The sequence below is a fragment of the Corynebacterium spheniscorum genome (genome assembly GCF_900113445.1).
GTDB lineage: Bacteria > Actinomycetota > Actinomycetes > Mycobacteriales > Mycobacteriaceae > Corynebacterium > Corynebacterium spheniscorum.
In genome coordinates this window covers 1-55,947 of the sequence record NZ_FOPJ01000016.1, presented here as the reverse complement: position 1 = coordinate 55,947, position 55,947 = coordinate 1, and the positions used below count along the sequence as shown (strand labels likewise).

Sequence of the window (55,947 nt, the reverse complement as noted above, 5' to 3'; positions counted from 1 at the left end):
CGGATATAAGCCCCGGAACCTAATAAAACCCGGATTTACATACCCTGACCAGCTACAACGCCGAAATTTGAGCACACATTTTGCTACTTAACCCGGGTGTGGGTTAGTGGCCTTCTTCTCCCATCTTCCAATACGCCATCGAACCGGCATGCTTGATCGGATGAGGATGATTCTCAAACATCCACTGATCAAATGCCTCTTCCTCTGATTTCTCAGCGATTAAGCCCACAAACGTCGCTTCATCATCATTGAGCTCAAACCCATGCATCGTCTCGATCAGGTCTGGGTCGCCCTCGTCTTGAACCAACCACGTCAGATTCAAGCCCTCACACTCAGGCACCGGCACCTTCGACGACGCGCTCGGGATCTTCACAAACACATCCTTCGGCGCCACCGACGGAGTTCTTTCCAGCCACCTACTCACCCCAGTAAAACCAATCTCATCGACCAAAATCTTGTAGCGGTCATATTCCTCAGAGATCTCAACCCCACCATGCGGACCAATCATCCGCATCTGCGTACCAACCGGAATATTTTTCACCCACTCCGTCTTAAAACCCTCATCATGCAAAATGAAATCCAAATCAATTTCGCCCAACTCTGGCCGGAAACGACGGATCGTAATATGCCGATGCAAACGCGAGCCTTCACGGGGATACGTCCAGCCACCTTCACCATCAGGTTCAGGTAGCACTTCCCCACCAGCATCCGGAGCATCAAAGAACAACACCACATGCTCCTCAAACCCCTGGCTCTTATGCGCCTTGCAATCATCGCCTTGCAAAGTCACACGCATAACAGTCTCAGAAACACGCTCCTTATTCGTGATCGTCAGAATCCACAGCTCACCATCAACATCAAGATCCTCAACAGGAGCAATATCGCTATAAGCGGTCATACAAATTTTTCCTTTCTTAGGTGATAATCGGGCATCGGGTCGGGAAATATCGGAATGTGGAATGCGGAATGGTCTATTCGCCGGGAGCGACTTCTGGTGTGGAATCGTCTTGTTGCAGGGGCGGCACGAAACCTTCCGGCAATCCGCGATGAAGCTCTTCGAATATGCGAGTCTCTTCGAAAGCGGGGTCAGAGCAAGCCAATAACCCGTCGATGCATGGCGACATCATGATCGCAAGCATCTGGTCGATAGTGATGCGATAACCGCCAACCCGATAGACGAAATCTGTTCTCCCCACAGCGCTGTACATTCGACGGATGTAGACGTATAGCCCATGGGCGATGTTCTCTACTGAGGCGGCCAAATCATCTGCAACCCCAATTGAGTAGCCATAACGCATCAAAGTGTCCAGCACCTTTTGATATGACAGGCGGCGTTCTCGTGAGTCTGCATGAAACATGCTTGCTTCAACGAACCCCGGGTGTTCCAGACAGAACTCCAGGTAGCAGCGGCACAGTCGGAAGAGGTATTCCCGAACATTGCCGGGATCCTCCGGCAAAGTCAGATCAGCAAATTCCTGGGCCACAACCAGAGCTTCTAGCTTTTCCTTGCTCCTGACTCGCTTGTAGATAGCTGCCGGGGTCACCCGCAGCCGTCTACTTACCTCTTTGATTGTTAGCCCCTCTAGCCCGATCTCTCGAGCAACCTCGAGGACCTTTTCAAGGGTCACGATTCTGGTGCCATAGGGTTTTAATACGCTGCCATTGACGCACTGCGACACATCAACGGAAGTGGATTGGTTCTCTGAAGCGGTTAGGTCCAGAGCGCAATGCTCGTTACTCTGATCGCGGTGTTGAGGCCCCATTGCTACCGCCACGCAGCACGGAGAACAGCAGTGATGGGCAACTTATCTTCAATCTTTGATCGGGTTAAGGTCCCTCCAGCTGTCAGGTACCCCCCACATACTTCGGGCATCATCAGCGCTGACTGGGCCGAGCAGCAGGGATACATTAATTGATTCCTTCATCCTGGCTAGCTAATCAAGACATGACTGACGCTAGGGGAAGGCCACCCTAACCTCAAGTGGTAATGGGGAATAACAGGGGTTATGGAAAACCAGAAAGAAGCCCGAAAATAGTCTAAGTGCTGCGGTTTTATACCCAGAAAAATAAAAGGAAAGGTGCGCACCACTCAACGGTTGCGCACCTTTGTTCTCGCTTTTGCTTAGAGCTTTTCCAGGGGAAGCCCGCCAATGAGCATCATGCGAACCCGTCCTGAAGAGCCAAAGTCGATCATGACGGTGGCGTGCTTGCCAACGCCATCAGCTTCCACCACCGTGCCGAGCCCATACTTGGCATGGTTGACGCGATCACCGACCACCAAGTGAAGATCAGAGGCGCTATTGCTCATAGAGCTGCTCGCCGGCTTGCGTTTCGGTGTGGCGGGTTGGGAGGAGCGACTAGCGCTATAACCACCGCTATAACCGCCGGTGTAGCCACTGCCATAGCTGGTATTCCGCTTGGCAGCCCCCCAACTGCTACCCCAACCATTCGAGTAATCCTCATCGGCATAGCCGAAGCTTTCAGGTTCTTCGCGTAACCAGTCGACACAATCCTCGGGAATTTCGGTGAGGAAGCGACTCGGTGGGTTGGGCTGCGGGTTACCCCAGGCGCTGCGGATCACGGCCCTACTGAGATAGAGCTTTTCGCGAGCACGGGTGATCCCCACATAAGCAAGGCGACGTTCCTCAGCAAGCTCGGTGGGGTCACCAAGTGAGCGCACATGCGGGAATTGGCCGTCTTCCCAGCCGGTGAGGAAAACGATCGGGAACTCCAGCCCCTTGGCTGTATGCAGGGTCATTAAGGTGACCACACCTTGGTCTTCATCCGGGATCTGGTCAGCATCAGCCACCAGGGAGACCTTTTCTAAGAAGGCCGCCAAGCTTCCCGGCGCGGGTTCGCCTTCTTCGGGTTCGAAGGTACCGCCATCCATTTCGGCGTAGGCGATTTGGCGGGCAGCTTCGGAGGAGAACTCGCGGGCTACGGCAACAAGTTCGTTGACGTTATCAAGGCGCGCGGCGTCTTGTGGGTCATTGGATTTTTCCAGTTCGGCGCGGTATCCGGTGACATCCAACACCCGGGTGATGAGTTGGCCAAGGTCTGGCATGGAGGTGACCTCATTGACCATGCTGGGCATCTCTGCGCGCAGGCTGTCCATCATCTCTACGAAACGCGCAACGGCATTGCGCCCACGTGCACCCAGCATGGGGACCTTATCGGCGGCGGCATCGCGCAGTGCAGCGCCGAAGCTGACCGCATTGTTTTCGGCATGCACGGCGATGAAGGCTTGGCCGCGATCACCGATACCGCGGCGTGGGGTGTTGATGATGCGCCTTAAGTTGACGGTGTCATCGGGGTTTTCCAATACCCGCAGGTAAGCGATAATGTCGCGGATTTCTTTGCGCTCATAGAAGCGGGTTCCGCCCACCACCTTGTAGGGGATGCCGGTGCGCATGAAGATATCTTCCAGTGCGCGGGAGGCATTGTTGGTGCGGTACATGACCGCGATATCCGCGTAGGGGCGGCCTTGGTCGACAAGCTCATCAATTTTATTGGCGATAAAGCGAGCCTCATCGTGCTCATTGTCGGCAACATAGGCTTCGATCAGGTCGCCATCGCCCAGTGCGGTCCAGAGCTTCTTGTCCCGGCGGTTAGGGTTGCAGGAAATGACTGCGTTCGCAGCATTCAAGATGGTTTGGGTGGAGCGGTAGTTTTGCTCCAACAAAATGGTGCGGGCATCCGGATAGTCGCGCTCGAATTCTTCGATATTGCGGATGGTGGCACCACGGAAGGCATAAATCGACTGGTCAGAATCACCCACTACGCAGAGTTCACTGGCGTCGGGTCCATGCCCGACTAGTGCTGCTACCAGTTCATATTGTGCGTGGTTGGTGTCCTGGTATTCATCGACCAGTACATGGCGGAAACGGCGTCGATAATGCTCTACCACGTCCGGGTGGTTGCGGAAGATGACTACGACTTCGCCAATGAGGTCATCGAAGTCCACCGCGTTGGCGGCGCGTAGGCGGCGTTGGTAGTCAACAAAAACTTGGGCGATGGTGGCTTCGAAGGGGTTCTTCGTGTTTTCGGCATCAGCGATGGCCTGGTGCGGGCTGATTAATTCATTTTTAAGGTTCGAGATCGCGTTGGCTAGGACGCGGGCGGAAAAGCGTTTGGCGTCTAAGTTGTGGTCCTTGGCGATCATGCCCAGTAGACGCCGGGAGTCATCGGCGTCATAGATGGAGAAGTTGGTATTAAGCCCCTGCACGAGGTGTGCTTGTTGGCGCAGGATGCGTACGCACACGGAGTGGAAAGTGGCGACCCACATGCGTTGGGCAACGGGGCCAACTAATTCCGTGACGCGTTCGCGCATCTCCGCGGCTGCTTTGTTGGTGAAGGTAATAGCCAGGATCTGCCAGGGCGCTACCCCACGCACACCCATGAGGTATGCGATTCGGCGAGTAAGCACAGCTGTTTTACCGGAGCCAGCACCGGCGACGATTAATAGCGGTGAACCGTGATGCTCGACGGCTTCGCGCTGTTGAGGGTTAAGGCCTTCAATAAAGCGCTCTGGATTAGCGCTGGGGGCCGGAGGGGTGAGTCCACTAAAACCCCCGTTGCGCGGGGCCTGCGTGGGGATAGTTTCCTTGCTCGGCGCTTTGCTAAAAGGTGAGGAGTTATTCTCTGGGGTCTGGTTAAAAAGAGAGTTTTGCTTAGCTTCATCCATAGTGTCTCCACGCTACCCTGCCGCTTGGGTCAGGCAGCTGGCAGCAATTCGAACAAGCCGCTGGGGAGGGCTGAAGATTACCCCCTATTCCCCGGTCGGAAGTTGGTGGCATAATTCCAGCTATGAGTGATGATGCAGGCAATATCTTCGAGTTCCGGATGCCCAGCGGAACTGATGATCCTCTCTCTGACCAAGAAATCCAGCGTTATCGCCAAGAGATCGACCGACTGGATAAGGTCATTTTGGATGCTGTGAAGCAGCGTGCTGCCATCTCTAAGGCAATTGGGCGTACCCGCATGGGTTCTGGCGGCACCCGTTTGGTGCATACCCGGGAGGTAGCAATTATTAACCAGTTCCGCGAAGAAATTGGTGAGGAAGGCCCGAACCTAGCGGCCTTGTTATTGCGGATGGGCCGTGGCAAGTTGGGTTAAAAGCGCATATAAAAGCCGTCCCCCTGGCGTTAGGGGGACGGCTTAAGCCTTTAAGTGGGGGCGATTTTAGAGCGGCAGGGAGATGAACTTGGGCTCGAGGTATTCTTCGATACCTTCGAAGCCACCTTCACGACCATTACCGGATTCCTTCACACCACCGAAGGGTGCAGCGGGGTCAGAAAGCGCACCCTTGTTGACCGCAACCATGCCGGCTTCGATCTTCTCGGCCAGGTTCAGTGCGCGGGTGAGGTTCTCGCTAAAGACGTAGGCAGCCAAACCGAAGGGGGTGTTATTGGCCTTGGCGATGGCTTCTTCATCAGTATCGAAGGTGTCCACGGCAACCACGGGGCCGAAGATTTCGGTAGAGCGGATCTCAGCACCTTCGGGCAGATCAGACAGCACGGTGGCCGGATAGTAGTAGCCGCCCTCGGGTAGGCCTTCAGGAAGATCGGTGGGGGTGCTGCGCTTAGCGCCTTCCTTAACCGCGTCTTCGACCAGCTGGCCGACCTTTTCGATCTGGTCTTCACCAGAAAGCGGGCCGAAGTCCACACCATCATCAGTGCCGCGACCAATGGTGAAACGACTCATCACTTCGGTGACGCGCTCAACGAATTCTTCCTTGATACTGGAGTGCACCAGGAAGCGGTTAGCAGCGATACAAACCTGGCCGGCACCGCGCATCTTGGCGGTAACGACAGCTTCCACGGCGGTATCGAGATCGGCATCATCGCAGACCACATAGGGGGCGTTGCCGCCGAGTTCGAGGGAAACATTCATGGAGCGCTCTGCAGCCATCTTGGAGAGCATCTGGCCTACCTCGGTGGAACCGGTGAAGGTGAGCTTGCGCAGTCGCGAATCCTGCAAAAGGTTGGAGATATTAGAGCTGCGCTTGGAGGGCACCACTGCGATCACACCATCTGGAAGGCCAGCTTCCTTCAAGAGCTTCGCCAGATAGAGCATGGTCAGCGGGGTTTTGGAGGCGGGCTTGAGGATCATGGTGCAGCCAGCGGCAAGGGCGGGGCCAAGCTTGCGGGTGCCCATGGCGAGCGGGAAGTTCCAGGGGGTAATAGCTAAGCAGGGGCCAACCGGCTGGTGGGTGACAACGATGCGGGCATTACCTGCCGGGTTGTGACGATAATCGCCGCGTACACGCACACCTTCTTCAGCGAACCAGCGGAAGAACTCAGCACCATAGGCAACTTCACCACGAGAATCCGGCAGTGCGCGGCCTAGCTCAGCGGATTGGAGGAGCGCGAGCTCATCTTCATGCTCGAGGAGTAATTCGAAGGCGCGGCGCAGGATTTCAGAGCGTTCCCGAGAAGAGCGAGCAGCCCATGCTCCTTGGGCTTCGCAGATGCTATCGAGGGCCCGGCGCGCATCATTTTCAGAGGCGGAGGCAACCTTGGCGAGCACGCTGCCATCAGAGGGGTTGATGACATCGAAGGTTTCGCCATTTTCGCCATCAACGAACTCGCCGTTGATGAAAAGCCCCTTCGGGGCGTTATCTATAAGGTCTGATAAGTCTTTTGTGGTTGAAGTCATATGGCTATTTGTACTCGCTTCTGGCCCACCCTGTCATTATCACTTACCCCCACCAACCCTTAAGCAGATGAATGGCCCCAACCTGAAGGTCGGGGCCCACCCCACGCTGTTTCGGGGGTATGCGCATAAGCGCTTTGGGTGCTTAAGCGTGGTTTTTAGTCATCGGCGGCTTGGGAATCCAGGACAACATCGAATTCCAAAAGTTGGGAATTGGTGGCGACTGGCTCCCCTTTTCGGCCTTCTTTGTCGTCGGTGGGGTTGCCGTGGGCGTGCAGGTACTTGGATTCGCCGTCACGCCAGTGAACATAGGATTCTTCGTCTTTCCACTGAGTGAGGACGAAGTAGCGTTCTTCGCCTTTGACGGGGCGCAGCAGTTGGAAGCCCTCGAATCCGGGGGCATTGTCGACGGAGTGTTTACGGGCTTCGAAGCGCTTCTCGATTTCGGGACCGCCACCTTCGGGGACGGTCAGTGCATTGATCACTACATAGCTCATGGTTCCCTATTGTGCGCCTTCCCACAGTGCCTCCGCATCCTGGGCTGAACTCAACTACATTCGAGGGGAGATGTTGGTGCACAGTTGTGCGCCCCAACTTTGTCGCTAAGACGGAAAAAGGAGTTTTCTCCCACCATGCCCGATATCACTAATTCAGCCGAGTGGATGACCCTGGAAAAACGCTATGCGGATAACCGCGGCGTGACCTTGCGTCAGCTCTTTGAAGAGCACCCGGAGCGCGTCGAGAATCTGACCTTCGATGCTGCTGGGCTGCATGTTGACCTGTCGAAGAACCTGGTCGATGAAGAAACCCTCGGTGATCTGATCAACCTGGTCGAAGCTGCGGGACTGCGGGATCGCATTGCTGCCATGTTTGGTGGCGAGCACATCAATAACACCGAGGATCGTGCGGTGTTGCATACGGCGCTGCGCTTGCCGGTGGAAGAGGACTTGGAAGTTGATGGCCAGGATGTGGCCGCCGATGTTCATGAGGTGCTCTCGCGGATGCGTGATTTCGCAACGGAGCTGCGCAGTGGCCGTTGGCGTGGGCACACCGGGCGCACCATCAAGAAGGTGGTCAATATTGGTATTGGTGGATCTGACCTAGGCCCGGCGATGGCCACCCAGGCGCTGCGTAGTTATGCCACTGCTGGGATCACCGCGGAGTTTGTGTCCAATGTGGATCCGGCTGATATGTGCGCCACCTTGGATAACTTGGATCCGGAATCCACGCTCTTTATTGTGGCCTCCAAGACCTTCACCACGCAGGAGACTTTGGCTAATGCCAATGCTGCTAAGCAGTGGCTGTTGGAGAAGTTCGATGGTGATGAATCCGCCGTGGCGAAGCACTTCGTGGCGGTATCCACGAATGCGGAGAAGGTCGCTGAGTTCGGCATTGATACGGCCAATATGTTTGGTTTCTGGGATTGGGTTGGTGGCCGCTACTCGGTGGACTCCGCCATTGGGCTTTCCCTGATGGCTGTGATCGGGCCGATGGACTTTATGCGCTTCCTGGAAGGCTTCCGCGCTATGGATGAGCATTTCCGCGACACCGATTTCCGCGAGAATGTGCCGGTGTTGATGGCGCTGCTGAATATTTGGTACTCGAACTTCTACCATGCGGAAACCCATGCGGTGCTGCCCTATTCTCAGGATTTGGCGCGCTTCCCTGCCTACCTGCAGCAGCTGACCATGGAGTCGAATGGTAAGTCCGTTACCCGTGAGGGCAACCCGGTTACTTATGACACCGGTGAGATCTACTGGGGTGAGCCGGGTACTAATGGTCAGCATGCTTTCTTCCAGCTGATCCACCAGGGCACCCGCATGATTCCCGCGGACTTCATTGGGTTTGTGCGCCCCAAGGAGGATCTGCCGGCCCAGGATGGTTTCACCATGCATGAGCTGCTGCTGTCTAACTTCTTTGCCCAAACGAAGGTGCTGGCCTTTGGTAAGGATGCGGAGACCATTGCCGCAGAAGGCGTGGATGCATCACTGGTGCCGCATAAGGTGATGCCGGGTAATCGCCCGACCACCACGATCATGGCCGAAGAGCTGACACCTTTTGCTTTGGGTTCCTTGATTGCCCTGTATGAGCACATTGTGTTTGTGGAAGGCAGTATCTGGGAGATCAATAGCTTTGATCAGTGGGGTGTGGAACTGGGTAAGCAGCAGGCCAATGATTTGAAGCGCTTTATTGGTGACCGCGAAACCCCGGATTCTGGGGATGCCTCGACGGATGCGCTGTTGAATTATTGCCGTCAATTCTGGACCGCGCAGTAATTTTCCCACCATCTCGCGTTAACGCAGCTAAGAGCCTCGGCAAAGCTGAGGAAACCTTAGCTGCGTTTCCTTTTGTGCCACACCCGGGCACCACGATCTCGGGGGAAGCTTAAAACCTATTTCAGCGGCTGGCAGTGCGGGCACCACCAGATCACGCGCTCGAGCTCGTCTGCATCACCGCCGCGATCAATGCCACCGAGAAAACCCTTGGTGATCAGCGTGCCGCAGCGCCGACAAGGGCGGTTATTGCGACCGAAAACGTAAGCGTTTTCCCCGGCGCGGCGAACCCCAGTGCTGACGCGCAGCGGTTGGTTGCGGTTTTCCCACATGAGATGCCGGGTGATGGCGAGGACCTGCTCGACATCGGTGTGCGCCACCGGGGTGGCGGGGTGGATGCCGGCGAGGAAGCAGATTTCGGCGCGATATTCATTGCCCACCCCAGCTAAATTTTTTTGATCCAGCAGCGCGGTGCCGATGGGCCGGTTGGGGCGGGAAAGTATATTGGCGAGCGCGAGCGGGTGGCCTTCTTCCGGCCACTGCGGGTCAAGCACATCGGGGCCGAGTTCTTTGATTGCCAGTGGGTAATCGCGGGTGGGGAAAATGCGCAGGAAGCCGAGGGAGAAGCCTACGACCTCGATGGGGTGTGAGTGTGTGGGGGCGCCTTGGAGTTGGACAACGATGCGCGCGGTGTGGCCGGGTTTGCGCCAGCGATCGCCGGCGCGGTGGATGGACCAGGTGCCTTCCATTTTGAGGTGGGTGTGCACGCAGAGCCCGGAGAAGTCCATGAAGAGGTGCTTGCCGTAGGACCAGATGTGATCCAGGGTGCGGCCGTTGAGGCTGGTGGTAGCAAAACGCGGGACGCGGATGGAGCTGTGGAGCACTTCGCGGCCGACGAGTGGTTGGAGTCGGCGGGAGAGCTGGTAGATGGAATCACCTTCGGGCACGGGGTCTAGCTTAGTGAGTGCTGTGGGACTCGACGTGCGGCGATGGGAGATGTCGTTAGTATCGGTGGGGTACATCGTTGAGTGTGACACAGACACCTTGAAAGAAGATTCCCTCGTGGAGACATCGCGACTTTCCCGTTTTAGTACACCGCAGCTTGCCTCAGCTAGTGCGACGCTGATTGGCGTGGGCATCGTCTGGGCGGCTGTGGTTGCCTATCGTTTTTATGCCAAGGGGATTAGTGGCGAGTGGGGCAATATTGCCCTAGGTTCCATTGGTCTGGGGTTTGGTCTATCGCTTCTTTATTGCGCTTTGAGCAGCAAGAAGAGTGATGGGGTGTGGCTAGGCATGTCGGTGGTGTCCACCGTGCTCATCGCCATCGCGCTGGCCTTTGGTTCGCACGCGCTCTAGGCACGCGCTGTAGGCAGGCGTTGTCTCCTGCCGCGGGCTAACGCCTTCCGCGGGGCTTGCCATAAGGCTTCCTGCGGCGACCACCGGACATAAACCCTCCCTGCGGGAATCCGCCCTGCGGGAATCCGCCCTGCGGGAACTCGTGGTTCTCGCCTTCAGGGGGATCCGCAAAACTCGGATCATCAAAACTCGGAAGCCCACCATCAAGCCCAGCCCGGGAAACCCGCAGCGAGGAACTGGGCTTCGGATACCCCTGCAGCTTCAACCCCTTGGGGCTAAGTACTGCCCCGGCGGCACGCAGCTGCGGCACCAACGGATGGCCAAAGATGGCCTCACCATTAAGTTTTCTACCCTCAGCGGCTGCACCAGACCACGCTCAATCACATCATTAAGCGCTGGGAGCACCAGTTCCGCTATCTCTACTTCATCATGTTGTGCAGTAGGAAGCAGCTGAAGGTTCTTCCCGCCGCGCGAAATATAGGCCACCAACAGCCCATCAGCGATCACCACCATGGCACCCGCAGAGCGGCTTAAACCCCGGGAATCCTCCGGCCAAGGCAACACCGAACCATAAGGGTTAGCGGGGTCAGTGGCAGCCAGCACATACACCTTTGGGTCTTGGGTTCCAGAAGGCCAACCGTGGTGATCAAGGCTATCGGCAAAAGCACGGGCGCGATCAATAATCGCAGGGGTAGAAAACTGTGCGGCACCAAGGCCTTCCACAATATGGCCGCGTAGGGCTTTGCCATTTTCTTCAAAGCGCGAGAGCACACGATAAGCCAGAGCGAAGCCACCGGTGACCTGTTCATTGACAATCCCACCGCGGGTCACCACCCCATAGCGGTCCAACCAAAGTTCACCGTGGAGCACACCACGGGCAGTGGCTTCAGTATTGGCACGCGGGCTAGCCGCCCACCGCCCAGCACTGGCAAGATCCGGCGGCAGACTCACCGCACTACCTACCCCACTAGCACCTAGGCTGCGGCGGCTGAGCCGACCGCGCCCCACCCGGCTTCGACCCGGGCGGCGTGTCACGCGATGTGCCGCTGAGCTGGCACGATTCGCACTCCCACTCCTGGTCATGCTGAGGTGCGCGCGAACCGCAGCGAAACTATCTGGTGCTGCTAACCCGCGGGCTAAGAGATCCCAGAGTGCTTCGGAAAGCTCCTGCACAGTGATGGTGCCGGCAACGAGGCCGAGATCCTCGCCGTGGAGGTGACGGAACAGTTCGGTGGGGTGGAAAGCGCCGCCGGTGGACAGCTTGTCCATGATTTCTTCTTGGACCTTCGACAATGTCGGCGAAGCCCCTGACCCAGAACCAGCACCAGCACCTGCACCTGCACCTGCACCTGCACCTGCAGCACCCTCCCCCACCGCATCCGGAATCTCAATAATTTCCGGGGCATAATCCGCCGGCAATAACATCACCCACGGATCCTGGGAGGCCGCCTGCCCGGCACCCACAATGAGCACTTCCCCACTGATGGTCAGCTCATCCAACATGCCCGGCTGATAATCACGCACGCGGCTAGGCAACACCAAGGTCTCCCACGCACTCGCCGGTAAACGCACCCCCGCTAGCTGCTCAATCACCGCGAATACCCCATCGCTACCGCGTAGCTCCGGCTGCTCCCCCATCGCTGCGACCTGCTGCCATTCCATTAAGAAACGCGCATAGGCACTGGGGCTAATCGGTTCTGCTTCCGCGCGGGCAGCTGCCAAACTACGGGAGCGAATAATTTTCAAAACGGAGGAGGCAATATATTCTTCCTCCGCCACACCCTGGCGATAATGCCCTTGGATAAGCCCACGGGAGGCATCCTTAGTCAACGCACTCAAAATCTGGTGTGTCACCCCAGCAGAAAACCCAAAGGCCTCCGCACATTCCCGCAGCGTAAAGGGACCACGTGCGCGCGCCCAGCGACTTATCAGCTGCTGCGGGGCATCCACAATGCTGTCTTGTTGAGCGGGCACCCCAGGAGGCACCGGGATCCCTAAACCATCGCGTAAAAGTGCCGCATCCTCTACTTGGGCTAGGTGCTCAACCCCATCAATGCGCACCCGCATCACACGGCCCCGCAGCTGGGTATCAATCACATGCTCGATGCCCTCAAAGTCGCAGTGCTTCCCCAGATCCGCCAGCGCAATGGGCCCTAGTACCCGTAGTTGGTCCACTAATTCTTCGGCTGAGCGTGCCCGGTAGCCATCAGCAATATGCTGCAATTGCGCATGGGTTTCCGCAATAATCTCCGGCACCAGCAGCTCGCGTAGCTCCACGGTGCCCAAAAGCTTCGCCAATAGTGCCGGGTCCAGCGCCAACGCCGCCGCACGCTTTTCCGCCAGCGGGGTGTCGCCTTCATACATAAAGGCGCCGGTGTAATTAAAAAGCAGCGATGAAGCAAAAGGACTCGGCGCGCTGGTGGTCACCTCAGAGATCATCACCCGGCGGTGCTCAATATCCTCCAGGATCGACACCAACGCCGGCAGGTCATAGACATCCCTTAAGCATTCCCGCACGGTTTCCAAGATGATGGGGAAGCTCGGGTATTTCCGTGCTACATCTAAGAGCTGTTCTGCGCGTTGGCGTTGTTGCCATAGCGGGGCACGCTTGCCGGGGTTTCGCCGTGGCAAAAGCAAAGCGCGTGCCGCGCATTCGCGGAAGCGGGAAGCAAAAAGCGCGGAGTTACCCACCTGCTCGGTAACAATCGCCTCAATATCTTCACTGGGGAGGGCGAATAATTCCGCCCCCGGGTCCACCTCCCCTTCCGGTAGGCGAAGCACAATCCCATCATCACCAGCTACCGCTTGGGCATCCATGCCGGTACGTTCTGCGATCTGCGCGCCCACTGCCAACGCCCACGCAGCATTCACTCCGCGGCCGAAGGGGGTGTGTAGCACCACCCGCCAATCCCCCAACTCATCGCGGAAGCGCTCTAACACCAGGGTTCTTTCATCGGGTACTACCCCGGTGGCTTCTTCTTGTTCGCTTAAAAAGGCACTGATATTGCTTTGGGAACGCCGATCCAGCCCCCACCCGGCCAGCACCGTGGCATCGCCGTGGGCTTCGCGGCGAAAAGCACCCAGTGCTTTGCCTAGTTCCACGGGGCGGCCGAGTTGATCACCATTCCAAAAAGGCAACCGCCCGGTATGCCCCGGCGCGGGGGTGACGAGCACCTGGTCTCGGGTGATTTCCTCAATCCGCCAACTGGAGGCACCCAGGGTGAAGATATCGCCCACCCGGGATTCATAGACCATTTCCTCATCGAGCTCCCCCACCCGCCGCGGAGCACGATCGCTAAGCCCACGCTCGCCACCCTCCCCAGCGCCATGCATCAAGAAGACTCCAAACATCCCGCGATCCGGGATGGTGCCACCAGAGGTCACCGCTAGCCGCTGCGCACCCGGGCGTGGTGTGAGCACCCCGCTGGTGCGATCATGCACCACCCGGGGTTTAAGATCCGCGAAATCCGTGGCCGGATAAATCCCGCTGACCAGATCAATCACGCTATCGAAGACTTCCCGCGATAGCTCCCGATACGGGTGCGCGCGGCACACAAGCTCATACCACGCATCGGTATTTAAACCCTCCGAACCAGCAGCAGCCACCGCCGCCACAGTTTGTTGAGCTAGCACATCCAGCGGGTTGCTAATGGTCTGGAGTTCCTCGATCTGCCCAGCCAGCATCCGCTTTAAGGTAATCGCTGATTGCAGCAGGTCACTGCGGTGCTTGGGGTGGAAAATGCCGCGGGAAATCTCCCCCACACCATGCCCGGCGCGCCCCACACGCTGCAGCCCGGCGGCCACACTCGGCGGTGATTCCACCTGCAGCACTAAATCCACCGCGCCCATATCAATACCCAATTCCAAGGAGCTGGTGGCCACCACCGCTTTAAGGCTGCCTTCTTTGAGCATCTTCTCGGTTAAGGCACGCTCATCCTTCGACACTGAACCGTGGTGCGCCCGCGCGATCACTGTGCTCGCCACCCCAGCAATATCACTCGGCTTACCCAGTTGGGCTGGTGGCCGACGCCGGGCAGCAGCTAATTCCTCGGGGGCATGCTCCCTAGCCCAGAGCTCATTAATGCGACTGGTTAGCCGCTCAGCACTGCGCCGCGAATTCACAAAGATGAGTGTGGAACGCGCCCCAAGAATCTCTTCATAGACTTGTTCTTCAATAAAGGGCCAGATGGATCCCTGCTGCGGCAATGCTGACTCAGACTCGCGCCCACCCCCATCATGGTGCGGCATACCGTCTCCCGCACCTTCCGCCAGGAAGCCCTCTGCCGCACCCGCCGAACTCGGGGAGGCTGCATAGTCCGGTTCCCCAAGCAGGCCCAGGGGATCATCAATGGTGGCCTCCCCAATGGTGGACCCGGGTTCCGGGGTCGGCAAATCCGACATATCATCCACCGGGGTGCGCACCAGCAGGTCCCAGGTTTTTTCCGAGACCGGATTAATAATCTCCACGGGGCGATCCCCACCCAAAAACCGCGCAACGCGATCAATCGGGCGCACCGTCGCTGAAAGCCCAATGCGCTGGATGCTGCGCCCCGGATTCAAGGCCTCCAGGCGCTCCAAAGTCAGCGCCAAATGCGCGCCGCGCTTAGAGCCAGCCAGCGCGTGGATCTCATCAATAATCACGGTATCCACATCGCTCAGGATCCCGGCCGCCTTAGAAGTCAACATCAGGTAGGCGGACTCCGGGGTGGTAATGAGGATATCCGGGGGTTTGCGTTGGATCCGACTGCGTTCTGCCGCCGGGGTATCGCCGCTTCGCACGCCCACGGAAATGTTCGGTTGCTCACAACCTAAACGCGCCGCCACCCGCGCAATGCCACCAAGCGGGGCCCGTAAATTATTCTCCACATCCACGCCTAAAGCTTTCAGCGGCGAGATATACAACACCTTCACCCGGCGATGCCCCGTGGGCGTTCCAGCACCACCTGTAGCGCCGGCAGAATCCAAAGCTAAAGTGCCTTGGCCTGCGGGTTCTACCAGATTATTAATGGCCCATAGGAAGGCGGCCAGGGTTTTACCAGAGCCTGTGGGGGCTACTACGAGGGCATGTTCGCCGGCTGCAATGGCCTGCCAGGCGGCCTTTTGTACGGCGGTGGGGTGCGCGAAAACATCACGGAACCAGGTGGCAACTTCGGGGCGGAAAAGCCCCAAAATGTCACCATTGTTCAGGGCGGGTTTATCGGCGGGCATGAATTGACTCTAACCGGCGACCTAGAATCGTTCATATGACTGTCCAACTCGATGATTCCCGTTTGACCAATCTTCTTGCCCAGGGAACCGGTGAAATCCTCAAAGGCGTGCGCAATGTGGGCCTGCTGCGCGGCCGTGACCTGGGGGATGCTGGTGATGATCTGGCCCAGAATTGGATCGCCCGGGTGCTGGATCAACACCGCCCCAATGATGGTTTCCTCTCCGAGGAGGCCGCCGATAACCCCGAACGCCTCGGCAAAGACCGCGTGTGGATCATCGACCCCCTTGATGGCACCAAGGAATTCGCCACCGGCCGCCAAGACTGGGCGGTGCACATCGCCCTGGTGGAAAATGGTCGCCCCACCCACGCCGCCGTGGGCTTGCCGGATTTAGGCGTGGTCTTCCGCTCCTCTGATGCCCGCGCGGTGACCGGCCCCTATGCCCGCAAAATTGCGGTGAGCCATAACCGACCCCCGGAGGTGGCGCTGCATATTGCGGAGAAGCTCGGCTTCGAGCCGGAGGCGATTGGTTCTGCTGGTGCGAAGGCCATGCATGTGCTGCTAGGTGATTATGACGCCTATATTCACGCCGGCGGCCAATATGAGTGGGATTCTGCCGCCCCAGTGGGGGTTTCGCTGGCCGCGGGTCTGCACTGTTCTCGCCTGGATGGCAGCGAGCTGACCTATAACCACAAGGACACTTACCTGCCCGATATTGTGATCTGCCGCCCGGAATTAGCCGATGAGATTTTGGGTTTGGCTGCCGCCTTCCACGAAGAAAACGGCCACTACTAGGGCGTATTAGATTCGCGCTTTCCGAGATCGAGGGGTTTCGGTGCGCGCTCATGGCTAGGGCTTGGGTGCCGGGCTGGTGGATAACATCACGCGCTCCTGGCTAGGGTGGGGATTATGATTCCCACCCCGTACGAGGATTTACTCCGCGATATTTTGGCCAATGGTGAGGCCAAAGGTGATCGCACTGGTACCGGTACCACCGCTGTTTTTGGCCGTCAGATCCGCTATAATTTGGCTGATTCTTTCCCGCTGTTGACCACCAAGAAGGTGTATTTCCATGGGGTGGTCGGCGAGCTCTTGTGGTTCCTTCAGGGCGATTCCAATGTGAAGTGGCTGCAGGACAATAACATCCGCATTTGGAATGAGTGGGCTGATGCCGATGGTGAGCTCGGCCCCGTCTATGGGGTGCAGTGGCGCAGCTGGCCTACCCCCAATGGTGGCCATATTGATCAGATCTCCCAGGCACTGGAGTTATTAAAAACAAACCCGGAATCGCGGCGCAATATTGTGTCGGCGTGGAATGTGTCGGAGATTGACAATATGGCGTTGCCGCCTTGCCACCTGCTTTTCCAATTCTTTGTGGCCAGTGGGAAATTAAGCTGCCAGCTCTATCAGCGCAGCGCAGATATGTTCCTGGGCGTGCCTTTTAATATCGCCTCCTATTCTTTGTTGACCCACATGTTTGCCCAACAGGCTGGGTTAGAGGTGGGCGAATTCATTTGGACTGGTGGTGATTGCCATATTTATAACAATCACCGCGAGCAGATCGCCGAACAGCTTTCCCGCGAACCACGCCCCTACCCGCAGCTGAAATTACGCAAGGCACCCAGTATCTTTGAATACACCTTCGAGGATATTCAGATCGAAGGCTATGATCCGCATCCGCTGATTAAAGCTCCGGTTGCGGTCTAAGCAAAAGGACAAAGCCATGCGAGGAATGATTTGGGCGCAGTCCCACGATGGTGTCATCGGTTATTGCGGCGATATGCCCTGGCATCTGCCCGAAGACCTCAAACACTTCAAACAAGTAACCCGCGGACATAAGGTGATTATGGGCCGCGCCACCTGGGAATCCATCCCAACAGATTTCCGGCCCCTACCGGATCGCGAAAATATTGTGCTCAGCTCCCGCCAACCCGGCGAATGGTCAGCTGGTGCCACCGTGGCTGCTGATGCCAGCAACCTTCCCGAAGATTGTTGGGTCATGGGTGGCGGGCATGTATATGCGCAGCTGATTGACCAGATGGATGTTTTGGAAGTCACCATTGTGGATGTGATGCTCGCTGATTCTGAGCTTCCGCTGGTGTACGCCCCGCGCATCCCGGACACCATGGAGTTAGTCAGCGACACCAGTTGGATGACCTCGGCGAAGGGCTACCTGCATGGTGCAGAAGAATCCGGGAAGCTGCGCTATCGTTTTTGCCGATATCACCGAAAGAATGTCTAAGGAGTAGAAGCCTTCATGAGTGAGACGAACGTAACCATCTACACCACCGAATGGTGCCCCTTCTGCCAGCGCCTGATTAAGGCCTTAAACCGCACCGAAACGCCCTATACCCGGGTGGATGTGGAGGCAGATGCTGAGGCTGCTGCGTGGGTGGAATCTGTCAATGATGGCAACCGTGTAGTCCCCACCGTGAAGTACTCCGATGGCAGCTATGCCACCAACCCGGCGGCCAGCGAGGTTCGCCGGAAGCTGGAGGAACTCGCGGGTTAGGAAAGCAGAAGGAAAAATCCCCCGCGGTCTCGCGCCCTAGAAGGAACTAGGTGAGGCAGGCCGTGGGGAATTTTTATGCCGCGCTGGGGGCGTGGGCGTGCGCGGGAGGCGGGTCTCGGGATTAGCGATCGTTGTTGCCGAAAAGCGCCAACATGTCATCGGGGCTGAGGTTCGTATCCACCCCAGCGAATTGCGCGGAGAAGATCTCCTGCAGGTAGAGCTCGCAGGCGGCGGAGAGCTGCTTCGCATCGTATTTATTGAGAATCAGCAGCGTAGAGACGGAGTCATCATCGTGGATTTCCTCCACCGCGAGCACCGGTACGCCTTCGCGGGCCACCGTGCGGGCCCGGATGCGGCGGCGCTGCACATCAACGAAGGTGGGGACCGGGCCGGTGGACTTCTCGGCGGGGTGGGGGTGCATTTCTGGCACGATGCGAACCTTTCATTTACAAAACTTAGTTGTTTCCCCAATGATAGCTTTAGTGTGGAGCGGGTGTTGGCGACTTGGGGGTGCTGGGGGTTTCGCGCGGATTCAGGTGGTGCGCTAACCTAAGCAACGTTGCATTGAAGCAACGCGCGGTTCCATCAGTAGAACCAGCCCCAGTAGCTCAGTGGATAGAGCACGGCTCTCCTAAAGCCGGTGTCGGAGGTTCGATTCCTCTCTGGGGCGCTTCTTTTCAGCAGGGGTTTGTGGGGCACAGAACAGTTCCACCAAAAATGAGACCGATAAAGCACCCTGAGCAGCAGATTCTTCTCCAGAAAAACCACCCCCGTAGGGTTGACTAGATAGTTTTTAGAGGCTAAACAGGGGGAGGTTACAGAGAACTTAAGCGCCTTGCTTTAAGACTTCCGACCATAGCTTCATCGATATGCGACCTTGCACTCTTCTGTGGAAGCGCCCTAACTTACAAAGGAGACTCATGGAAGCAGTGATCGAGGCTAGAGGGCTGCGCAAGTCCTTCGGGGAAGTGCACGCAGTCCGCGGCATCGACCTGACTGTGAAAGCTGGCAGCATTTACGGGCTTATCGGACCCAATGGTGCAGGCAAATCCACCACCTTGAGAATGTTGGTCGACATTATCCGCCCGGATAGCGGCAGCATTTCGGTGCTGGGCCACACGCCGCGGCTATCAAAGCCTGAGCTGCGTCGCCATATTGGTTATCTACCGGGGGATATTAAGCTCAGCGACCGCACCAAAGGCCGTTCGATCTTGGAGCATTTCGCGAGTATCAGTGGGCCTGTTGCCCCAGGCACAGTAGAAGAATTGGCGGAACGTCTCGATCTTGACCTGCGACGACCGGTTCGAACCCTGTCGAAAGGTAATCGGCAGAAACTCGGGCTAATTCAAGCATTCATGCACCGCCCGAAGCTGCTAATTCTTGATGAGCCCACCAGTGGCTTAGATCCACTGATGCAACGAGAGTTTTTAAATTTGATCCGCGAAGCTAAAGCGAATGGTCAAACCGTATTGCTCAGTTCGCATGTACTCGGAGAGATTCAACACACGGCGGATGCTGCAGCTGTACTGGCACAAGGCAGCATCGTGGCCGAGGGGGATATTGCTTCGCTCCGATTGAGCGGGATTGCTCGGTTGCATGCGGTAGTGGAAGCACCCGGCACACCAGGATTGTTAACAGAACTCGAAGCCAGCGCACAGCTGAGTGATCTGAGAGTAGATGAGGTCGGCGAGCGGCTGATTGAGGTGTCGGGGTTACTACGCGGCGAACCGGATTCTGTGATCAAGGTTCTTGCTCGGCATCGGATTCGCAGTTTGACCCTCGAGGAACCAGATCTTGAGGAGTCCGTTTTGGAACTGTATGAGCACTCGGAGGAACAACCATGAGCGCTATAAATACTCATTCCACTGCTAAAAACAGTGTGCTTCCGATTCTGCGCTGGCAGCTTCGAAATAACACCAGGGGGCTCCTCGTCTGGGTGCTGGGGTTGATCTTCACCTTGTTGATGTATCTTCCGCTTTACCCTAGTTTCCAGAATCTTGAGCTAAGCAGCATGCTTGAATCTATGCCGGGAGAGATGTCGGCAGCGCTGGGATTTGATAAAACTTCGACGGGTTCGGGTTATACCCAATCGACCTACTTCGGGATGCTTGGTTTCTTGCTGGCAGCCGTAGCCTGCATCGGCTGGGGTACTAGAGCGATCGCGGGGGCTGAGGACTCCGGCAGATTAGAGTTGACGCTGTCTCACGCTATTGGTCGGGGCCAATACGCACTGGAAAGCCTCCTCATGCTAATGGTCCAGGTGTTCGTGTTGAGTCTTAGCACCGTTGTTGTTGTGCTGCTATTGAATGGCCCTTCAGAGCTTTCTTTGACGGTGGGGCATGTCATCATGGCTACGGCTGCCTGGGCTGCGCTGGTGTTCCTGACGGGATGCGCTGCCCTAGCAGTTGGGGCAATGACTGGCCGTCCGAGTTGGGCTCTTGGGGCGGGGGCAGCCGTAGCTATTGGCGGCTATGTTTTGGATGCAATATCCAAAGCCAGTTCTTCCTTGACGTGGCTTTCGAATGTCTCGCCCTACTCTTGGGCTTTTAGGGACGAGCCATTGAGTACCGGAGAAGGCTGGGGAGGCATTGCCGCTCTCATCGGGTTATCCCTTGTCCTCTTCGGGATCGGCTATTGGGTATTTCGCCGCCGGGATATTCACGGCTGATAGCCTTATTCGCTTGAAATGCTGGAGAGCTGCGAAAATGTTCATAAGTTTTCGCCAGCATCATAAGATCCGCTTGGGATAAACAGCCGGCCCCAGGGCTCCACGGAGCTTCAGAAATCCTTCGCTGCTGATGTCTTTTCCTGTTTCATGAAGGGCCCGACTTCCACTATCCCCGCTACTTCCCCTCGCGACTCGAACCTCCCCCGGATGCACTGAGTCTAGAATCCTAGCGTTTTAAGGTGAAATCGCACTGCTTGTGTGCAACTAGGCTCAGCAGACTGAGCACCTGGACGTCGCGAAGCCGCGGAGGTGCCCCGCCTCCGTCAGAGAGGGCTACACCACTTCCCTGGTCAACTCGGTTGATCGTGTCCGCCGCGATTCGCTCCTCACAGCGAATGACGTCCTCTTCAGGCAAGTTTCCCCCTTTACCTTTCCTTTTTTTCATTAGGCTAAATCCAAACGGGCCGGCTGAATACAACTAAGGAGGTGAGTCACCGCCGTGAGTAAACCCACCACTGCGAAAATCAACTTGAAGCAAGAAGAATCTCTATCCGTAGTCCTGGAAGGAAATCTCCAAGATATGGACGCCAGCCGCGTTGTCAACTCACTGTCTTTATTAACCAAACTGGTGCGCAGTTTTTCGTCTCCCGACGAGCCGATCAAGATGGGAGTGCTCCGGGAAGGTAGTTCCATCATGGGGTCCTCACCTCCCCCGAAATCAGTCAGGGAATCACGAGCGGGATAGACACCCTAGAAAAGGAATCGACCGTACCGCCGAATTGGAATTGGACCCAAATTAAGCACCTTCGGGACCTTGCCCGACTGGATAGCGCTGCCGGGATCGAGTCTGTTGCCATTGCATCGGCCCAAGCTTCATCCACAAAGCGTCTGCCCCCTCCCAGCTGGTTAAGTCCATCGACCAGGTGCTTAAGGACCTACCCCTTTCTCTGGGTTCAGTCACCGGTGAATTGTGTGCCTACCAGGCTGGTGATAGGGGATTGCAAGCCAAAATCCGGCCCGAAGGATCCGGCCCCTATGTGAAGGTCAACTTCACTGAGGAATTAGATAGCGAAATTCGTGATGCACTGCGCAAGAACGTGAACATCTACGGGCTCCTGAAGCGATGTCGCGAGTCTAACTCGGTTCTAGAGGTCGATGCCCATTGCATCACGGTCATTCCTGCAGCCAAGCCCCCTATCAACGGTTTAGGCATTTGGGAAGAACTCAAAGCAGAAGGGGGGCACGGTCGAAGACCTAATGCACAGCATTCGCCGAGATGACCGGGAAGAGTCAGCACATGGCTAACAGCTGTACGGAGACAAAGGTAGCTATCGATACCTGCCTACTCTTAGATATATTTCTGCATGAATCGGAGCTAGGTGAACTCACAATGAACGTGTCGGATAGCCCCCGGTTTCCGGTTTATCTTCCGCCCCTGTTAGGGATTGAAGCGGTCGCCACTCCAGCTATGAGAGGTGACCAGCAACATCCCCCGATCGATAACGAATACATCAGAAAAGCAAAAGAGTTTCTGAGTAGCGCTGCTGTCCTGTAGGTCGAACTGGATCCTCGTACCATGCGTAAGGCGCAGGAGCTTGGCACTGAGCTAATGATTAAGCCTGCTGATGCATCGATCCTCGCCTGCGCAATTACTGCTGGATGCCACTTTCTCTACACCAAAGACGAAAAACTCATTAAAGCCGCCGAACCTTTGGAAGAGATTAAGGTAAGCAAGCCGCCTAGCCTCGATTTACCTGAACAGAAACAGCTTTTTTAGGTAGGTAGTCTTCGCAGCACAGGAATGACGCCGCCTTAAAAAGCTCCCGGAACGCCTCGTAGCTTCGAGGCTGTCTCTTTCTGATCGTGGGTGAACATGCCCGTAGAAGAGTTCTACGGCTCAGGCCCCAGAGCTCTTGAGTATGAAGAAGCTCGGCTTAAAGCCGGGGCGTTCACAGGTTTCGAGGAGTTTGGCAGCGTAAGATCCCCCTCATGCTTATTCTCTCCGAGCCTGCGGTGACCACGACGTTGGCGCTTGGGCCAGACTGGTTAGACCCGATGTATCTACTGTCGGGTTCCGGGCCATTTGGTCAGGCTATTCTGCCGGTGCTGCTTGCCATCGTGTTCATCGAATCCGGTTTGCTTTTCCCGCTGCTACCGGGCGATTCCCTGCTATTTACAGCTGGGCTATTAGCGAACCAGCCGGATCCCTTCGCACCGTTATGGTTGGTGGTGTTGCTCTGCCCCATTGCCGCTATTTTGGGCGATCAGGTGGGGTATTTCATTGGCCACACCTTCCACCCAAAGATCGTGAATATGCCGGATGGCCGCATCTTCAAGCAAGCGTATGTCACGCGTACGGAGCAATTCTTCGATAAGTGGGGGCCGATCACGATTGTGCTTTGCCGCTTCGTTCCAATCGTGCGCACCTATGCCCCACTTGTGGCTGGTATGGCTGGAATGCGGTACCGCACCTTTATTACCTACAACATCCTCGGTGGCGTGCTGTGGGGTGCCGGTGTGGTGCTACTGGGTGCGGTTCTTGGCCAAATCACCTTCGTGCGTGAGCATATTGAGCCTATCTTCTTATTGATCGTGCTGATCTCTATTCTGCCGGGCATTATTGGTGCCGCACGTAGTGTGCTGATGAAGCCGCGGATTATTGAGCACACTGAGCCATCCTAGGCTCACAGAAAATTCTTCTCTGCGGAAAAACCCTGGTGATCATCGGAGGGTAAGGCGGAAGCTAGTTGGCTTCCGACTCTTCTTTTTGAAAGTCCTTCATATCGCCAAGCTGTTCTTTGACTAATGAGGTGAGATCCGAAGCGCTGCCGGTGACTGCCGCGGCCACTACAAAGTCTTCCCCGAAGCTGACTGAAGAGTGCAAGGCGAGATCATTGGACCAGCCCCATTTAGTACCGATGACACCTGGCAGCACAGAGGTGCCGAAGTTTTGTTGGTAACCGTCGGCTGCCACGGGATTAGCGTCTGCCATCGCCACCAAGATGGGGTTGGTGGGGTCTTCCTTGATCAGCTCGGAAATAAATTTCACCACGTCATAGGTGGAGGTGACGCTATAGCCCCACATCTCATCACCGCGGGTGGAATAGAGCCCATATTCTTTGGCTGTCTCTTCGATGGAATCTGGGTAGCGGCTATAGAGTTCCTCGGCATAAGCATCATTAGAGGAACGCACCATGTTTAAGGCTTCGTATTTTTCTTTCATGGTGCCGTGCTTGATCACGTAGTCCGCGATATAGAGCTTGATGAGGCTCAGTGCCGGTCGCGCAAAGCGTTCAGTAGCAGTGCCGGTGTGGTAGCCATCGGATAGCCGTAGGTAGGTCACCTGTGATCCGGTGGAGTTCTTCACGAACCCTTGAAGCGCTGCGTCCTTGGCGGGATCCTGGCTTTCTTGTTCTTCCAGAATTCCAACTTCATTTCTTGGGCTATGTGGGTGGGTGTGCTGATGCACCACAAGTAGAGGCACGGCGAAAAGCGCGAGGATGGCAATGATCGCTAGGACAGCGACAAAGAGCGGAGGCTTGTGCTTAGCCTGGCTCAGCTCCTCTTCCTCTGTGGTGGTAATTGACACTCGGAATACAATACCGCCCGCACCCAGGTTATGGGTACGGGCGGTAGGAGTTTGCTTGGAAGTTATCCCTGGGCCAGGCCGAATGAATCGGGCCTGAGCGCTCGGGACGAGGTCTTAGTGATCGACCGGGGCTTCCACACCAACACCGGTGAGGGAGCGGACTTCCATTTCAGCTTGCAGGTCATCCATGTTGTCGGGCTTGCCGAAGTAAGCGCCGAGGATGCCAGCCAGGAAGGCAAGCGGGATGGAGACGATGCCGGGGCTGCTCAGCGGGAAGAGGGAGAAGTCCACGCTGGGGATCATCGAGGAGGGGCTACCGGAGACTGCCGGGGAGAGCGCAATGAGGATCAGGGCACTCAGCAGTCCGGTGTACATAGAGGCAACAGCACCGGTGGTGTTGAAGCGCTTCCAGTACAGGGAGAAGATGATGGTCGGCAGGTTCGCGGAGGCGGCGATCGCGAAGGCAAGAGACACCAGGAAGGCCACGTTCTGCTTCATCGCGAGGATGCCCAGGATGATGGAGAGGACACCAATCACCACCACGGTGATGCGGGAAACGCGAACCTGTTCTTCTTCACTAGATTGCCCGTTGCGGAGAACACCGTCGTAGATATCGTGGGCGACCGAAGCGGAGGCGGTAATCGCCAGGCCGGCGACCACAGCCAACACGGTGGCGAAGGCCACTGCGGAGATCAGCGCCATGAAGATGGAACCACCGAGTTCAAGTGCTAGCAGCGGTGCAGCAGCATTCGCTCCACCAGGGGCGGCGAGGATGCGGTCCGGGCCAACCAGGGCGGCGGCACCGAAGCCGAGGATCAGGGTCATCAGGTAGAAGGCACCGATGAGCACGATGGCCCAGGTAACCGACTTACGAGCTTCACGAGCGGTAGGCACGGTGTAGAAACGCATGAGCACGTGCGGCAGACCAGCGGTACCAAGCACCAGGGTTAGAGCCAGAGAGATGAAGTCAACGCGACTGGTGGTACTACCACCGTACTTGAGGCCAGGCTTGAGGATTTCGGTGGCCTCATAGCCCTTCTGGGCGAGATACTGCGAGTTAGCGTGGGATTCCACAGCGTGGTTGAACATGGTGGTCATGCCGCCGCGCACGGCGAAGAAGACCCAAACGGTCATGACTGCCACACCGGTGACCAGCAGCACCGCCTTAATCATCTGCACATAGGTGGTACCCTTCATACCGCCAACGAGCACGTAGATGATCATCAGCACGCCCACCAGGGCGACAACCACGGCTTGGGCGACTTCAGAGTGAATGTCCAGCAGCACGGACACCAGCGAACCAGCGCCAGCCATCTGGGCAATCAGGTAGAAGAGGGACACGAATAGGGTGCCGAAGGCGGCAGCCACACGCACTGGCTTTTGCTTCAAGCGGAAGGAAAGCACATCGGCCATGGTGAAGCGGCCGACGTTACGTAGTGGTTCCGCAACCAGCAGCAGAGCTACCAACCAGGCGACGAAGAAGCCGATGGAATAAAGGAAGCCATCATAACCAGCGAGGGCGATAGCGCCCACGATGCCTAGGAAGGAGGCTGCCGAGAGGTAGTCACCGGCAATGGCTAGACCATTTTGGGTTCCGGAAAAGGAACCGCCACCGGTATAAAAGTCGGATGCTTCTTTAGTGCTCTTGCCGGCGCGCAGCACCACGGTCATGGTGATGACAATGAAGATGACGAATACGGCAATGTTGAGCATGGGGTTGCCCACATGCGAGGCCTCTTGGGCTAGGTAATTGATAGTCATTGTTTATGCCTCTACCCTTCCATCGCTTCGCGGATCGCGGCCGCTTGCGGTTCGATATTTCGGTTGGCGTAGCCGACGTAGATGTAGGTGATCACAAAGGTTGTCACGAACTGCAGTAGTCCGAAGATCACTCCGACGTTCATTCCACCGAAGACATCACGAGCCATAAACTCTGGCGCGGCAATAGCCGTGACCGCGTAGGCCATGTACCAGACAAAGAAGGCCACGCTCATGGGGAAGGTGAAGCTCCGGTAAGTTTTCTTTAACTCCAAGAATCGCGGATCTTGTTGCATCGCCCGGAATTCTTCGGGAGTCGGCTCTCGCCGCTCCTTACGGGTTACCTGGGGTTCAGTCACAGGTTCACTCTCTTTCCTGGTCTCCACCGCGGTATCGCTATCTCGGTTGAGATCATCGTGGGACTCGCGAGGTTCGGGGCGCTGCACCTTTTGTAGATGGTGCAGGCTTTCCTCATCTGCCAGTCCGCGGTCGCGCGGCCAATGGATATTGGGTTGTTCTACACATGTGTTTGGCATGTACAGATGCGACAAGGGGGCCGGCACTTTCGTGTTGGCCTTTGACGCAAAGTCAGCATCACCTTACGCACTTCTTGTGCATGCGATCACACTAACCAATGCCAATCAAGTTACCTGCCTCACAGTGCAATGCATAACATTTTCGCCCCACTAACCAACCGACACCTCCCCCTGATTCCACCAAAAAAGCCATCTACCTGGCTAAAGTTTATTTATTTCTTCACCCCCACGGGGGGCACAGATTGTCATTTTGCAAAGTTTGCGAAGCTTCTCATAACATTCTTCGAGGCCTTCGCAGACCTTCACAAAACCTGTTATGCGACATCAACTCTGGGTGGGGGCCATAAAAGAAGTCCCTCTCAATCACTGAGAGGGACGGGTCGGGGATCAGCTAGGGACCTAGTTTTTAGGCTCCGGGGAACTCCCACGGGCTTTTGAAGATGCGTCCAAAACCGGGTTGATCATCGAGCGAGAGAATCGAGTTCAGCTGCTCTTGGCTAAGCCCGAAGTTGAGGGCGTTGAGGTTTTCCTTCAGGCGATCCGAATTCGCAGTCTTGGGGATAACCGAGCAGCCCAGCTGTAGGAGTGCCTTAATGGTCACCTGGGCTGGAGTGGCACCAAGTTCTGCGGCAATTCCTTCAATAATGGGGTTCTGCAGCGCAATGCCTCGAGATAGTGGCGACCAGGCTTCTGTGATGATTCCTAGCTCTTCATGCACCTGACGCAGGGCGGCTTGGGTAAACCCGGGGTGGAGTTCTACCTGGTTAAGCACGGGGGTGATGCCGGTTTTCTCTACGAGTTCGCGGAGCACTTCTTCATAGAAGTTGGCAACACCGATGGACTGAACGCTGCCGAGGCCTTGGATTTTGGCGATAGCTTCGAAGGTTTCGACGTAGAGGTTTTGTTGTGGGCAGGGCCAGTGCACTAAGAAGAGGTCAATATATTCCAGGCCGAGGCGGCGTAGGGAGTCTTGGAAGGACGCGGAGGCCTTCTCAGCACCATGGCAGTCATTCCACACCTTGGTGGTGATGAAGAGTTCTTCGCGGGTGACATCCCCAGCGGCGATGGCATCGGCGATGGCGTGGCCAACCTCTTCTTCGTTTCCGTACACAGTGGCGGTGTCGATATGGCGGTAGCCCAGCTGGATGGCTTCGCGGACGACGCGTACGCATTCTTCGCCGCGTAGTTTATAGGTGCCTAGGCCAAGCTGGGGCATCTCGGTGCCATCGTTGAAGGTCACACTGGGAACATGAGTGGGTCGTGAATCAGTCATAGGTCCCAGTATTCCCTTTTCTGCTTGCGTAGGCAGCAGGTAGCACAAAACTAAAGCCCCGCTCAGAGGTCTGAGCTGGGGCTTAAGTGATTTTTTTGGTCTTAGCCGACGCTGAGTACGTCAACGACGAAGATGAGGGTGCGACCGGCAAGGGGGTGTCCGCCGCCGGCGGGGCCATAGGCCATAGCTGGGGGAACGGTGAGCTTGCGGCGGCCGCCGGCGCGCATGCCGGGGATACCTTTTTGCCATCCTTCGATAAGGCCTTGGAGCGGGAACTCCATGCTTTGGCCGCGGTCCCAGGAGGAGTCGAATTCCTCGCCGGTTTCATATTCCACGCCCACATAGTGGACTTTGATGGTGTCGCCCTCGCCGACTACATCACCTTCGCCCTCAACGATATCTTCGATAAGCAGATCGGCTGGGGGTGGGGTGGTGGGCACGTCAATCTGCGGCTTTTCCATATGTGGATCCTCAGTCTCCTTGTGGGCGTGTCTATCTCTTTGCTAACGGACCGTCTAGGACACAGTGTTCCGGGCGGGCGTAAAAGGTTTCCCGTAGGAAGCACAAAGGCCGGGGGAACACTAGCAACCCACAGTATAAGGGGTGCGTATTCCTCCCGGCCGTGCTGCCTGCCCCCTAACGCGGGGGTCGAAGCGGGTAAAGCTGGGGTGCTAGCGCTTAGCTGCGCTCGCTACGCGGGGTGACCTTGCGGTTGGTTTCACCGGTGTAGATCTGGCGCGGGCGGTTGATCTTGTTGCCCGGGGTTTCCAGCTGCTCGCGGTAGTGAGCGATCCAGCCGGGGAGGCGGCCGAGGGCGAAGAGGACGGTGAAGAAGTCCGTCGGGAAGCCCATGGCGCGGTAGATCAGACCGGTGTAGAAGTCGACGTTCGGGTAGAGGCGACGCTGGATGAAGTAATCATCAGCCAGGGCGATCTCTTCCAACTTCAGGGCCAGGTCGAGGAGGTGGTCGCCACCAAGATGCTCGAGGATCTCGTGGGCGGTTTCCTTGACGATGGCGGCACGCGGGTCGTAGTTCTTGTAGACGCGGTGACCGAAGCCCATTAGTCGGACGCCGGCTTCCTTGTTCTTCACGCGGTTCATGAAGTCGGTGGCGTCGCCACCATTGGCTTGGATTTCTTCCAGCATTTCCAGCACAGCCTGGTTAGCGCCACCGTGCAGCGGGCCGGACAGGGCGTTGATGCCGCCAGCGATGGCAACGAACATATTGGCCTGTGCGGAGGCGATCATACGCACGGTGGAGGTGGAGCAATTCTGCTCGTGGTCAGCGTGCAGGATGAGGAGCTTATCCAGGGCCTTGACCATGACCGGGTCAACCTCGTAGGGGGCGGTCGGGTAGCCGAACATCATGCGCAGGAAGTTCTCGCGCGCATTCAGGGCGTTGTCCGGGTACATGTAGGGCGAGCCCTTGGAGGCGCGATAAGCATAAGCGGCCAGCATCGGTACCTTCGCCATCAGTCGGACGGTGGCCTTGTCCAGCTGCTTTTCATCCAGCGGGTTGAGCTGGTCCTGATAATAGGTGGAAAGAATGTTCACCGAGGAGGCAAGCACCGACATGGGGTGTGCGTCACGCGGGAAGATGCGGAACTGGGACTTGAAGTCCTCGTCCAGCAGGGTGTGGATGCGAATCTCGTCGTTAAAGCTAACCAGTTCTTCCTGGGTGGGCAGCTTGCCCTTGATCAGCAGGTAGGAGACCTCGTTAAAGGTGGCGTTTTCGGCCAGGTCAGCGATGTCATAGCCGCGGTAGCGCAGGATGCCGGCATCGCCATCGATGTAGGTAATCTTCGACTCGGTGGAACCGGTGGATACATAACCGGGGTCATAGGTCACCAGGCCGGTATCGGCAAGCATCTTGCCCAAGACGATGCCGTCGTTACCTTCGGTGGCGTGCTTGATATCAAGCTCATATTCACCGCCGGGGTACTGCAGGATGGCCTTGTCTTTATTTTCAGTAGCCACTATCTATCCCTTTCACTTGTCTGGTAACACCGCATGCGTGGGGACGCGCGGCAAGGGGCGCCAGGTTAGCGGCGCGCCTCGCGGGTGAGTGTGGGGTGCACTGGTGCCCCACGCGCGGCGTACTTCTGAGCGCTAAAGCGCTTTGTCCATACGCTATACCGTGACTGTTCGTGGTGGCCATGATGGCTGCCTGAAACTGGTCGCGGTATGAAGCGACCACGTTCACCGATTGTAGATCCTGTGGCCTGGGAAACACATCCTAAGGATGATATTTCCGGGAAAACCTCTAGTCGGGACCGCGTCTAGCTGACATGCATAAACATGTTGGCGTAGATACGCAATCCTGCTTGACCCTATTCGGGGCAGTACAGGCATACGGTAACCGTGGAACAGCGATTAGTTTAACAAATTATGTGATCCACCCGATAGAAGTTAGGCAGATGAATTACACCCGATGGCACCCCCTTAGTTAGATTCACAGTTCCCCTCCTGCACAAACGATCTCCGACCCGAGCAGAACCTAGGCGCACCTAACTCAATCCCCCACCCCACACAATCAACGCGATGTTTTCTGCGCCACACCCCACGGCCTGAGCAATGACTGTGAAGGTCGCGGGAGTGCCGATCTCGGGGAAAGCAAAGAAACGATGAAGAAGGCCCAGCTCCCCCTACTTGTTCCCCCTGCTCACTAGGATGAAGAGCACGGCTCGCGATGTGCGTGCTGTTTTCCTAAACCCGCGAGACTTCGGAGGAATCAAAGCCCCATGGCTTCCCCTAATACCACCGCTCCTACCCTGCCCCCGGAATTGCTGCCTGAGGACGGTCGATTCGGTTGCGGCCCCTCGAAAGTGCGGCCCTCTCAGATTCAGGCCCTGGTCAGCGGCGCGGAGGGCGTGATTGGCACCTCGCACCGTCAAGCTGCTGTGAAGAATATAGTTGGCGAGATCCGGGAAGGCCTTGGCGAACTCTTTTCGCTGCCGGAGGGCTATGAAATTGTGCTTTCTTTGGGTGGGGCGACCGCGTTTTGGGATGCCGCAACCTATGGCGTGATTGAGAAGCGTTCCGGGCACCTGGCCTTTGGTGAGTTCTCGCAGAAGTTTGCCAATGCCAGCGCCAAGGCCCCGTGGTTGGAGGAACCGCAGGTAGTTAAGGGTGAGCCGGGCACCGTGCCCACCCCGCAGGCCATGGAAGGCTGCGATGTGTTGGCCTGGGCCCATAATGAGACCTCCACCGGCGCGATGGCGCCGATTGTGCGTCCGGAAGGCGCAGGCGATGCGCTGGTGGTCATTGATGCGACCTCTGGTGCGGGCGGTTTGCCGGTGGATATTGCGCAGACCGATATTTATTATTTCTCCCCGCAGAAGTGCTTTGCTGCTGATGGTGGCCTGTGGTTTGCGGCCATGAGCCCGGCGGCGATTGAGCGGATCGCCAAGATCAAGGAGTCTGGGCGGTTTATTCCGGCGTTTTTGGATCTGCAAACTGCGGTGGATAATTCGCGGAAGAACCAGACCTATAACACCCCTGCGGTGGGCACCTTATTGATGATGGCTGATCAGGTGCGTTGGATGAATGACAATGGTGGCCTAGAGGGCATGGTGGAGCGTACCTCGGCGAGCTCTCAGACCTTGTATTCCTGGGCGGAGCAGCGCCCAGAGGCGGCCTGCTATGTGCAGGATCCGGAGCGGCGTTCGCTAGTGGTGGGCACCATTGACTTCGATGAAGACAAGATTGATGCCACCTTGTTGGCGAAGGCGCTGCGCGCTAATGGAGTGCTGGATGTTGAGCCTTATCGCAAGTTGGGCCGCAACCAGCTGCGCATTGGTATGTTCCCGGCGATTGAGCCAGCGGATATTGCTACCTTGACCCGCGCGCTGGATTACCTGCTTGATGGCGGGTACGCAGCGAAGTGATTCATTAGCGCGAAGGATCCCCAGAGGAACCCTGAAGACCCCCAAGGAGCGAGCTCTCAGCGTTGGCTGTAGCGCGTGCCTCCTGGGGGTTTTCTTATGGGTTGCTAGGTGCGGGCTTGTGGGGGCGGGTTAGTTGAGGGCCGCTGTGGGGTACATGTGGGGTGCGTTTGGGGTGCGTTGTGACGCGTCGGCGCGGTAGCCACGTTTGGGCACGTCGACGCACTAAGGTGGGTAGTCAAGATCACCTGTGATGCTCGAAAAAGAAGGAGACCCCACTTATGCGCGAGCTCTTCCTAACGGAGGGCGAGTCCACCCGTACCTCCCTGGTGTTCCACACCGAAGGGGAAGGCGACGCCGTGGAGTCTTTCTTCCTTGTAGTTGACGATAAGCTCCGTGACCTGCTGCGAGAGGTTGTTGAAGGACAGCCCGAAGCCGAGGGAAACCTGGGAGGCGATGGGGTCTCTCACCGCGATGAGGATGTCGCCGGCGAGCCTACTGCTAGTGAAGATGCGACTGCCGCAGAAGGTTCGGAACACTCTGAGGCCTCCGATACGGCAAGCTCGAGCGATGAAGAAGCCGATAAGGCGCCTGAGCAATCCGGCGCGCCCGCCGGTGGTGCGCATGCTGGTGGTGCGCATGCGGCTCAGCGTGGCAGTTTGCCGACCCCGGATCCGCGCCGTACTGCTCCGATGAGTATGCGTCCCCGCGAGATCCAGGAACGTATCCGTGGTGGTGCCACCGCAGCTGAACTTGCTGAGGAAATGGGCGTAACCGAAGCGCGCGTGGAGCCTTTTGCGCACCCAGTGTTGTTGGAACGCCAACGCATGGCGGAATTAGCGAAGCAAACCCACCCGGTGCGTGAGGATGGCCCGGCGCGCCTAACCCTGTGGGAGGTGCTGGCTACCGCTTTTGCTGCGCGCAATAATTCTTTGGCTGATGCACAGTGGGATTCTTATCGCGATACCGGTGGACAGTGGGTTATTCGCGTGAGCTGGACTGCTGGGCATAGTGAAAATATTGCTGAGTGGACCTTCCATAATCACCACACCAGCTCGCCAACAGCTATTCCGCGTAATGCTTTAGCTGCGGATCTCACTGATCCGGAATTCGCCCAACCGGCAGGGCGCACCTTAAGTGCGGTGGGCCGGGAGCGCCTAGAAAACTTCGGCCGTGAAGATGATGCGAATACGGAAGCACCCACTGGTGTTGGTCCGGCGCATAAGAATGGTTTGCGGGCTTTAAGCAATGATGCTGATGCGCCGCACTCCCCTGCTACTCAGGATCCTCATGGGCAGGATTCTGCCGCAACGGATCCGGGTGTGAATGCCTCTGGCCACCAAGGCCGCGGGGGTGTTGCCCCGCAGGAACTTCATGGTGAGTCTGCTGAGCAGGGTTCTGATGATGCTAAGGATGAGTTCTTGCAGCATCCGGACCCTGAACAAGAACCTCGCCCAAGCAAGCGTCGTCGCCGCGCGGTCACTCCGCATTGGGAAGATGTGTTGCTTGGCGTGCGCACAAACACGAAACGCCCCCGTCACTAACGCCTCTTACCCCCTTATGCCGCGCGGCTGTGGCTAGCGCTCAGGGCGCACGACGAGGTCGTGAATTATTAGGGTGGATTATGACGGCGGGTAGCTAAAAGCAATACATATTTCGGTAGGAAAGGACGGTATCCCGCACATCATGAACGACAATATTTTAAGCGTCGAAGAGATGGTGGGGGATATTCGAGCAGTTCTTACATTGTGGTACGTACGGACCGATAAACCGGGAACAGTTTTAGCGACTGAACCGAAAGCAGATCGCGGTTTTGGACGTAAATTCCTGGCCCAAATTAATCCGAAATGGCCGATTACTCTGATCGGGCAATTCCCGTTGAACCGCTCTGCCCCAGCTAGCCCCGATGAGTTCTATGTGGCTGGCTTCCCGGGGATCACCTGCGTGCAATTGCAGTACAACGGTTCCGCCAAGCTCTCTGAGCTCGACCCCATGTGGCTGCACTCCGTGCCGGCGCGTGCGGATAATATTTATGCCTTCGCGGTGGATGAAAAATCTGGGTTCGGCGGTTTTGCGCATTGGCATAAAGGTGAGTTGAAGCGCTCTTTATGTGCGCACCGCGCGATGCTGCATGAGGACTTGGGTTTACCGGAAGGTTTCGAGGCTGACTATTGGGCTGGGTTGACCACTGAACAGCTCGGCGGGATCGCCTTGCCGTTTTATCCCCCGGATATTGTGGCTGCGGCGCAACGCGAATGGTTAGAAACCGATATTGGCCCCGATGGCCCGGATATTAATGTTGTCGCCTACGCGGTGGATGGGCGCCCGGAACCGAAGTTCGATGATGCCCCGGCGAAGAAGGAGCCAGCTTCGGTTACTGAGTTGACGCGTTCTGCAGCCGAGAAACTAGGTTTAGGCCCAGAATTTAGCGCCTATGACGATTATGAGCATCGGGTTGATAGTGATGACACCAGCCCCACCGCCACCGCAGAGGAGCTAGGGAAATTCGCTCGCCAGGGCTTAAGAGTGGCGCGGCTAGTGGGCCGTGATGCTCGTATCTGGGCAGCCCGTGGGGTGCGAACCCTTAAAGATAAGTTGCGGCACACAGACCGCCCCTAGGCCGGGGCCTCAACGCTGGGGCCCTAGGCCGGGGCCTCAAGGCCGAGCCAGGCCCAGGCCAGCACACCCTAGGCCACCGCCAGCCCTCTCCCCCGCTACTTCACTCGCCGCAGCGAACGCTGCCGCTCATAAAACGCAATCGCAGCACAGGTCGCGAGGTTTAAGGAATCCGTTCCCGGCGCCATCGGGATCCGAGCGCGCACATCGGTAGCTCGCATGGCATGTTCGCTAAGCCCCGGGCCTTCAGCACCTACTAGCAGCGCAATCTTTTCATAGGGCTGCCCGTCGGCATCCACCAGCGCATCGGCTAGGTGCACGGCCTGCGGATGTGGGGTTAAAGACACTAGGTGGAAGCCCTGCTCCTGCAATTCCGCCAAGCCGCGCTGCCAGGTGGTGTAGCTACCTTCAATATGAGCAAATGGGGTGCGCAGCACATGGCCCATGCTCACCCGCACCGCCCGGCGATACAGCGGATCGGCACACCCATTGCCAAAGAGCACCGCATCCACTTCCATCCCGGCGGCATTGCGGAACATGGACCCAATATTTTCGTGATCATTCACGCCCTCACACACCACCACGGTGCGGGCACCGTCAAGCACCTGTGCGACCGAGAACTCCGGCACGCGCTCTGCTGCCGCCACCAGCCCGCGGTGCATATCAAAACCAGCGACCTGCTTAAGCACCTCGCGGGTTACCTCATAGACCGGCACCCCAGCTAATTCCGAGGGCTCACGCTCAGCTAAAAAGTCCGCGAGTTTCTTCCCAAACCCCACCACGCAGCGCAGCGGGAAACGAGATTCCACCAGGCGGCCCACCACCAAGGACCCTTCGGCGATCACCAGGCCCTTACCGCCGGGGAGATCCGGGCGGGAATCGGAGTGGTTAAGGTCCCGAATATCATCCAGGCGCGGGTCCGCCGGTTCGCTCATCTTGATTGCTTCGATCACAACGTACGCCTAGCTAATTGCCGCCATGATGGGCTCCATCCCGAAGTACACCACAAAGAGTGCCGAGATCAGCCACATCAACCAATGCACCTCACGGGCGCGCCCCGCGGCAACGCTCATCAGCGCGAAGGAAATGAACCCCACCCCAATGCCATTGGCAATCGAGTAGGTAAAGGGCATCACCACGATGGTTAAAAACGCGGGCAGCGCAATATAGAACTTGGTGAAATCAATATCGCGGACCTGCGCAATCATCATCGCACCAACAATCACAAGCACCGGCGCGGCAGCCTCAATCGGCACAATCTCATACAGCGGGGTTAAGAACATCGCCAGCAGGAATAAAACACCGGTCACAATATTGGCCAGCCCGGTGCGCGCACCATCGGCGATACCAGCGGAAGAATCCGCATACACGGTGTTCGAGGAAGCCGAAGCGGCACCACCAACAATCGCGCCGAAACCTTCCACCACCAGCGCACGCTTCATATCCGGCAGGTTGCCTTCCGCATCCGCCAGGTTCGCTTGCTTACCCAGCGCGGTCATCGTGCCCATGGCATCGAAGAAATTCGCCAGCACCAGGGTGAACACCAACAGGCTTGCGCCGAGCACACCCACGTGCACAAAGGCACCAAACATGTCGATCTTGCCGACCAGGCTGAGATCCGGCAGTCCACCGAAATTATCCGGCAGCCCCGGTACCGCCAGCGACCATCCACCAGGGTTGGGTTCCCCATCCTTAAAGGAGGGCCCCGCCCCCACCAGAGCTTCCACCGCAATGGCGACCACCGTGGTCACCACAATGGCAATAAAAAGCCCGCCGCGGACACCACGGATCACCATCACGCCGCACAAAATCAGCCCGAAGATGAACACCACCGTCGGCCAGGAGGAGATCGAACCACCATCACCTAAGGTCACCGGCACGGTGGTGTGCGCGGCATCCGGCACACGCCGAACAAACCCAGCATCCACCAGGCCAATCAGCGCGATGAACATGCCAATGCCCACACCCATCGCGGCTTTCATGGATGCCGGAATTGCCTTAAAAACAGCAACCCGGAACCCGGAGACCGCCAACAGCACAATGATGATGCCGTCAATGACCACCAGCCCCATGGCTTCCGGCCAGGTCAGCCCCTCGCCCCCAACAAAGCTGACCGCCACCAGGGTATTAATCCCCAACCCAGTCGCAATGCCGAAGGGATAACGTGCCACCAAGCCAAAGACAATGGTCATCACGCCCGCAGCCAGCGCTGTTGCCGCCGCAATCTGCGGGATCCCCAGGGTCACGCCCTCGCGATCAGCTGTCCCACCTAAAATCAGCGGGTTCAAAATAATGATGTAAGCCATCGCAAAGAAGGTCACTACCCCGGCACGGATCTCCGTACCCACCGTGGAGCGCCGCTCCGAAATCTTAAAGAAACGATCGAGGGCACCCACCTCCTTCGCATTATGTGATCGGGTGTTCTCTATATCTTGGACGCCTGCCGACATGGCCGCGGTTCCCTCATCTCCGATAGTTGTTCAATTGGGCAAAAACAGAATGTCACTGCCGCGCGTTTTCACCAACACGACCGCCCCCACCGGGGTGCAAAAATTCTTTAGCTCCCGAGACCCGGTGCGCTGGGGTGTACAAGAAAGTACGCCTGCTACCTGCCTCATGCGAGTAGTGCTTGGCGCACCCATCTAGTCCTTGGGATGCCACTCCAAAGCCACCTCATCGGCGAATAACTCCCCACGCGACTCCGCCACCCCAGGTTCTTCCGGGGTATCCGAATGTGCCCCGCAACCATAGTGCACATGCACCACCGAACCATCCGCGGAATACTCATTGGCACACACCCCAAATTCCGGGCCCACCGCGGGGGTTAAAGGCAAGAAGAAACCACAGCTTTCACACTCCGCCGCCGACTGTTGGGCAATCGGGGCGCGCGGACCAAAAGCCCCATTGCGCCAGCGTTGCTGCGCTTGCCCCAGGCCTTCTACGCTCAGCTTTCTCCGCGTATTCGACACCCCCGCTGAGGTTCCCTCCGGGGTTAAACGGGGATCATCCATCGGCGCCGGGAGTACATCACCCGGCCCTAAATCACCGGGCTGGATGCGCTGCGACCAGGGAATAAATTCCGGGGCTTGCAAAGCATCATGAGCTGGCACCAGCGCCACTTCGCTCACCGTTAAATCATGGCTACCTGCTGCGCAGGCAATCACTGCATGCCATTCCCAACCGCTATAGCCGGGTACTTCCGCAACAAAACGATGCGTCGCTGAATGCTCATCAATCGGTGCGGAACCTAGGTGGCAGCCAACCCCGCCTTCATCCACATCAATCAGGGCAGCGCGGGCAAGGTCGATTGCCCGCTTGGCTAAAAGAGGCGAGTCTGGGGTCTTCTTGCGTCTACGTCGTGGGGAGGACACGCGCCCTATTATGAACCACCGCAGTCATAATGAAGACCATGACCCCCTTCGCCCGCCACCTGATGAGCACCACCTTGTGCTGCTTCCTCCTTATCGGCATGAGTGCTTGCACCACCAAAGAAACCGTCACCCCGCCGAGTGAAACCACTACCCCAACCAGCAGCACCGCCAACAAAGCCCTAGCCGCACACCAGCTAGAAGCCGATAGCACCATCGAAGTGCTCAACACCTATCCCTTCGATGAACAAAGCTTCACCCAAGGCCTAGAAATGGAACCAGACGGCAACCTCTTGGTTGCCACCGGCCAATACGGAGAATCCAAGCTCTACCGCCGCAGCCTGGAAAATGCCAAAGTCCACGAGTCTATTGATCTACCTGCTGAACTATTCGGCGAAGGCATTACCCAAGCTGGTGACCATATTTGGCAACTAACCTGGCGCGCCGGGGTGGCCTATAAGCGCGATGCGACCTCCTTTGCTGAGCTCGACCAAGCGCATTATGAAGGCGAAGGGTGGGGTTTATGCCGTCTAGCTAATGGCCAGTTGGTGATGAGCGATGGAACTGACACCTTAACTTTCCGCGATGCCGATAGCTTCGATGAACTCCACCGCACCCAAGTCACCAGGAATGGTGCCTCGCTTCCTAAGCTCAATGAGCTGGAATGCACCAATGAAGGTGTTTATGCCAATGTTTTCCTCAGCAACTACATTGTGCGCATCAACCCAGATAGTGGTGAGATCACCCAGGTGATTGATGCTTCCGGGCTGCCGGATACCGCACGAGCCCGGAGTGACCGCAATGCTGTTCTTAATGGCATTGCCCTGATCCCCGGTTCTGAGACCGAAAAGGATGGGCCGCGGTTCCTGCTTTCCGGCAAACGTTGGGGTGCCCTCTATGAGGTGCGTTTTGTGCCCAAAGCTCGCTAGAGCTGCGTAGTGGAAGTAGGATGATCGGCCATGGCGACTCCTCGGCAAACAAAGAAGAAATCCCTGGTGATGTTCCTGGCCCTCCTTGTGGCCGTCATTATTGTCGTGGTGGCATCCGTGCTGGTGCAAAAGTGGTGGAATGATCGGCCCACCAAGGATCCTGCCGATGTCACGGTGCGCGCTGAGGTTCGCCCCAATGGCGAAAAAACCGATGATCCCGTCACCCTCGACTATGGGCCCTATGTGGTGTGCGAACCTGGCACCACCTGCCCGGATAACCCAGTTCCGGCTCTTAAGGTGGGCGAAAATGATGTGCTGCACCTCGAGATCCCCAAGGAAGTTTATGACCACGACTGGTCGCTGCTGATGATCTACGATGATCCAGCCGCGAACCAGGACCAGTACTTCGCCGCGAACCAAACCAAGAAGGTTGATATCCCTGGTTCTACCGATCCGGTAGTAAAAGACTCCGATGAGCGCCCCAAGCTCGTGGTGGTAGAAATCAATACCCTCATGGTCGGTCTAGATGACCAAGGTGAAGAAACCCCCTATGCCGTGGTGTGGTCGCTTAACACCCAAGGAGAGCAGGCCGTCCCCGATCAGCCTGTTAAGCAAGAGGACTCCGCACAGAACTAGGATGACCTCTTCTTTTCTCCCCGCCCGCCTTAGCTGGTGCGCGGGGAGAATTTTTATCTAAAAATCCCGCATGCTCCAGGTATCTCAGGAGAATGCGGGATATGAGTGTGATGCTTCCTCTTAGGCATCGAGTTCGCGGGCCACGGCACGCAGAATGTCGGCGACCTGGCGGCCACTACGGCGATCCGGCCAACGCCCGGCGCGCAAATCGGGTTGGATCTGCTGCTCTAAGAGGGTCACCATGTCGGAGACCATGCCATGAAGCTCTTCTGGGGAGTGCTTCCGGGCAGCGGCCTTGCGTTGACGTTTGGCAACCCGCGGGGTCTCTAGGATCTCAATGCGCAGGGCTTGGGGGCCGCGACGTCCGGCGGCGAAATCGAATTCAATGCGCTGTCCTGGGTGGAGCTCGGTGACCCCTTCGGGGAGAACGGAACGGCCAACATAGCAATCTTCCTCCCCAGGGTTGCTCACGAAGCCGAAACCGCGTTCAGCGTCGTACCATTTGACTTTGCCGATAGGCATGACTCTGGGTCACCACTTCCTGATCAAGGGGGAATGTACATGGATAAATAAAGGTGTGCGTTAGATGCACGAAGCTATAAAAGTTACTCCACGAAGCTGCTTCGCGCACCTTGGGGCTCCTGTGCTGTACAACGTTAGAGCACGCCCCGATGTTCCCTCACCGCTTCACGGGTGCGCGTGCATGCCCCACACTGCGGCGCTAAGGGAGCGGAAAAGATCACGAGATGGGCACGAAAAACCCTTAACTTCTCCGCTAAAGAGGTTTGGATCACAAAAAATTTTTCTGCCCATGACCTGCGGTTTTACTGGCGACCTGGGATTTTTTGGCGAAATCTTGGCCCGCCAGCGTGACACAATCGTTATAAACCATTAGTGTGTTGCGCAGGCACTTGAGAAGGCCTCGTTTTTAGGTGTGATGCTCTGCCTCACCCTAGGAACAGCTCCCATGGTTAACGCCATACCCTGTCCAGCTATGGGAAGCGTCTTCGCAGATTGTGCACAATATACGTGATGTTTTAACCACAACACCTTCTATGTGGACAGGGGCGACTTGCTCGCTAGCGCGGTAGGCACCACCACCTCAGGTGGGGCACACCACACACCATCAGCAGCAAGATCCGTCGGCGCTCATACGAGAGGAAAACGACCGTTTATGGCACGTCACGCTCGCAAGACCGCGTCCACCTTCGCTAAGCTCGCCGCCTCCACCGTTGCGGTGGGTGCAGCTGCAACCATCCTGGCTCCGACCGCTTCGGCCGCCCCGGATTCTGACTGGGATCGCCTCGCACAGTGCGAAGCCGGTGGCAACTGGGCTATCAACACCGGCAATGGCTACTACGGTGGCCTGCAGTTCAACGCCGGCACCTGGAATGCTTACGGTGGCCAGCAGTACGCCGCCACCGCTAACCAGGCCACCCGCGAGCAGCAGATCGCTATCGCTGAGCGCGTCCTGGCTAACCAGGGTTGGGGTGCTTGGCCGGCTTGCTCCGCTCGCCTCGGCCTGAACGCCGCTCCGACCATCCGCGACGCTGTTGCCGCTGCCCCAGCACCGGTCCAGCAGGCTGTTGCTCAGGTGACTGGCTCCACCGTCACCAATAGCCCGGATACCTTAGCTGTGGATGCCATCTATGGTTTGGTGCGCGACTTCTTCGCCCCCAACCCGGTTCCCGCCCCGATCGAGGGCTTCTACTACGCGAACCGCCACAACTTCAACGCTTTCTATAGCGCCAACCGCCAGTTCATTGATCCCTTGGTTGGTCTCTAAGCCTTAAGAACCACCTAGGCTTTTCCACGCCCCGCTTCCCCGTTTCACTTTTGGTGAATAGATAGCGAGGCGTTGGTATTTCCCAAAAGCACCTCGCTCCTCAGGGGTAATTAGCAAACTATGTGCCTTTCGGCGTGCCGTCGGATGGATACACTTTTTGCTATTTCGGGCCTCATTTCGGATTAGAACTCAGTGCTTACGCCGTTAATATAGATCAGGCCACAGGCGTGTTGGCGGGATCACGATTCGGAACGTTGATCAGCCAAAACGATGTGCGCCGGTCGGAAAGTACCCGGCGGTTTGGCCGATGTTGTCGGGTTAGCTGGGACCCGGCGACAGCACAACTGTCATAGGAGTGAAGTATCCTGGGTTTTGTTCCTAGGCATTTATCTTGTGTGTGATTGTTTCAAAGGGCTCGGTGTGAGCCCAAAACGACGCTTCGACCTCCGTGGGGGTTTTGTAGTCTAACGAAGCATGCAGCCTCGTGTCATTCCACCAGGACACCCATTGGAATGTGGCGATCTCAACATCGACGGCATTCTGCTACCTTTTCTGCCCAATGAGCTCGTTTTTGCAACAACCGTTGACGTTTTCCGCCAAAGCATTATCCTAAGAGTCTCCAACGGTTCCGGTTGACACCCTGATGCCAGCATCAGCGAGCTTGTCGTTATAAACAATACTGAACTACCAGGATCCGTGATCTCAGTGATGAACCAGGTCACGGGTCTTTTTTCGCGGTAGCAATTGCTTGGGTTAACGCTTGCAGCGGTAGCGCTTCGGTAGGCATCGAATCCGACAGTGCTCACCCGAGGTTTCGGCGGGAAAACACATCCGTAACAACCGCCGCGTACACAAATCCCTTGATAGTGCGTACATAAGTAATCTCGGCGACCCATAGCTGGTGTGGCCGTTGCGCACAAAATTGACGGTTCACCAGGTCAGGACGCGTATCGACGTGATGAGCTTTACAGGTAGTGATCGGGGTGTTCCCTTGGATTTTCCCTTGACTCCCGCTAACCGCATGAGCCTGGCTGTGTGCTCATAACCGATGGCAATGCCATCACGTTGCAGAGCGTGCCACATCTTGTGTATGCCGTAGACACCATAATTGGCCTGATGAACAGTCTTAATGACTTCCACAAACGCAGTGTCACGCAATACACGGGGACTTAAGCCCGCGGGCTTTGGCTTGTCGGTAGCCTCGGGAGGTGATGAAACCGCCTGCACGGTGAGCTTTCAACGTCAAACAGATGAACTCGACTTAAAAAACGATCCCGGTATTCGTCGATAAACCGGATCATGTCCGACGTTGTGGGTCGAGTTCCGATGCGAAAAAAGCTGATGCGGCTTTCAGCAGCTCGTTGGTGTCGCGTAGTTCCTGATTTTCGCGTCGTAGCCTGGCGTTTTCAACTGCCAAGTCTTCTTCACAGCGAACGGTTGTCCCGTTACGGTAAGCGGTTTGCGTTCAGATCCTGGCAGTGTGCCAGGAGATCCCCAACTGGGGTGCAACAGCCTTGCACACAGCGTGCATCCAAAGATTCTCAGCCAGGATACGGCCTTCAACAAGACGAACCACTCGGTGCTTGGTCTTCTGGTCGAACTTCTTTGGCATAGCCCAAAATTTTTCCCATCTACTCAGACGGAACAAAACCTAGCACACTTTAGTTGTCTATGCCGGTGATGGTAGCAACGTTGAATAAGGCAGGATGGGAACTCAAACTCCACGAAATATCCCAGTGTCACGCTAGCGGTGAACACACATCGACCAGTAAACGCTAATTGGTCTAGGTTCAGACGACAAGGAGGGCGGGCACCGACTCAGCGATGCCCGCCCTTCACGATCACTTCAGGGAATCACCCTTGTCCCCCGCCCGTTTAAAAAAGAATGCTGCGGTTGGAAACGCTACGGCAGCGACTACCCATAGCGGCAGCGCAGCCCATGCGACCGGTAGGGATGTCGCAAGTATCGGCGACGCCATACCTGTCCCGAGAGCGACCCATCCTAGTTTATGGTCGTTACTCGTCTTATCCATGGTTACCTCCAGTTTTTCCCGACACACCAACCAATTTGGCCACCGGTGGCACCCGAAACGGCAGCAAGGCAGGCAACGCAACCTGCGCCCGCAGTTACCGCACAAGCTGCTGAGCAAACAACGCTTAGCGCTGTGAGTGCCCATGAGGAGATCTCGGAATTGCTGAGACAATCGTTTAGACCGCCCCAGTCCATGCCCAAGGGCACAACCTGGTTTCCCAGCTCAATTCCATTCTTTGCCCCAGCCTCGCCAACGACGTACTGGTGTTGGTCAAGCTCCCCGTCGACATAGGTGGTAAGCCACCCCGAATTCTCGGTTTCTTCTTCCAATGTGATCTGGTACGTAGAAGCAACCTGATGTTCCGGAGTCACGACCACCGCGATCACGCTGCCATTAGACGCACCTTCGATTCTCGTTGAGACAAGCACATTTCCGTCGTCGAGTTTCTTCGCCACGTGTGGCGACTCGGCGAGAGCCTGACCATTCTCCAGGACGACTGCGGCTGCAGCTGCAACTCGTGCGGCTGACAACAGAGCTTCATCATTGACGTCGGGAAGGGTGGTTAACTTGCTGATGTTGTCGGCGACTTGCACTGAGGCCGCCGTTGAGACATGAGTCTCGCCACTGGGGGAGACGCATATGCAGGTACACTCATGCCCCCGAAAAGCAGTCCGCACGAGGTGATTGTCACCAACGCTTTGTTAGCAATCCTCATGATTCGTTTAAAGCTCCTTACTTCGATAAAGTGCTTGCGAAGCCTGACTGGGCATCCTCAATCAGGTTAGGAAGGCTTTACTTTGGCTGGCCTGGCTACATGCTAAGGGGTGAAGTTTCCACATTCAAGGGTGCGGGGGTATTTTGATTCGCCAGTTTCGGATATTTAAGTGTTTCCTGATCGCCCGAATGGGGGGGCTCCATGAGGTCGCAAAGCACGGAAACTCACCCTGGTAAAGGGTAGTTTTCTGGTTTCGGAAGATCCGGATTGTGCGCGTCATGTCCGGAGACATAGATCTCATCAAAAGTGTGCCAGCTTAAAGGGGTATAGACGGTGATATTTCCGTTGGTTTGACTGGCACGCGCCGACCCACTGGGACATATCCGACCTCCCGTGTGTCGCGCCTTCGGCTTGGTTACTTCTGGCGACTTAACCTCTTTTTATTTCTGCCAACGTGCCAGAATATCTCAAGTGCAGCGAAATGAGCGACCAAAACAGATCGAGTGCGGACGCGATGTAAGCGAAGTTGCCACCTAACTGGGGAGCAGCCGGTAAGCAGTACGTTCAAACAACACCACATCGGCAGCTACAGTCTCATCGCACAAGTCTCGATAAACAGCCTGCGAATCACCCTCGTTAGCCGACCGCAAAAACCGCCATGCACAGGGCACGTCTGCGCCCGGAAACAGCGACCGGTTCAGCAAGCAACCGGTAATAACGAGCCCTACAGAGCTTTAACGCCCAATCCATCAGCGCCACAGGGATTCACTAAGCGGGAAATAACCTTTCCCGCAGAGTCGCCTGCGACGAATACGCCATATCGCGCCGGAAAACCTTGTTTTCCGGGACAAGTAGGTGATTCCTACGCCGCAACTGGCATAACTCTTGAGATGCTTTCCAACCCACACCTATTGCCCACCACTCTCGATGTGTCCTTGGCGGAACCACTTATCCAAAGTGGAAATATGAATCGGGGTAGGCAACAGAAGCTGACACCTTCCAGGCGTTGAGCCCAGCAGACAGGGCTAGGCACAGTGCATTCCTCGAACCGCTGCACAGCCGGATGCGCGACGGGAGTCTCAGAGGATTGTCTCCCTTATCTGGGGTTGCGCGCAGCCAAGGCGCCGACTGAATCGTTGTCGATTATTCTGTCAGCAACCTCCGGCCAGCAGCGCCACAAAGTTTTCCTAACAGGTCAACTCACTGCCACTTGATGCCATCAGGAACCTACCTCGAGCCTCTTGGTAAGCAAAGTTGCGAACAGAGCCCGCGAATCCCCGTCGTACGCTTATCAATGCCTGTATGAGCAAACCACAAGCACACGATAGTTCGCTTCGCGGATCCTTGACGGGGTTCGCGAGTCAGTTAGCAATTGTACGGGTGCCCCAATAAAAAGGAAGCAATCCTAGTTTGAGTCAGCTAGAAAAATCTAGTCGCGGTTCACTCGGGTGTAAGGGTGAACGTAGCTAAGTTCCTCGACCGGAACGGGGAAGACAGTGTCATCGCCGTAGGGGCTGGATGCTCCAGCGAGCTTGGAATTCAACTCGGTCACCGCATGTCCGTCGCCAGGAACGCTCTTCGGCCAGCCCGGATCGACGTAACCCTTTTTCTTCTCAACGTTAGCCATATAGTCATTCTTACAACTCGGCGCCCCAAATGTCACCTACCGGGGGGCGCTTAAGATGGTGAGCAATGAATACCAATAATCACCTCACCCAATTAGAAGGCGCCCAGGAGTGGCTTCGCAGCGCCACCCGCGAGGATCTTCACCAGATTTTGATGAACCGTCCCGGCGCGGCTTATCCCGAAGCTTCGGACTTTCTTCAATTCGCTTTACGGCTGGGTCAGACCCACTATGTGGTCGAAGCGATTAAGAGCATGCGGGCTTTACCGCTGGCGGTGATGCGTGCCGCCGCGGATTTAGAATTAGCCAAAGATGAGGAAGCCAGTAGTGCCGCAGAGGTAGCGACACGACTCGGTTTAGAGCTAAATGCCGTGCTAGTGGCTATGAAAGAGCTCAACCAGGCGGGCCTGATTTGGGGTGAGCGCACACCTGGTGCGGAAGACTCGATCAATATGTTGGGGCAACCGCATGGCATTTTGGCGCATCATTTTGATCTGCCTCCTATCCCCACGGATCGTTGTATCCCGGAGGGGGAATATGTGCCTCAAAGCGATGGTGGGGTGCCGGCATCGCAGCGTTTGGCGATGCTGAAACCCGGTGAGAAGCGAGTGATTGAGGCCCTGGGGAGGATCTTCGGGATGGGTACCTCAGAGGGTGCGGGTTATGATGCGGACCCAGAATTACCGGTCCCGAGGCTACTCAATATGGGGTTACTCTTTAGGTTTAGTGAGGATGTAGTGGGGCTTCCCGCGGCCGCCCAAAATGCTCGCGAAGGCCGGGATATTCACGCAGTGCCCTTTCTCCCGCCGAACTTTATACCCGCAGAATTTTTGCCCAAGCTCGAGCACACGATCTCGGGAAAGCAAAAAACCGAAGCCGATAGCGACGCCCAAGATACCCAGGACCGCAGCGCCTTGGGGTCGAGCCTGGAAGTTGCGCGCGCGATGGTGGCGTTGATTAATGCGTTGGCGCGCGAGCAGGTGCCGCTGCTGAAGAAGGGGTCGATTGGGGTGCGCCCGGCGCGGAAGCTGGCGGAAGAGCTCGATATGAGTGTGAAGGACCTTGCGCGGCTGCTGTGTTTGGCGCTCAGTGCGGGGCTGGTGTCGCGCGGGGAGCCGCAGCCTTTGCCGATGGATGACACCGGCGGCGAATATGTGGGGCCGACGCCGCGTGCCTATACCTTTTTGGAACAGAGTTTGGCGGAGCAAGTCAGCTATTTGCTGAGCATGTGGGTGAGTTCGGATGCGGCGCCGTGGCGGGTCGAAGGTGATGTGAGGATCTTCGATGAGGCCATGTTTGAGGGCGATTTTGTGGCCCTAAGGCGGCCGATTTTGTTGGCTTATTGTCGTAGCGCCGAAGGGCATGCGCTCAGCGAAGAGGAGTTCTACCAGGGGCTTTTATATATTGATCCCTGGGCGGAGCGCTGCGCGGAGGATGCTGAGGCGATCGCTGAGATTCGTGAGGAAGCCGTGTGGATGGGGGTGCTTGCGGAAGCCGAAGAAGGGCGGGTGGCGGCGACGCGTTCCTTGCGGATTTTATTTGCCGAGACCTTGGCGAAGGAAGCGGAATTGGTGTGCATGCCGCGGCCTGTGCCGGCGCCTTTTAGTGTGCGTGGGCAGCTGAACCAGGAGCTTTGTGAGCATGTGGAAAGCATTGTTCCGGCGACGGTGGACAAGATTATTCCCCAAGCGGATATGACGATTTTGGCGCCTGGGCCGCTGCCTCCGGAGATGCAGAAGGAATTGTCTTTGCTGGCGCAGATTGAGTCGCCGGGAATGGCGAGTGTGTGGCGGATTAGTCCGGAAAGTATTCGCCGGGGTTTGGAATCCGGGCGAACCGGAACGGAGATTCTGCACTGGTTTGAAGAGAACTCCATGGGTGAGTTGCCGCAGGCCCTAAGTTATTTGATTAAGGATCAGGCGCGGGCATATGGGGTGCTTCGGGGCGGCCCGGCAAGCTGTTATGTGCGCGCGGATGATGAGGCGACCATAGCGGAGATTATGGCTTTGCCGGAAGCTGAGGAACTGGGCTTAGAACAGATTGCGCCGAGCGTGATTGTGTCTTTGGTGCCGCTTCATGAGCTGATGAAGACGTTGGCGAAGCATGGGTTGAGCCCAGCGATGGAGGCACCTTCAGGACAGCGTATTAGTGCGCTGACGGTGGAGCCTTATGTGGAGTTTTTAGATGATTGGGCGATGCGCAATTATGAGCGCGGGAAGCCGAAGGATGAGGCGCTGACCCCGGAGGAATGTGATCATGCGCTGCATGAGATGTTGGTGGCCGAGGATGGGGTGGCGAAGGCAAAACCGGGGAAGCTTAACCAGCTGGGGAAATCGACCTCGGTGATTCAGGCGCTGATAGATAATGCGATTGATACGGGGCGGAATATTTTCTTGACCTATCGGCGGGCAAATGGAGAACAGGAGACCATGATGGTGGATCCGCAATATTGTGATGATGAGGCGGTGACGGTGTGGCATATGGCGGCCCAGCGGATACAGCAGATTGCTTTGGAGCGCATTGTGGATGTGAGCTTTAAGGGGTGAGGGGTGAGGTTGCTGGAGGGGCCGGAAGCGCGGGTGGCTTGGGGACCTCTCTTCCTGTGATTCATTGCTCTGCTGCTTCCCCGCGGTGCGTATAGGTGTGCCCGCGGTGCGTATAGGTGTGCCCGCGGTGCGTATAGGTGTGCCCGCGGTCCACGCCTTTACGCGGCGCTAATAGACTGCCTACTGTCAGGCACTATGTGTAGATCGCTCATCGCGGTCTGTAGTTCAAAGGTTGCTCAACACAAAGGACACCACCAAGCTTTATGGCTGCTCAGAATTCTTTCGGCGGGGCGTTGATCGTCCAATCCGATAAAACCGTGCTCTTAGAGGTCGATCATCCCGGCGCGGAAGAAGCCCGCACCGATCTTGCGCCCTTCGCTGAGTTGGAGCGCGCACCGGAGCACATCCACACCTATCGGATCACTCCCCTAGCCTTGTGGAATGCACGCGCAGCCGGGCATGATGCCGAGCAATTAGTGGATGTTTTAGAGCGCCACTCGCGCTTCCCGGTACCGCAGGCTTTGCTCATCGACATTGTGGAAACAATGAGCCGCTATGGGCGCGTGCAGCTTCATAAGGATGAAGAACACGGGCTGCTGTTAAGCAGTGAAGAAGCACCCATCATTGCTGAGGTCAGCCGCCATAAGGCCATTAAGTCCATGCTGGGCACTCCCCTCGATGCACACCGCGTGCCGGTGCACCCCAGTGAACGAGGGCGTTTAAAACAAGCCTTGTTGAAAGTCGGTTGGCCGGCTGAGGACCTGGCTGGATATGTTGATGGCGAGGCACACCCCATTGCTCTTAGCCAGGAGAATGAGAAATGGGAGCTGCGCGATTATCAGGAGCAAGCAGCAGCGAGTTTCTGGGCCGGCGGTAGCGGCGTGGTGGTACTACCCTGTGGTGCCGGTAAAACCATGGTGGGGGCAGCTGCGATGGCGAAAGCTCAGTGCACCACGTTGATTTTGGTGACTAATACGGTGGCTGGGCGCCAATGGCGGGAAGAATTATTGCGGCGCACCACCCTCACTGAGGATGAGATTGGTGAGTATTCCGGGGAACGCAAGGAAATCCGGCCGGTAACGATTGCCACCTATCAGGTGGTGACCCGGAAAACTAAGGGCGAATACCGCGCCCTGGAGCTTTTCGATTCCCGCGACTGGGGTCTGATTATTTATGACGAAGTGCACCTGCTGCCTGCCCCGGTATTCCGGATGACTTCGGATCTGCAATCCCGACGCCGACTGGGATTAACCGCTACCTTGGTGCGCGAAGATGGTCGCGAAGGTGATGTGTTTAGTTTGATTGGGCCGAAACGTTTCGATGCTCCCTGGAAAGATATTGAGGCTCGCGGCTATATTGCCACCGCTGATTGCATTGAAGTGCGTACCACTATGACCGATGCGGAGCGCCTGGTGTACGCCACCGCGGAACCACGGGAGCGTTATCGCCTAGCCGCGTGTTCGCCGCGCAAGATGAAGGTGGTGGATCGCCTATTGGCCAAGCATGAAGGTGAACCCACCTTGGTGATTGGTGCCTACATTGATCAACTCGAGGAAATCGCCGAGCACATCGCGGCACCGCTTATTGATGGCTCGAGTTCTAATAAGCGCCGCCAAGCCGCCTTCGATTCCTTCCGTTCCGGAGAAACCAAGGTGTTAGTGGTTTCTAAGGTCGCGAATTTTTCCATTGACTTACCGGAAGCTTCAGTGGCAATCCAGGTATCCGGTACCTTTGGTTCCCGCCAAGAAGAGGCCCAACGGTTAGGCCGGCTATTACGCCCCAAAGCTGGGGGTGGTGGGGCGACCTTCTACACGGTGGTTAGCCGCGACACGATTGATGCTGAATACGCAGCGCACCGGCAACGTTTCCTCGCCGAGCAGGGCTATGCCTATCACATTGTCGATGCGGTAGACCTCAAGGACGAGGACTCTCGTTAAGGTGGAAGGCATGAATGCTGCCAAGCCTTCCAAGAACACCCCCGCTAACTCTTCCGCCCAGGCTTCTGGAGCGCAGGCTTCTGGGGCGCAGGTTTCCGGGGCGCAGGTGCCTTTCCATTTCCAGGTGGATGAGGTTTATGCGCGCAACCACAATGAGTTACTTCGCGATACCGCTCGGATGCGTAATTCCGGCATCGCTTTGGGCATGGTCCTGATCATTGGTGCGATTGCCTGCTATGTCTTAGTGTCTTCGCCTGCCTGGTCCTGGGGCTTAGCCGTTGGCCTGGCAACCTTCGGCATTGTGTCGATCATTGTTGGTTTAACCGTCCCAAAGAAGGTTGGTGGTCCGCAGGCGCTTTATGATCGCTACCCTCTTGCCCCGGCAGTGGTGGTGGAGGTTAATGCCCGCGACCTGGTGATCATGGCTTTGGTTAATACCTGCACTGATCCGGCTGCGCCTGCGGAATGGGGCTTGGCTCTTCGCACTATTTCTAAGCTGCCAAAGCATCCGGCCAAGTTGGGCACTAACCTTCCGGTAGCAGCGGTTTCTGGCCGCCGCGATATGGGTGACCAGGCGCATTGGACGGAAATCTCCCCCATGCCGATTGCTTGGGGAACTCCTGATCCCGCGGTGGTGAAAGAGGCTGCGGATGCGATCCCGAAGAAGCAGTGGAATCTGCTTTCGCAGAACCGTCGCCGCTATGAGGAAGTCAAAGAGACGCCTTATAATCTCCTACGACTTTAAATCGCTCGCCAATAGGCTTCGGCAGGTAGCGTAGACCGCATGGCTAAAGACTATGGAGTAAAGCGCCTCAAGGAATTCGGGGAAACTATTTTCGCCACCATGTCCGCGAAAGCTGCGGAGACCGGGGCGATTAATCTGGGACAAGGCTTCCCCGATAGCGATGGGCCGGCAGAAATGTTGGCGAAAGCCTGCGAGGCGATTAACTCCGGGCATAATCAATATGCTCCTGGCCGCGGGATCCTTGAGCTACGTCAAGCCATTGCCCGCCAACGCGAACGCCACTATGGCATTAAGTACCAGCCGGAAAATGAGGTGCTGGTGACGGTGGGCGCCACGGAGGCAATCAGTGCCACCGTGTTGGGCCTGGTTGAACCAGGCGAAGATGTCATTGTTTTAGAGCCCTACTATGACGCCTACGTAGCGGCCATTGCCTTAGCCGGGGCCCGTCGCATCGCGGTTGCATTGAAAGAAACCGCGGAAGGTTCCTGGAGTGTGGATGCTGAAGCAGTACGCCGCGCCATTACCCCACAGACCTCCATGGTAATTATTAATAATCCGCATAACCCCACCGGCAGTGTTTTCGCGGAAGAAGATATGGCGGAACTAGCCAAGGTCTGCGTAGAGCATGATCTCTTGGTGCTCTCTGATGAGGTTTATGAACAGCTAGTTTTCGATGGGGTAAAGCACCGCCCCACTGCGAGTTACCCCGGCATGTGGGAGCGCACCATCACGGTGAGTTCCGCAGCGAAAACTTATAACGCCACCGGGTGGAAAACCGGGTGGGCATTGGCGCAGGCTCCGCTGATTGATCAGGTATTAAAAGCCAAGCAGTTCACCACCTATGTGGGAACCACGCCTTTCCAATATGCGGTGGCTTGGGCCTTAGATCATGCCGATGAGTGGGTGCGAGGCATGGTTCAAGGGCTGCAAGATAATCGCGATGCCTTATCAGCTGCTCTTAAGGAAGCCGGTTTTAAGGTGCATCCTGCTGCCGGCACCTATTTTGTGGTGGTCGATATTGATCACCTGCTGGCTGATTCTGAGATCGAAGATGGCACCGAGTTCTGCATGCTCATGCCGGAGGAATACGGGGTCGCAGCAATCCCCGTGCAGGTATTCTGCGATGAGCCAGCGCCATGGAAATCACGGATTCGCTTCGCCTATGCGAAACGCCCCGAAGTTATTGAGCAGGCAGTATCGAAGCTGAAGGCAATCTAGGCATCGCCGCTGGTGGTCTCTTCGCCTGACAGCCGGTTCACCGCTAGCGCTCGCCGCCAAGGTCGCCCTCGCGCTTGCCGTCTTCTTCGCGCTCTCCTTCACTTTCTTCTTCCGCAAGGGTTTCATAGTTTTGGAAGTCGAAGGGGTGCGCATCTTCGCGGTAAATCACGCGCTTTTCCGCCAGGTGCTCTAGCCGATCATGGCTGCGGATCCCGCGTTTAAGCCAACCACCACAGAACTCTTGTCGGCCAATACCGGGACGCAGCGGCAACACCTCAGAAAGCGGATAACCCATACGCCCAGTTACTCCGCCATAGTTCAACCAATCGCGATAGAACTCACCGGTGATCTCCCAGGTGCCATGCTCCGGGTGCGAGACAATAACTCCCCCACTAAATGTCGCGATCTTCCCGATCCCATCTTCACAGGTCACGATGTCGGTGAGCGGGAATCCCAGCTCGCCACCTAGCCCACCTTTGCGGAACCAGCGACGATAAATTGGTCCACCAACGGCGATCGCAATGGAACCATCGGCAACTTCATAGCGGTACACCATGCCATTGTGGAACCGTTGGCCCCACGTACCTGGGCGCGTGGCAATCGGGAATTCCACGCTCATGGGATAACCCAAATCCCCATAGCGCCGGATCGCAGCAGCAGAGCGTTGGGAGACACAATAGGCGTTATCGTGGTCCTCGCAATAGTAGATGTACCCGCCGGTAAAGCGCTGGAAACAACCTTCCTCATCGAAGGTGGCCGGCTCGATGGCAATCAATAACCACCCGGTGGGTCCGCCTTCGGCAAGGTAGCGTTCAATAATCTGTGTGGGCACCGGATAAGGCGAGGGCCAAAAAGTATAGCCCTTGGTCATATCGGGCATTGCTTCTTCTAAAGCAATCCGCATCTCCGAAGCATCAGCAAGTTTGCGGTCCATTCCCGGTGGCAACCCGATGGTGTCGGACCACATTTCCCCATGGATATATTCCTTCTTCGGCGGAATATCGCTGCAGCGTTGGCGGCGAATATAGTCCCTAAAAACCTCAATCTGCTCTAACGATAATTCAGTCAGCCCATCCACAGTGGGCGGGTACTCGCGGTCGCTTAAATACTGCTCGATGAGTTCTTCGCGGGCTCGAGATTCCTCACCATCGGTGGGTTCCTGCGGGTTGCCGCGGGTAATCAGGCGTAACCGCTGGGCTTTTAAAGCCTCTAGTGAGGAGCCCGCTTTTTGCACCGCCAAGGCCGCTGCCGCCGAAGCTGCGCTAATCGCTGCGAGTCCCAGGATCTTCTTTTTAAAGGCCACTATTCTTTCCCCAGCGTTGGTGAAGTGTACTGCTGCCGATTCTAGGGAGATTCCCCACCGCTCGCTCTCCGCAACGCACAAAACACGCCCCGACACCGCGAACACGCCACCCCAAAGACCCCGGCGAACGCCCCACCAACCCAACACAAGTCCCCCTGCGCCCAAGATCTCAACAACAGACCTCGCACAGGGGGAAAGTAGGTAGTCGTGTTACATATTTTCAGCCTCGCGGGCAGCTTCGATGAGTTTTTCCACTTGCTCGCGAACCGAGGAAGGAATGCGATCATCCTCGAGCTGCAAGAAGCCTTGCACAATCAAGTCGCGGGCGGCATCTTCATCCAGCCCAGCGGACATCAGGTAGTCCAGCTTCTCATCATCAATCATGCCCACGGATGCCTCATGGGAAAGCTGCGCTTGATCCACCAGCGAATCCAATGCCGGGATGGATTCAATTCGCCCAGCATCACTAAGCATCAAACCAGAGCACTCAAGGAAGCCCCGCACCCCATCCGCACTCGCGGTCAGGGTATTCACATTGCGCAGGTGACCACCATCAGAAACCATTCGCGAAATCTGTTCGGCTTGCGCACCACGCGCATCCAACTGCACGTTGGTAGACATATCGCGTGAGGTTCCCTCCGGAGCCAACACAATGGTGTGGCTGCTCAGCGAGGAATTCTCACCAACAATGGTGTGCGAATCAGACTTGTGCTTCCCCACCGCAGACACGGCCACAGAAATGGAGCTCGAGGAAGCATTCGCCCCGATCCGCGCGCGATCCCAGCTATAGACTTCCATCCGCTTGCCCCAACGATCCACATCAATAGATCGCACTTGGGCACCATCGCCAATGAAGGTCTCCGAGATCGACACATGCGTACCGCGCGAGAGCGCCGGCGGCACCGCCGAACCACTCACCGAATCCACACGCGCATCCTTACCAATCACGGTGATGTCATGGATGAATTGACGTTCCTGCGGAATCGTCATCACCGTGAAGCTTTGGGTCGGTTGATCCAGCACTGCGCCGTCTTTCACCCACGTGAAGGTTCCTAGCGGCGGGTCAGTGTTTTCAAAAGCCTGCTCCAACAGCGGATCTTCCGAAGGGTCAATCAGGCTGAACATCAATTCCTGGACCCATGGGAAGGTGGTCAGCGCGTCCGCAATGGGCATCACCACCACATCATCATCGGTGGATACGAGCTCTTTGAAGCCGCCGTCGACCAGCAAAGAGGTAGCTGATCGCGTTTCTGGCGGTGCCCAGCCGACGGGGGCCAAAATATCGGAGGTTGCGGCTTGGGGGCCAAGTTGGTTGGAGGGATTGACATGAACAGGAGTTGACATGGGTGCTGACACCTTCCTAGGAAGCTACGTCCACAAGCGAGTAGCCTTCGCTGCGGATTCGGTCGAACATTTCTTGAGGGGCACCTTCGGCAACGAGCTTGCCATTCATCATCAGGTGCGCGGTGGTAGAGTGCACGCTTTCCAAAATGAATCCAGTATGGGTGATCACAATTGCGGCACGATCCGTACCATCCGGGGCGGAGGTATCCAGCAGGTTATTCACTGCCTCACCAACTACCCCAACCTGTTCCAGATCCACACCGGACTCCGGCTCATCGAGCAAACACAAGGCAGGCTGTTGCGCCGTGAGTTTCAAAATCTCAAAGCGCTTACTTTCACCACCTGAGAAACCGCAGTTCACTTCACGGTTTGCCAGGTGTTCCAACCCAAGCTGTTTCACGCTTTCATCAAAGTGGTCGCCATCGCCAATAGCCTTCGCCAGCGATCGCACACTCACACCGGTCAGCCGCGGCGGCCGCTGGAAGGCCATGCCCAGACCAGCTTGCGCACGCGCCGTCGTATCCAAATCGCGCAGATCCTGCCCGCGGAAAAGCGCCTTGCCACCCTTCAATTCAAAGGGACGCACACCCATAATGGCATGCAGCAGCGATGACTTTCCGGAGCCATTCGGCCCAAGCAGAATATGGCATTCGCCTTCATTGATGGTGAGCGTGATATCGCTACAGAGGACTTTGTCGCCAACGACGACATCTACGCCTTCGAGTTCCAGTAGGGGAGTATTGGCCATGATGCCTCCTATTTAGCCGTCTTGTTGGCCGCTATTTAGTGGATAAACAGCACGAAGACGGGTTAAACTAAGATCCACCCCTGAGTATAGGTTCGGCACCTCTTAGTGAGCTCTGACCTTATGAACTTATTAGTGACCTTCCAGACCATAATCGATAAGGCCTCCTCCGGCGAGTTCCCAACATAACCGCAGGCCACATCCACATTCTAAAGCTTCACACCGCAGCACTCCCCCTCCCCCACAATAGGGTGACGCTCCCGTAAGTTACTGAGGCGTAGTGCTAACGCGATGTCGTTTTCTGTGAATGCCGTTCACAATTAATAGGATCCGCTCACTCAACGCGATAAGCTGCTTCTTTTTGCTTTGCTTCCCCGAGATCCTTCAGCCCCGCACCGCAGTGATTCTACAGCTGGGCAGGTGCTCAGGTTTGCCGCGCCAGAATCTTTTTGAACGCGAGTAGGCCCTTCCTTGGGCCTAGTTGTAGATATGCGAAATGGGGTGGGGTGCGACACCAGTTGATATCACACCCCACCCCATATTCTTTGTTATCAAGTTTTAGGTCGGCAGCAACTTACTCTCCCACACCCTCACAGGTGCAGTACCATCAGCGCAAACAGGCTTAGCTTCCGGGTTCGGAAAGGGACCGGGCGTACCCCTGCCGCAATAACCACCGACACATCATTGTTGTC

At 56.8% G+C, this 55,947-nt stretch carries 45 protein-coding genes, 1 tRNA gene, 1 rRNA gene and 1 pseudogene; 23 read left to right on the top strand and 25 right to left on the bottom strand.

Features of this window, described 5'->3' with window-relative positions; translation table 11 throughout:
* Positions 1–103 precede the first annotated feature (103 nt).
* The 3 genes from BMZ01_RS10105 to pcrA form a co-directional block, all read right to left on the bottom strand.
* Positions 104–898, bottom strand: coding sequence for a siderophore-interacting protein (locus BMZ01_RS10105; RefSeq protein ID WP_092287019.1), 795 nt, complete (start codon positions 896–898; stop codon positions 104–106).
* A 73-nt stretch (positions 899–971) separates the two neighbouring features.
* Positions 972–1,628, bottom strand: a complete 657-nt coding sequence (locus BMZ01_RS10100; protein ID WP_177180155.1) for a TetR/AcrR family transcriptional regulator — start codon at positions 1,626–1,628, stop codon at positions 972–974.
* A gap of 494 nt (positions 1,629–2,122) precedes the next feature.
* Entirely contained in the window at positions 2,123–4,684 is a 2,562-nt protein-coding gene (gene pcrA, locus BMZ01_RS10095) for a DNA helicase PcrA (protein ID WP_092287015.1), read from the bottom strand.
* Positions 4,685–4,806: 122 nt separating this feature from the next.
* Here pcrA and BMZ01_RS10090 point away from each other — a divergent pair, with 122 nt between their 5' ends.
* The gene (locus BMZ01_RS10090) at positions 4,807–5,115 is read left to right on the top strand and encodes a chorismate mutase (RefSeq protein ID WP_092287013.1); all 309 of its coding nucleotides are present in this window, start codon (positions 4,807–4,809) and stop codon (positions 5,113–5,115) included.
* Between the two features lie 66 nt (positions 5,116–5,181).
* On the opposite strand, the gene BMZ01_RS10085 is transcribed toward BMZ01_RS10090, so the two are convergent.
* Together BMZ01_RS10085 and BMZ01_RS10080 are read right to left on the bottom strand one after the other, a co-directional pair.
* Entirely contained in the window at positions 5,182–6,657 is a 1,476-nt protein-coding gene (locus tag BMZ01_RS10085; protein WP_092287011.1) for an NAD-dependent succinate-semialdehyde dehydrogenase, read from the bottom strand.
* A 155-nt stretch (positions 6,658–6,812) separates the two neighbouring features.
* Positions 6,813–7,151, bottom strand: a complete 339-nt coding sequence (locus BMZ01_RS10080) for an antibiotic biosynthesis monooxygenase family protein (RefSeq protein ID WP_092287009.1) — start codon at positions 7,149–7,151, stop codon at positions 6,813–6,815.
* A gap of 135 nt (positions 7,152–7,286) precedes the next feature.
* Here BMZ01_RS10080 and pgi point away from each other — a divergent pair, with 135 nt between their 5' ends.
* Positions 7,287–8,930: a glucose-6-phosphate isomerase gene (gene pgi, locus BMZ01_RS10075; protein WP_092287007.1), complete on the top strand. Its 1,644-nt coding sequence runs from the start codon at positions 7,287–7,289 to the stop codon at positions 8,928–8,930.
* Positions 8,931–9,046: 116 nt separating this feature from the next.
* On the opposite strand, the gene BMZ01_RS10070 is transcribed toward pgi, so the two are convergent.
* Positions 9,047–9,874 carry an Fpg/Nei family DNA glycosylase gene (locus BMZ01_RS10070; protein ID WP_177180154.1) on the bottom strand — a complete coding sequence of 276 codons (828 nt, stop codon included), beginning with the start codon at positions 9,872–9,874 and terminating at the stop codon, positions 9,047–9,049.
* A 97-nt stretch (positions 9,875–9,971) separates the two neighbouring features.
* Here BMZ01_RS10070 and BMZ01_RS10065 point away from each other — a divergent pair, with 97 nt between their 5' ends.
* Positions 9,972–10,283 (top strand): hypothetical protein, encoded by a 312-nt coding sequence (locus BMZ01_RS10065; RefSeq protein ID WP_244887607.1) that lies wholly within the window; start codon positions 9,972–9,974, stop codon positions 10,281–10,283.
* A gap of 37 nt (positions 10,284–10,320) precedes the next feature.
* Here the strand turns inward: BMZ01_RS10065 and BMZ01_RS10060 are convergent.
* Positions 10,321–15,491, bottom strand: a pseudogene (locus tag BMZ01_RS10060) (Lhr family ATP-dependent helicase).
* 35 nt (positions 15,492–15,526) lie between these two features.
* Between BMZ01_RS10060 and BMZ01_RS10055 the strand changes: the two are divergent.
* From BMZ01_RS10055 to BMZ01_RS10040, 4 genes are all read left to right on the top strand, one after another.
* Positions 15,527–16,285, top strand: coding sequence for a 3'(2'),5'-bisphosphate nucleotidase CysQ (locus BMZ01_RS10055; protein WP_092287001.1), 759 nt, complete (start codon positions 15,527–15,529; stop codon positions 16,283–16,285).
* Positions 16,286–16,396: 111 nt separating this feature from the next.
* Entirely contained in the window at positions 16,397–17,197 is an 801-nt protein-coding gene (locus tag BMZ01_RS10050; protein ID WP_092287033.1) for a thymidylate synthase, read from the top strand.
* Between the two features lie 16 nt (positions 17,198–17,213).
* On the top strand, positions 17,214–17,732 hold the full coding sequence (locus BMZ01_RS10045) for a dihydrofolate reductase (protein ID WP_092286999.1): 519 nt from the start codon (positions 17,214–17,216) through the stop codon (positions 17,730–17,732).
* 15 nt (positions 17,733–17,747) lie between these two features.
* Positions 17,748–18,002, top strand: coding sequence for a mycoredoxin (locus BMZ01_RS10040; RefSeq protein WP_092286997.1), 255 nt, complete (start codon positions 17,748–17,750; stop codon positions 18,000–18,002).
* A 121-nt stretch (positions 18,003–18,123) separates the two neighbouring features.
* Here BMZ01_RS10040 and BMZ01_RS10035 read toward each other — a convergent pair whose 3' ends face one another.
* Positions 18,124–18,423 (bottom strand): cg0963 family protein, encoded by a 300-nt coding sequence (locus tag BMZ01_RS10035; protein WP_092286995.1) that lies wholly within the window; start codon positions 18,421–18,423, stop codon positions 18,124–18,126.
* 176 nt (positions 18,424–18,599) lie between these two features.
* Between BMZ01_RS10035 and BMZ01_RS10030 the strand changes: the two genes are divergently transcribed.
* The 6 genes from BMZ01_RS10030 (at position 18,600) to BMZ01_RS09995 (ending at position 23,352) form a co-directional block, all read left to right on the top strand.
* Positions 18,600–18,672 (top strand) — tRNA-Arg (locus tag BMZ01_RS10030).
* A gap of 250 nt (positions 18,673–18,922) precedes the next feature.
* Complete coding sequence (locus BMZ01_RS10025; protein WP_092286993.1) at positions 18,923–19,846, top strand: ABC transporter ATP-binding protein; 924 nt, start codon at positions 18,923–18,925, stop codon at positions 19,844–19,846.
* Positions 19,843–20,670 carry an ABC transporter permease subunit gene (locus BMZ01_RS10020; RefSeq protein WP_092286991.1) on the top strand — a complete coding sequence of 276 codons (828 nt, stop codon included), beginning with the start codon at positions 19,843–19,845 and terminating at the stop codon, positions 20,668–20,670. The genes BMZ01_RS10025 and BMZ01_RS10020 overlap by 4 nt, the downstream gene beginning before the upstream one ends.
* 1,037 nt (positions 20,671–21,707) lie before the next feature.
* Positions 21,708–21,950, top strand: coding sequence for a hypothetical protein (locus tag BMZ01_RS10010; protein WP_092286987.1), 243 nt, complete (start codon positions 21,708–21,710; stop codon positions 21,948–21,950).
* A 281-nt stretch (positions 21,951–22,231) separates the two neighbouring features.
* Entirely contained in the window at positions 22,232–22,447 is a 216-nt protein-coding gene (locus tag BMZ01_RS10000; protein WP_263364367.1) for a PIN domain-containing protein, read from the top strand.
* 212 nt (positions 22,448–22,659) lie between these two features.
* Positions 22,660–23,352 carry a DedA family protein gene (locus BMZ01_RS09995; RefSeq protein WP_092286981.1) on the top strand — a complete coding sequence of 231 codons (693 nt, stop codon included), beginning with the start codon at positions 22,660–22,662 and terminating at the stop codon, positions 23,350–23,352.
* Positions 23,353–23,413: 61 nt separating this feature from the next.
* On the opposite strand, the gene BMZ01_RS09990 is transcribed toward BMZ01_RS09995, so the two are convergent.
* From BMZ01_RS09990 to BMZ01_RS09965, 6 genes are all read right to left on the bottom strand, one after another.
* On the bottom strand, positions 23,414–24,091 hold the full coding sequence (locus tag BMZ01_RS09990; protein ID WP_223845951.1) for a hypothetical protein: 678 nt from the start codon (positions 24,089–24,091) through the stop codon (positions 23,414–23,416).
* 282 nt (positions 24,092–24,373) lie between these two features.
* The gene (locus BMZ01_RS09985; RefSeq protein ID WP_092286979.1) at positions 24,374–26,020 is read right to left on the bottom strand and encodes a solute symporter family protein; all 1,647 of its coding nucleotides are present in this window, start codon (positions 26,018–26,020) and stop codon (positions 24,374–24,376) included.
* 11 nt (positions 26,021–26,031) lie between these two features.
* Positions 26,032–26,313 carry a DUF485 domain-containing protein gene (locus BMZ01_RS09980; protein ID WP_092287029.1) on the bottom strand — a complete coding sequence of 94 codons (282 nt, stop codon included), beginning with the start codon at positions 26,311–26,313 and terminating at the stop codon, positions 26,032–26,034.
* Positions 26,314–26,959: 646 nt separating this feature from the next.
* The gene (locus BMZ01_RS09975; protein WP_092286977.1) at positions 26,960–27,826 is read right to left on the bottom strand and encodes an aldo/keto reductase; all 867 of its coding nucleotides are present in this window, start codon (positions 27,824–27,826) and stop codon (positions 26,960–26,962) included.
* A 101-nt stretch (positions 27,827–27,927) separates the two neighbouring features.
* Positions 27,928–28,287 (bottom strand): FKBP-type peptidyl-prolyl cis-trans isomerase, encoded by a 360-nt coding sequence (locus BMZ01_RS09970; protein ID WP_092286975.1) that lies wholly within the window; start codon positions 28,285–28,287, stop codon positions 27,928–27,930.
* A 217-nt stretch (positions 28,288–28,504) separates the two neighbouring features.
* On the bottom strand, positions 28,505–29,803 hold the full coding sequence (locus BMZ01_RS09965; protein ID WP_177180153.1) for a citrate synthase: 1,299 nt from the start codon (positions 29,801–29,803) through the stop codon (positions 28,505–28,507).
* Between the two features lie 764 nt (positions 29,804–30,567).
* Here BMZ01_RS09965 and serC point away from each other — a divergent pair.
* From serC to BMZ01_RS09950, 3 genes are all read left to right on the top strand, one after another.
* Positions 30,568–31,713 (top strand): phosphoserine transaminase, encoded by a 1,146-nt coding sequence (serC, locus tag BMZ01_RS09960; RefSeq protein WP_092286971.1) that lies wholly within the window; start codon positions 30,568–30,570, stop codon positions 31,711–31,713.
* 278 nt (positions 31,714–31,991) lie between these two features.
* Positions 31,992–33,254, top strand: a complete 1,263-nt coding sequence (sepH, locus tag BMZ01_RS09955) for a septation protein SepH (RefSeq protein ID WP_092286969.1) — start codon at positions 31,992–31,994, stop codon at positions 33,252–33,254.
* Positions 33,255–33,396: 142 nt separating this feature from the next.
* Positions 33,397–34,329 (top strand): DUF6928 family protein, encoded by a 933-nt coding sequence (locus tag BMZ01_RS09950; protein ID WP_223845949.1) that lies wholly within the window; start codon positions 33,397–33,399, stop codon positions 34,327–34,329.
* A gap of 95 nt (positions 34,330–34,424) precedes the next feature.
* Here BMZ01_RS09950 and BMZ01_RS09945 read toward each other — a convergent pair whose 3' ends face one another.
* The 3 genes from BMZ01_RS09945 to BMZ01_RS09935 form a co-directional block, all read right to left on the bottom strand.
* On the bottom strand, positions 34,425–35,261 hold the full coding sequence (locus tag BMZ01_RS09945) for a TrmH family RNA methyltransferase (RefSeq protein WP_092287025.1): 837 nt from the start codon (positions 35,259–35,261) through the stop codon (positions 34,425–34,427).
* A 27-nt stretch (positions 35,262–35,288) separates the two neighbouring features.
* A complete protein-coding gene (locus tag BMZ01_RS09940; RefSeq protein WP_092286967.1) occupies positions 35,289–36,776 on the bottom strand; it encodes an NCS2 family permease in 1,488 nt (495 codons plus the stop codon).
* Between the two features lie 192 nt (positions 36,777–36,968).
* Positions 36,969–37,697, bottom strand: a complete 729-nt coding sequence (locus BMZ01_RS09935) for a DUF3027 domain-containing protein (protein ID WP_223845948.1) — start codon at positions 37,695–37,697, stop codon at positions 36,969–36,971.
* 38 nt (positions 37,698–37,735) lie between these two features.
* Between BMZ01_RS09935 and BMZ01_RS09930 the strand changes: the two genes are divergently transcribed.
* Both BMZ01_RS09930 and BMZ01_RS09925 read left to right on the top strand, forming a co-directional pair.
* Entirely contained in the window at positions 37,736–38,623 is an 888-nt protein-coding gene (locus BMZ01_RS09930) for a glutaminyl-peptide cyclotransferase (RefSeq protein WP_223845947.1), read from the top strand.
* Between the two features lie 30 nt (positions 38,624–38,653).
* Entirely contained in the window at positions 38,654–39,259 is a 606-nt protein-coding gene (locus BMZ01_RS09925; RefSeq protein ID WP_092286963.1) for a DUF2771 domain-containing protein, read from the top strand.
* 120 nt (positions 39,260–39,379) lie between these two features.
* Here BMZ01_RS09925 and BMZ01_RS09920 read toward each other — a convergent pair whose 3' ends face one another.
* Positions 39,380–39,781, bottom strand: coding sequence for a cold-shock protein (locus BMZ01_RS09920; RefSeq protein ID WP_092286961.1), 402 nt, complete (start codon positions 39,779–39,781; stop codon positions 39,380–39,382).
* Between the two features lie 652 nt (positions 39,782–40,433).
* Here BMZ01_RS09920 and BMZ01_RS09915 point away from each other — a divergent pair.
* Entirely contained in the window at positions 40,434–41,045 is a 612-nt protein-coding gene (locus BMZ01_RS09915) for a resuscitation-promoting factor Rpf1 domain-containing protein (protein ID WP_092286959.1), read from the top strand.
* Positions 41,046–41,975: 930 nt separating this feature from the next.
* On the opposite strand, the gene BMZ01_RS11570 is transcribed toward BMZ01_RS09915, so the two are convergent.
* From BMZ01_RS11570 to BMZ01_RS09895, 3 genes are all read right to left on the bottom strand, one after another.
* Positions 41,976–42,185 carry an IS3 family transposase gene (locus BMZ01_RS11570; RefSeq protein WP_177180152.1) on the bottom strand — a complete coding sequence of 70 codons (210 nt, stop codon included), beginning with the start codon at positions 42,183–42,185 and terminating at the stop codon, positions 41,976–41,978.
* Positions 42,186–43,080: 895 nt separating this feature from the next.
* Positions 43,081–43,671, bottom strand: a complete 591-nt coding sequence (locus BMZ01_RS09900) for a hypothetical protein (RefSeq protein ID WP_092286953.1) — start codon at positions 43,669–43,671, stop codon at positions 43,081–43,083.
* Between the two features lie 1,551 nt (positions 43,672–45,222).
* The gene (locus tag BMZ01_RS09895; protein WP_092286951.1) at positions 45,223–45,420 is read right to left on the bottom strand and encodes a hypothetical protein; all 198 of its coding nucleotides are present in this window, start codon (positions 45,418–45,420) and stop codon (positions 45,223–45,225) included.
* Positions 45,421–45,485: 65 nt separating this feature from the next.
* On the opposite strand from BMZ01_RS09895, the gene BMZ01_RS09890 reads away from it, so the two are divergent.
* The 4 genes from BMZ01_RS09890 (at position 45,486) to BMZ01_RS09875 (ending at position 51,863) form a co-directional block, all read left to right on the top strand.
* The gene (locus tag BMZ01_RS09890; RefSeq protein WP_092286949.1) at positions 45,486–47,963 is read left to right on the top strand and encodes a helicase-associated domain-containing protein; all 2,478 of its coding nucleotides are present in this window, start codon (positions 45,486–45,488) and stop codon (positions 47,961–47,963) included.
* Positions 47,964–48,226: 263 nt separating this feature from the next.
* Complete coding sequence (locus BMZ01_RS09885; RefSeq protein ID WP_092286947.1) at positions 48,227–49,900, top strand: DNA repair helicase XPB; 1,674 nt, start codon at positions 48,227–48,229, stop codon at positions 49,898–49,900.
* Positions 49,901–49,910: 10 nt separating this feature from the next.
* Positions 49,911–50,645 (top strand): DUF3239 domain-containing protein, encoded by a 735-nt coding sequence (locus BMZ01_RS09880; RefSeq protein ID WP_092287021.1) that lies wholly within the window; start codon positions 49,911–49,913, stop codon positions 50,643–50,645.
* Positions 50,646–50,684: 39 nt separating this feature from the next.
* Positions 50,685–51,863, top strand: coding sequence for a pyridoxal phosphate-dependent aminotransferase (locus BMZ01_RS09875; RefSeq protein ID WP_092286945.1), 1,179 nt, complete (start codon positions 50,685–50,687; stop codon positions 51,861–51,863).
* A gap of 43 nt (positions 51,864–51,906) precedes the next feature.
* Here BMZ01_RS09875 and BMZ01_RS09870 read toward each other — a convergent pair whose 3' ends face one another.
* From BMZ01_RS09870 to rrf, 4 genes are all read right to left on the bottom strand, one after another.
* Entirely contained in the window at positions 51,907–53,166 is a 1,260-nt protein-coding gene (locus tag BMZ01_RS09870) for an LGFP repeat-containing protein (protein ID WP_092286943.1), read from the bottom strand.
* Positions 53,167–53,376: 210 nt separating this feature from the next.
* Positions 53,377–54,510 (bottom strand): SufD family Fe-S cluster assembly protein, encoded by a 1,134-nt coding sequence (locus BMZ01_RS09865; protein ID WP_092286941.1) that lies wholly within the window; start codon positions 54,508–54,510, stop codon positions 53,377–53,379.
* 16 nt (positions 54,511–54,526) lie between these two features.
* Positions 54,527–55,258: an ABC transporter ATP-binding protein gene (locus BMZ01_RS09860; RefSeq protein ID WP_092286939.1), complete on the bottom strand. Its 732-nt coding sequence runs from the start codon at positions 55,256–55,258 to the stop codon at positions 54,527–54,529.
* Between the two features lie 558 nt (positions 55,259–55,816).
* Positions 55,817–55,933, bottom strand: a 5S ribosomal RNA gene (gene rrf, locus BMZ01_RS09855).
* Positions 55,934–55,947 lie beyond the last annotated feature (14 nt).

Bases quoted from the DNA above. Each gene is read 5' to 3' on its own strand.
- BMZ01_RS10105 (WP_092287019.1), bottom strand. From the start codon at position 898: ATGACCGCTTATAGCGATATTGCTCCTGTTGAGGATCTTGATGTTGAT.
- pcrA (WP_092287015.1), bottom strand. From the start codon at position 4,684: ATGGATGAAGCTAAGCAAAACTCTCTTTTTAACCAGACCCCAGAGAAT.
- BMZ01_RS10090 (WP_092287013.1), top strand. From the start codon at position 4,807: ATGAGTGATGATGCAGGCAATATCTTCGAGTTCCGGATGCCCAGCGGA.
- BMZ01_RS10085 (WP_092287011.1), bottom strand. From the start codon at position 6,657: ATGACTTCAACCACAAAAGACTTATCAGACCTTATAGATAACGCCCCG.
- BMZ01_RS10080 (WP_092287009.1), bottom strand. From the start codon at position 7,151: ATGAGCTATGTAGTGATCAATGCACTGACCGTCCCCGAAGGTGGCGGT.
- pgi (WP_092287007.1), top strand. From the start codon at position 7,287: ATGCCCGATATCACTAATTCAGCCGAGTGGATGACCCTGGAAAAACGC.
- BMZ01_RS10055 (WP_092287001.1), top strand. From the start codon at position 15,527: ATGACTGTCCAACTCGATGATTCCCGTTTGACCAATCTTCTTGCCCAG.
- BMZ01_RS10045 (WP_092286999.1), top strand. From the start codon at position 17,214: ATGCGAGGAATGATTTGGGCGCAGTCCCACGATGGTGTCATCGGTTAT.
- BMZ01_RS10040 (WP_092286997.1), top strand. From the start codon at position 17,748: ATGAGTGAGACGAACGTAACCATCTACACCACCGAATGGTGCCCCTTC.
- BMZ01_RS10035 (WP_092286995.1), bottom strand. From the start codon at position 18,423: ATGCACCCCCACCCCGCCGAGAAGTCCACCGGCCCGGTCCCCACCTTC.
- BMZ01_RS10025 (WP_092286993.1), top strand. From the start codon at position 18,923: ATGGAAGCAGTGATCGAGGCTAGAGGGCTGCGCAAGTCCTTCGGGGAA.
- BMZ01_RS10020 (WP_092286991.1), top strand. From the start codon at position 19,843: ATGAGCGCTATAAATACTCATTCCACTGCTAAAAACAGTGTGCTTCCG.
- BMZ01_RS09995 (WP_092286981.1), top strand. From the start codon at position 22,660: ATGCTTATTCTCTCCGAGCCTGCGGTGACCACGACGTTGGCGCTTGGG.
- BMZ01_RS09985 (WP_092286979.1), bottom strand. From the start codon at position 26,020: ATGACTATCAATTACCTAGCCCAAGAGGCCTCGCATGTGGGCAACCCC.
- BMZ01_RS09980 (WP_092287029.1), bottom strand. From the start codon at position 26,313: ATGCAACAAGATCCGCGATTCTTGGAGTTAAAGAAAACTTACCGGAGC.
- BMZ01_RS09975 (WP_092286977.1), bottom strand. From the start codon at position 27,826: ATGACTGATTCACGACCCACTCATGTTCCCAGTGTGACCTTCAACGAT.
- BMZ01_RS09970 (WP_092286975.1), bottom strand. From the start codon at position 28,287: ATGGAAAAGCCGCAGATTGACGTGCCCACCACCCCACCCCCAGCCGAT.
- serC (WP_092286971.1), top strand. From the start codon at position 30,568: ATGGCTTCCCCTAATACCACCGCTCCTACCCTGCCCCCGGAATTGCTG.
- sepH (WP_092286969.1), top strand. From the start codon at position 31,992: ATGCGCGAGCTCTTCCTAACGGAGGGCGAGTCCACCCGTACCTCCCTG.
- BMZ01_RS09950 (WP_223845949.1), top strand. From the start codon at position 33,397: ATGAACGACAATATTTTAAGCGTCGAAGAGATGGTGGGGGATATTCGA.
- BMZ01_RS09945 (WP_092287025.1), bottom strand. From the start codon at position 35,261: ATGAGCGAACCGGCGGACCCGCGCCTGGATGATATTCGGGACCTTAAC.
- BMZ01_RS09940 (WP_092286967.1), bottom strand. From the start codon at position 36,776: ATGTCGGCAGGCGTCCAAGATATAGAGAACACCCGATCACATAATGCG.
- BMZ01_RS09930 (WP_223845947.1), top strand. From the start codon at position 37,736: ATGACCCCCTTCGCCCGCCACCTGATGAGCACCACCTTGTGCTGCTTC.
- BMZ01_RS09925 (WP_092286963.1), top strand. From the start codon at position 38,654: ATGGCGACTCCTCGGCAAACAAAGAAGAAATCCCTGGTGATGTTCCTG.
- BMZ01_RS09920 (WP_092286961.1), bottom strand. From the start codon at position 39,781: ATGCCTATCGGCAAAGTCAAATGGTACGACGCTGAACGCGGTTTCGGC.
- BMZ01_RS09915 (WP_092286959.1), top strand. From the start codon at position 40,434: ATGGCACGTCACGCTCGCAAGACCGCGTCCACCTTCGCTAAGCTCGCC.
- BMZ01_RS09895 (WP_092286951.1), bottom strand. From the start codon at position 45,420: ATGGCTAACGTTGAGAAGAAAAAGGGTTACGTCGATCCGGGCTGGCCG.
- BMZ01_RS09890 (WP_092286949.1), top strand. From the start codon at position 45,486: ATGAATACCAATAATCACCTCACCCAATTAGAAGGCGCCCAGGAGTGG.
- BMZ01_RS09885 (WP_092286947.1), top strand. From the start codon at position 48,227: ATGGCTGCTCAGAATTCTTTCGGCGGGGCGTTGATCGTCCAATCCGAT.
- BMZ01_RS09880 (WP_092287021.1), top strand. From the start codon at position 49,911: ATGAATGCTGCCAAGCCTTCCAAGAACACCCCCGCTAACTCTTCCGCC.
- BMZ01_RS09875 (WP_092286945.1), top strand. From the start codon at position 50,685: ATGGCTAAAGACTATGGAGTAAAGCGCCTCAAGGAATTCGGGGAAACT.
- BMZ01_RS09865 (WP_092286941.1), bottom strand. From the start codon at position 54,510: ATGTCAACTCCTGTTCATGTCAATCCCTCCAACCAACTTGGCCCCCAA.
- BMZ01_RS09860 (WP_092286939.1), bottom strand. From the start codon at position 55,258: ATGGCCAATACTCCCCTACTGGAACTCGAAGGCGTAGATGTCGTCGTT.